The sequence below is a fragment of the Sphingopyxis sp. SCN 67-31 genome (genome assembly GCF_001725095.1).
This window is the reverse complement of sequence record NZ_MEFH01000073.1, coordinates 1-56174: the sequence shown is the minus strand read 5'-3', so window position 1 is coordinate 56174 and position 56174 is coordinate 1. Positions and strand designations below refer to the sequence as shown.

At 68.2% G+C, this 56174-nt stretch carries 51 protein-coding genes and 1 tRNA gene (1 of these 52 running past the window's edge); 19 read left to right on the top strand and 33 right to left on the bottom strand.

Going from position 1 to position 56174, the window contains the following annotated elements; all coding sequences use genetic code 11:
• Positions 1-513, top strand: partial view of a cystathionine gamma-synthase gene (gene metB, locus ABS88_RS15605; protein WP_076074856.1) — the 3' end only. The gene continues 651 nt to the left of window position 1, outside the view; only the last 513 of its 1164 coding nucleotides appear in the window; its start codon lies beyond the left edge, outside the window; it ends in the stop codon at positions 511-513.
• A gap of 248 nt (positions 514-761) precedes the next feature.
• Here the strand turns inward: metB and rodA are convergent, their stop codons facing one another.
• The 5 genes from rodA to ABS88_RS15580 form a co-directional block, all read right to left on the bottom strand.
• Entirely contained in the window at positions 762-1868 is a 1107-nt protein-coding gene (gene rodA, locus ABS88_RS15600) for a rod shape-determining protein RodA (RefSeq protein ID WP_076077729.1), read from the bottom strand.
• Positions 1865-3730: a penicillin-binding protein 2 gene (mrdA, locus tag ABS88_RS15595; RefSeq protein WP_234002431.1), complete on the bottom strand. Its 1866-nt coding sequence runs from the start codon at positions 3728-3730 to the stop codon at positions 1865-1867. The genes rodA and mrdA overlap by 4 nt, the downstream gene beginning before the upstream one ends.
• A 60-nt stretch (positions 3731-3790) precedes the next feature.
• Entirely contained in the window at positions 3791-4312 is a 522-nt protein-coding gene (locus ABS88_RS15590; protein ID WP_076074861.1) for a rod shape-determining protein MreD, read from the bottom strand.
• Positions 4309-4839, bottom strand: coding sequence for a rod shape-determining protein MreC (locus tag ABS88_RS15585; protein WP_286750095.1), 531 nt, complete (start codon positions 4837-4839; stop codon positions 4309-4311). The genes ABS88_RS15590 and ABS88_RS15585 overlap by 4 nt, the downstream gene beginning before the upstream one ends.
• A gap of 352 nt (positions 4840-5191) precedes the next feature.
• Positions 5192-6238 (bottom strand): rod shape-determining protein, encoded by a 1047-nt coding sequence (locus ABS88_RS15580; RefSeq protein ID WP_067182815.1) that lies wholly within the window; start codon positions 6236-6238, stop codon positions 5192-5194.
• A gap of 195 nt (positions 6239-6433) precedes the next feature.
• Here ABS88_RS15580 and mutL point away from each other — a divergent pair, with 195 nt between their 5' ends.
• Positions 6434-8254, top strand: coding sequence for a DNA mismatch repair endonuclease MutL (mutL, locus tag ABS88_RS15575; protein ID WP_286750094.1), 1821 nt, complete (start codon positions 6434-6436; stop codon positions 8252-8254).
• Between the two features lie 242 nt (positions 8255-8496).
• Here mutL and ABS88_RS15570 read toward each other — a convergent pair whose 3' ends face one another.
• Positions 8497-8961, bottom strand: coding sequence for a MaoC family dehydratase (locus ABS88_RS15570; RefSeq protein WP_067111840.1), 465 nt, complete (start codon positions 8959-8961; stop codon positions 8497-8499).
• A 157-nt stretch (positions 8962-9118) separates the two neighbouring features.
• On the opposite strand from ABS88_RS15570, the gene ABS88_RS15565 reads away from it, so the two are divergent.
• Entirely contained in the window at positions 9119-10723 is a 1605-nt protein-coding gene (locus ABS88_RS15565) for a M20/M25/M40 family metallo-hydrolase (protein ID WP_104959741.1), read from the top strand.
• Positions 10724-10951: 228 nt separating this feature from the next.
• Here the strand turns inward: ABS88_RS15565 and ABS88_RS15560 are convergent, their stop codons facing one another.
• The 4 genes from ABS88_RS15560 to ABS88_RS15545 all read right to left on the bottom strand — a co-directional run bounded on the left by ABS88_RS15560 (position 10952) and on the right by ABS88_RS15545 (position 16208).
• A complete protein-coding gene (locus ABS88_RS15560) occupies positions 10952-12523 on the bottom strand; it encodes an alkaline phosphatase D family protein (protein ID WP_076074872.1) in 1572 nt (523 codons plus the stop codon).
• 96 nt (positions 12524-12619) lie between these two features.
• Positions 12620-13741, bottom strand: coding sequence for a copper resistance protein B (locus ABS88_RS15555; RefSeq protein ID WP_083675062.1), 1122 nt, complete (start codon positions 13739-13741; stop codon positions 12620-12622).
• Complete coding sequence (locus tag ABS88_RS15550; RefSeq protein WP_502686154.1) at positions 13738-15474, bottom strand: copper resistance system multicopper oxidase; 1737 nt, start codon at positions 15472-15474, stop codon at positions 13738-13740. Before ABS88_RS15550 ends, ABS88_RS15555 begins: the two co-directional genes overlap by 4 nt.
• The gene (locus tag ABS88_RS15545; RefSeq protein WP_104959739.1) at positions 15471-16208 is read right to left on the bottom strand and encodes a glutaredoxin family protein; all 738 of its coding nucleotides are present in this window, start codon (positions 16206-16208) and stop codon (positions 15471-15473) included. Before ABS88_RS15545 ends, ABS88_RS15550 begins: the two co-directional genes overlap by 4 nt.
• A 41-nt stretch (positions 16209-16249) precedes the next feature.
• Here ABS88_RS15545 and ABS88_RS15540 point away from each other — a divergent pair, with 41 nt between their 5' ends.
• Positions 16250-16663, top strand: coding sequence for a MerR family transcriptional regulator (locus tag ABS88_RS15540; RefSeq protein ID WP_076074877.1), 414 nt, complete (start codon positions 16250-16252; stop codon positions 16661-16663).
• Between the two features lie 127 nt (positions 16664-16790).
• On the opposite strand, the gene ychF is transcribed toward ABS88_RS15540, so the two are convergent.
• The 9 genes from ychF to ABS88_RS15495 form a co-directional block, all read right to left on the bottom strand.
• Entirely contained in the window at positions 16791-17888 is a 1098-nt protein-coding gene (gene ychF, locus ABS88_RS15535) for a redox-regulated ATPase YchF (RefSeq protein ID WP_076074879.1), read from the bottom strand.
• A 160-nt stretch (positions 17889-18048) separates the two neighbouring features.
• Complete coding sequence (locus tag ABS88_RS15530; RefSeq protein WP_104959738.1) at positions 18049-19044, bottom strand: SDR family oxidoreductase; 996 nt, start codon at positions 19042-19044, stop codon at positions 18049-18051.
• A 58-nt stretch (positions 19045-19102) separates the two neighbouring features.
• Complete coding sequence (pth, locus tag ABS88_RS15525) at positions 19103-19672, bottom strand: aminoacyl-tRNA hydrolase (protein WP_104959737.1); 570 nt, start codon at positions 19670-19672, stop codon at positions 19103-19105.
• 324 nt (positions 19673-19996) lie between these two features.
• Complete coding sequence (locus ABS88_RS15520; protein ID WP_104959736.1) at positions 19997-20626, bottom strand: 50S ribosomal protein L25/general stress protein Ctc; 630 nt, start codon at positions 20624-20626, stop codon at positions 19997-19999.
• Between the two features lie 121 nt (positions 20627-20747).
• Positions 20748-21644, bottom strand: coding sequence for a TraB/GumN family protein (locus ABS88_RS15515; RefSeq protein ID WP_076074891.1), 897 nt, complete (start codon positions 21642-21644; stop codon positions 20748-20750).
• A gap of 2 nt (positions 21645-21646) precedes the next feature.
• On the bottom strand, positions 21647-22597 hold the full coding sequence (locus ABS88_RS15510; RefSeq protein ID WP_076074893.1) for a TraB/GumN family protein: 951 nt from the start codon (positions 22595-22597) through the stop codon (positions 21647-21649).
• A gap of 70 nt (positions 22598-22667) precedes the next feature.
• On the bottom strand, positions 22668-23105 hold the full coding sequence (locus ABS88_RS15505; protein WP_158682228.1) for a hypothetical protein: 438 nt from the start codon (positions 23103-23105) through the stop codon (positions 22668-22670).
• The gene (locus tag ABS88_RS15500) at positions 23098-23310 is read right to left on the bottom strand and encodes a helix-turn-helix transcriptional regulator (protein ID WP_067109053.1); all 213 of its coding nucleotides are present in this window, start codon (positions 23308-23310) and stop codon (positions 23098-23100) included. Before ABS88_RS15500 ends, ABS88_RS15505 begins: the two co-directional genes overlap by 8 nt.
• A gap of 42 nt (positions 23311-23352) precedes the next feature.
• Complete coding sequence (locus tag ABS88_RS15495) at positions 23353-23697, bottom strand: UrcA family protein (RefSeq protein ID WP_067109056.1); 345 nt, start codon at positions 23695-23697, stop codon at positions 23353-23355.
• Positions 23698-23888: 191 nt separating this feature from the next.
• Between ABS88_RS15495 and ABS88_RS15490 the strand changes: the two genes are divergently transcribed.
• The 5 genes from ABS88_RS15490 to ABS88_RS15470 all read left to right on the top strand — a co-directional run bounded on the left by ABS88_RS15490 (position 23889) and on the right by ABS88_RS15470 (position 30384).
• A complete protein-coding gene (locus ABS88_RS15490; protein ID WP_067109058.1) occupies positions 23889-24851 on the top strand; it encodes a glycine--tRNA ligase subunit alpha in 963 nt (320 codons plus the stop codon).
• Positions 24851-25321: an endonuclease domain-containing protein gene (locus tag ABS88_RS15485; protein ID WP_082797088.1), complete on the top strand. Its 471-nt coding sequence runs from the start codon at positions 24851-24853 to the stop codon at positions 25319-25321. The genes ABS88_RS15490 and ABS88_RS15485 overlap by 1 nt, the downstream gene beginning before the upstream one ends.
• Entirely contained in the window at positions 25318-27438 is a 2121-nt protein-coding gene (gene glyS, locus ABS88_RS15480; RefSeq protein WP_104959734.1) for a glycine--tRNA ligase subunit beta, read from the top strand. Before ABS88_RS15485 ends, glyS begins: the two co-directional genes overlap by 4 nt.
• A 114-nt stretch (positions 27439-27552) precedes the next feature.
• Positions 27553-30213, top strand: coding sequence for a pyruvate, phosphate dikinase (gene ppdK, locus ABS88_RS15475; protein WP_067109065.1), 2661 nt, complete (start codon positions 27553-27555; stop codon positions 30211-30213).
• Between the two features lie 94 nt (positions 30214-30307).
• Positions 30308-30384: transfer RNA gene (locus ABS88_RS15470), tRNA-Arg, on the top strand.
• A gap of 133 nt (positions 30385-30517) precedes the next feature.
• Here the strand turns inward: ABS88_RS15470 and ABS88_RS15465 are convergent.
• Together ABS88_RS15465 and ABS88_RS15460 are read right to left on the bottom strand one after the other, a co-directional pair.
• Positions 30518-32398, bottom strand: coding sequence for a YadA family autotransporter adhesin (locus ABS88_RS15465; RefSeq protein ID WP_158682226.1), 1881 nt, complete (start codon positions 32396-32398; stop codon positions 30518-30520).
• Between the two features lie 315 nt (positions 32399-32713).
• Positions 32714-33586: a Rossmann-like and DUF2520 domain-containing protein gene (locus ABS88_RS15460; protein WP_076074901.1), complete on the bottom strand. Its 873-nt coding sequence runs from the start codon at positions 33584-33586 to the stop codon at positions 32714-32716.
• Positions 33587-33724: 138 nt separating this feature from the next.
• Here ABS88_RS15460 and ABS88_RS15455 point away from each other — a divergent pair, with 138 nt between their 5' ends.
• Together ABS88_RS15455 and sciP are read left to right on the top strand one after the other, a co-directional pair.
• Positions 33725-34888: an alpha-hydroxy-acid oxidizing protein gene (locus ABS88_RS15455; protein WP_076074904.1), complete on the top strand. Its 1164-nt coding sequence runs from the start codon at positions 33725-33727 to the stop codon at positions 34886-34888.
• A gap of 173 nt (positions 34889-35061) precedes the next feature.
• Positions 35062-35349, top strand: a complete 288-nt coding sequence (gene sciP, locus ABS88_RS15450; RefSeq protein ID WP_067109134.1) for a CtrA inhibitor SciP — start codon at positions 35062-35064, stop codon at positions 35347-35349.
• Between the two features lie 208 nt (positions 35350-35557).
• Here sciP and ABS88_RS15445 read toward each other — a convergent pair whose 3' ends face one another.
• Positions 35558-37315 (bottom strand): GGDEF domain-containing protein, encoded by a 1758-nt coding sequence (locus ABS88_RS15445; protein ID WP_286750092.1) that lies wholly within the window; start codon positions 37313-37315, stop codon positions 35558-35560.
• 137 nt (positions 37316-37452) lie between these two features.
• On the opposite strand from ABS88_RS15445, the gene ABS88_RS15440 reads away from it, so the two are divergent.
• From ABS88_RS15440 to ABS88_RS15425, 4 genes are all read left to right on the top strand, one after another.
• The gene (locus tag ABS88_RS15440; RefSeq protein WP_076074906.1) at positions 37453-38430 is read left to right on the top strand and encodes a glucokinase; all 978 of its coding nucleotides are present in this window, start codon (positions 37453-37455) and stop codon (positions 38428-38430) included.
• Positions 38431-38510: 80 nt separating this feature from the next.
• Positions 38511-39449, top strand: a complete 939-nt coding sequence (locus ABS88_RS15435; RefSeq protein WP_076074909.1) for a DUF808 domain-containing protein — start codon at positions 38511-38513, stop codon at positions 39447-39449.
• Between the two features lie 27 nt (positions 39450-39476).
• On the top strand, positions 39477-40790 hold the full coding sequence (gene aptA / locus ABS88_RS15430; protein WP_076074912.1) for an omega-aminotransferase AptA: 1314 nt from the start codon (positions 39477-39479) through the stop codon (positions 40788-40790).
• Positions 40791-40942: 152 nt separating this feature from the next.
• Complete coding sequence (locus tag ABS88_RS15425) at positions 40943-42022, top strand: choice-of-anchor A family protein (RefSeq protein WP_420894041.1); 1080 nt, start codon at positions 40943-40945, stop codon at positions 42020-42022.
• An 18-nt stretch (positions 42023-42040) separates the two neighbouring features.
• On the opposite strand, the gene ABS88_RS15420 is transcribed toward ABS88_RS15425, so the two are convergent.
• Positions 42041-43273 carry a sensor histidine kinase gene (locus ABS88_RS15420; protein ID WP_104959731.1) on the bottom strand — a complete coding sequence of 411 codons (1233 nt, stop codon included), beginning with the start codon at positions 43271-43273 and terminating at the stop codon, positions 42041-42043.
• A 148-nt stretch (positions 43274-43421) separates the two neighbouring features.
• On the opposite strand from ABS88_RS15420, the gene ABS88_RS15415 reads away from it, so the two are divergent.
• A complete protein-coding gene (locus ABS88_RS15415; protein ID WP_067183003.1) occupies positions 43422-43838 on the top strand; it encodes a hypothetical protein in 417 nt (138 codons plus the stop codon).
• A gap of 58 nt (positions 43839-43896) precedes the next feature.
• Positions 43897-44898: a fumarylacetoacetate hydrolase family protein gene (locus ABS88_RS15410; protein WP_286750091.1), complete on the top strand. Its 1002-nt coding sequence runs from the start codon at positions 43897-43899 to the stop codon at positions 44896-44898.
• A 38-nt stretch (positions 44899-44936) separates the two neighbouring features.
• Here the strand turns inward: ABS88_RS15410 and ABS88_RS15405 are convergent, their stop codons facing one another.
• From ABS88_RS15405 to ABS88_RS15375, 7 genes are read right to left on the bottom strand one after another with little or no spacing between them, the layout of a single operon-like run.
• Positions 44937-45977: a type II secretion system F family protein gene (locus ABS88_RS15405; protein ID WP_104959730.1), complete on the bottom strand. Its 1041-nt coding sequence runs from the start codon at positions 45975-45977 to the stop codon at positions 44937-44939.
• 13 nt (positions 45978-45990) lie between these two features.
• Positions 45991-46959: a type II secretion system F family protein gene (locus ABS88_RS15400; protein WP_067109097.1), complete on the bottom strand. Its 969-nt coding sequence runs from the start codon at positions 46957-46959 to the stop codon at positions 45991-45993.
• Positions 46960-47019: 60 nt separating this feature from the next.
• A complete protein-coding gene (locus ABS88_RS15395; RefSeq protein ID WP_286750090.1) occupies positions 47020-48309 on the bottom strand; it encodes a CpaE/TadZ family protein in 1290 nt (429 codons plus the stop codon).
• On the bottom strand, positions 48306-48950 hold the full coding sequence (locus ABS88_RS15390; RefSeq protein WP_067109103.1) for a CpaD family pilus assembly protein: 645 nt from the start codon (positions 48948-48950) through the stop codon (positions 48306-48308). The genes ABS88_RS15395 and ABS88_RS15390 overlap by 4 nt, the downstream gene beginning before the upstream one ends.
• Positions 48951-48976: 26 nt before the next feature.
• Positions 48977-50446 carry a type II and III secretion system protein family protein gene (locus ABS88_RS15385; protein ID WP_067109107.1) on the bottom strand — a complete coding sequence of 490 codons (1470 nt, stop codon included), beginning with the start codon at positions 50444-50446 and terminating at the stop codon, positions 48977-48979.
• 1 nt (position 50447) lies between these two features.
• Positions 50448-51488, bottom strand: a complete 1041-nt coding sequence (cpaB, locus tag ABS88_RS15380) for a Flp pilus assembly protein CpaB (RefSeq protein WP_104959729.1) — start codon at positions 51486-51488, stop codon at positions 50448-50450.
• A gap of 48 nt (positions 51489-51536) precedes the next feature.
• Positions 51537-52025, bottom strand: coding sequence for an A24 family peptidase (locus ABS88_RS15375; protein ID WP_067109112.1), 489 nt, complete (start codon positions 52023-52025; stop codon positions 51537-51539).
• A gap of 109 nt (positions 52026-52134) precedes the next feature.
• On the opposite strand from ABS88_RS15375, the gene ABS88_RS15370 reads away from it, so the two are divergent.
• Positions 52135-53265: an NAD(P)/FAD-dependent oxidoreductase gene (locus ABS88_RS15370; protein ID WP_076077746.1), complete on the top strand. Its 1131-nt coding sequence runs from the start codon at positions 52135-52137 to the stop codon at positions 53263-53265.
• An 88-nt stretch (positions 53266-53353) separates the two neighbouring features.
• Entirely contained in the window at positions 53354-53530 is a 177-nt protein-coding gene (locus ABS88_RS15365; protein ID WP_076074922.1) for a YegP family protein, read from the top strand.
• Positions 53531-53561: 31 nt separating this feature from the next.
• Here the strand turns inward: ABS88_RS15365 and rnhA are convergent, their stop codons facing one another.
• Genes rnhA through ispH form a run of 3 tightly spaced genes read right to left on the bottom strand, consistent with a single transcriptional unit; the run spans position 53562 to position 55955 of the window.
• Complete coding sequence (gene rnhA / locus ABS88_RS15360; protein WP_076074924.1) at positions 53562-54014, bottom strand: ribonuclease HI; 453 nt, start codon at positions 54012-54014, stop codon at positions 53562-53564.
• Positions 54011-54970 (bottom strand): homoserine kinase, encoded by a 960-nt coding sequence (thrB, locus tag ABS88_RS15355; protein WP_076074927.1) that lies wholly within the window; start codon positions 54968-54970, stop codon positions 54011-54013. The genes rnhA and thrB overlap by 4 nt, the downstream gene beginning before the upstream one ends.
• Before the next feature lie 13 nt (positions 54971-54983).
• Entirely contained in the window at positions 54984-55955 is a 972-nt protein-coding gene (ispH, locus tag ABS88_RS15350; RefSeq protein WP_076074929.1) for a 4-hydroxy-3-methylbut-2-enyl diphosphate reductase, read from the bottom strand.
• Between the last annotated feature and the right edge of the window lie 219 nt (positions 55956-56174).

The window sequence follows — 56174 nt, the reverse complement described above, 5'->3', positions numbered from 1 at the left end:
GCCGACGCCGAACAGGCCGCCAGCCTGTCGCAATGGGCGAATATCGTCGGATGCGGCGGATCGCCCTTCGACGCATGGCTGACGCTGCGCGGCCTGCGCACGCTGTTCCCGCGCATGCGCCAGCAACAGGCGAACGCGATGGCGATCGCCCGGATGCTGAGCGACCATCCGGCGGTTTCCGCGGTCCATTATCCGGGGCTGGAAACGCATCCCGACCATGCACTCGCGGCGCGCCAGCAGCAGGGGTTCGGCGCGATGCTCAGCTTCGATCTGGCGGGCGGCGCCACGGCGGCGAAGCGGCTGGTCGCGGCGCTGCGCGTCTTCACCTTCGCCGAATCGCTCGGCGGCGTCGAAAGCCTGATCGTCCATCCCGCGACGATGACGCACGCCGACATGGGCGACGATGCGCGGCGCGTGGCCGGGATCGGCGAGGGCCTGCTGCGCGTGTCGGTGGGGATCGAGGCCGAGCACGACCTGATCGAGGATATGAAGGCGGGGCTGGCGGCCTGCTGACACCGCCGCCATGCGGTTTGCCATCGCCCAATTCCGTTCGTGTCGAGCGAAGTCGAGACACCCATCGACCTTGCACCCTGCCGATGGATGACCGTGCTTTAGACTCCGATGACTTTGGATTGGCCCACTTCGTCATTGCGAGCGGAACGAAGCAATCCAGGGCGGTTTACGCGACTCTGGATTGCCGCGCGGCTTCGCCGCTCGCAATGACGGGGCCGTCTGATGTCATCATGGTCCAAGCCGGAATCTCAGTGAAAGCGGCGCACGCCGGTGCGGCTGTCATTCTCGATCGCCAGGATGATGCCGACGCAGGTCATGATCGTCAGCATCGACGACCCGCCATAGGAAAAGAGCGGCAGCGGGATGCCGACGACCGGCGCGAGGCCCATCACCATCATCAGGTTGATCGCGATGTAGAAGAAGATCGTCATGGTCAGCCCGGTCGCGACCAGTTGTCCGAAGCGGGTGCGCGCATTCATCGCGACGCGCGTCGACCAGCGCAGCAGCAGGAAGAAACCGAACATCAGCGCCAGTCCGCCGATCAGCCCCCATTCCTCCGCCATCGTCGCGAAGATGAAGTCGGTATGGCCTTCGGGCAGATAGTCGAGATGGCTCTGCGACCCGTTGAGAAACCCCTTGCCGCTGATCCCGCCCGACCCGATCGCGATCTTCGACTGGCTGATGTGATAGCCGGCGCCCAGCGGATCGCTTTCGGGGTCGAGAAAGATCAGCACCCGTTTCTGCTGATAGTCGTGCAGCATGGAAAAGAGGATGGGCAGGGCGGCGGCGCCCGCGATCACGGCGCTGCCGAACCACCAGAGCGGCAGGCCGGCGACGAACATCACGATCGCGCCGCTCGCGCAGATGGCGAGCGCGGTGCCGAGGTCGGGCTGCAGCATCACCAGCGCGGCGGGGATGCCGATCATCACCAGCGCGGGCCACAGCGCGGTCCAGCTTCGCGTCTCGCCGGGCGGCAACTGGGTATAGAAGCGCGCGAGCGCGAGGACGATCGCGACCTTCATCAGCTCGGACGGCTGAAGGTTCATGAAACCCAGGTTGAGCCAGCGCTGGCTGCCGCCGCCGACGAAGCCGAGCAGTTCGACCGCGACCAGCAGCACCGCGACCCCCAGATAGCCGAGGTAAGAGAAATCCTCGAAGAAGCGGAGCGGAATGCGCCCGATGGCCAGCGCCATCGTCAGGAAGATGGCGAAGCGGGTGCCCTGCTGCAACGCCCAGGGCGATGCGTTGCCGCCTGCCGCCGAATAGAGGACGAGCAGCCCGAAACCGGTGATCGCGGACAGCAGGGCGATGAGCTTCCACGGAATGCGCTGGATCGCTGGCGGAACCGGGATCATCGCGGCGCTCCCGGTTCGGGGTCGCTCGACGCGCCCGCTTTCCACGCCGCATAGTCGCGGTTCATGCGCTCGGTAATCGTGCCGCCCCAGCCGGCCTCGAAGCCTTCGAGCGCCGCCATCGCCTTTTCGCGGTCGTAGAGGAAGGTGAAGATGTCCTTCGCCACCGGCGCCGCGGCGCGCGATCCGCCCATACCGTGCTCGATCACCACCGATGCGGCATAGCGCGGATTGTCGACCGGCGCGAAGCAGACGAACAGGCCGTGGTCGCGATATTTCCACGTCCCGCCCTTGCCGTTGCCGCCCGAGGCGAGCCCGCGCACCTGCGCGGTGCCGGTCTTGCCAGCCATCGCGATGCCGTCGAGCGGCAGGCGGCTGCGCACCGCGGTGCCGGGGCCGTTGACGACGCGGTTCATGCCTTCGCGCGCGACCGCCAGATGCTCTTCGGCAAAGGGCAGCGGCTTGTTCTCGAACTGGCGGTTGATCAGGCGCGGATAGAGCGCGCGGCCCGATGCGATGCGCGCCGCCATCACCGCGAGCTGGAGCGGGTTGGCGAGCACATAGCCCTGGCCGATCACCGCGTTGAGCGAATCCGACGCGCTCCATTCGCGGTGATATTTGCGCATCTTCCATTCGCTGTCGGGAACGGTGCCGTATCGCTGCGCGCTGCCCGCGAGCTGATATTCCTCGCCCAATCCCAGCAGGCGCGCGGTCGGCGCGATCGCGTCATAGCCGAGCCGGTGGCCGAGCCAGTAGAAATAGCTGTTGCAGCTCTTTTCGATCGCGGTCGGCATGTCGATCGTGCCGTGCCGGCCGAGGCAGCGGAAGAAGCGGCTGCCGAGCCGATAGCCGCCGATGCACGTGTGCTTCTCGCCCGGGTCGACGCCATGTTCCATCGCCGCGATCGCCGCCATCGGCTTCAGCGTCGATCCCGGCGGATAGAGGCCGCGCGTCGCCTTGTTGATCAGCGGCTGGTGGTCGTCGGCGCGCAGCCAGGCATATTCCGAATTGCTGATCCCGTCCGAAAAGCTGTTCGGGTCGAAGCTGGGCATCGATACGAAGGAGAGGATGTCGCCGTTCAGGCAGTCGATGACGATCGCCGCCCCCGATTCGCGCCCCATCCGCCGCGCGACATATTCCTGCAGGTCGGCGTCGATCGTCAGGTGGACCGTCTTGCCCTGCACGTCGGGCTGGGTGCTGAGGTCGCGGACGACCTTGCCGCGCGCCGTCACCTCGACGCGCCGCGCGCCGGGCTTGCCCTTCAGCACGTCCTCGAAATATTTCTCCAGCCCGTCCTTGCCGATCTTGAACCCCGGCGTGATGTAGAGCGGGTTCTTCGCCTTTTCATATTCCTCGGCATTCGGGGCGCCGACATAGCCGATCAGATGGCCGACCGCCGCGCCGGTCGGATAGTTGCGGGCAAAGCCGCGCGCGGGGGCGATGCCCGACAGGTCGGGCAGGCGGACGAGCACCGCGCTATAATCCTGTTCGGTGACGTCCTCCGCCACTGCGACCGGCTGAAAGCCCGACGCGGCCTTCAGGTCGCGCTCGATCCGGTCCATCGCGTCGCCGTCGAGGCGCAGCAAAGTGCGAAGCTGGCCGAGCACCAGATCCTTGTTGTGCAGCCGGTCGGGGATGATGTCGATGCGCAGGCTGACGCGGTTGTTGGCGAGCGCCTTGCCGTGGCGATCGACGATCCAGCCGCGGCGCGGCGGGACGAGCGTCAGGTTGACGCGATTGCTTTCCGATTCGAGCACATAGCGGTCGTTGTCGACGACCGAGATATAGGCCATGCGCGTCGCGAGCGCGGCGCCGACCGCCATCTGCCCGCCGCCGACCAGCAGCGTGCGCCGCGTGAAGGTCATTCCCCTCCAGGCTTCGGTGATCGGCATCGTCTGACGCGGATTTTTGCGGCGCATGGGGAGTTATCGGCGTTTCAGGCGGAAATTGTCAAACGCGCCGGTCAGGCGCAGGAACAGCGGCACGAGCAGCGCCGAGACGACGATCTGCGGCACGACGAGGCCCAGCAGGTGCCCCGCCGGCGCGTGCGGGTGCGCGATCAGCGCCGCCGCCGCCTGGACCGCGGCGGCGAGCAGCGCGGCGATGCCCCAGTCGTGAAAGAAGCCGCGCCAATAGATGCGCTGCGAGAAATAATGGATCGCGATGCTGGCGAGCGTCCACAGGCCGATCGCGGTGCCGATCGGCGCGCCGCTGAACAGGTCGTCCCACAGCCCGAGCGGCAGGCCGATCCACACCGGCCACATCTCGGTGCGCAGCAATTGCCAGCATAGGAAGAAGAGCAGCCCCATCGGGGGAAGCACGGGCGAGCTGGCGACGAGCGGCAGCATCAGCGGCAGCGCCGAGGCGAGCATCACGCTCGCGATCGGCACGATCCGCATCCGCCAGAGCGACGCCGGCTCGCCAAGGCGCGGTCCGGCGCGGTTCATGGCGTTCCGGCGGGGGGCGCCGCGGGCGCCGCCCGCGCTTCCAGATTGTCGGGGGTATAGGGCCGCAACACCGCGACCGCATCGACCTTCGCCGGGTCGGCGAGCGGCCGCGCGAGCGCGCCGTCATCCTGTCGCCGTACGACGATCGCGACCGGGATGTTGGGCGGATAGAGGCCGCCGGTGCCCGAGGTGACGAGGATGTCGCCCGGCTTGAACGGGTTGTTCGCGATGTTGAGCGTGCGGATGTCGAGATCGCCGTTGCCGCGCCCGTTGGCGAGCGCGGGCAGGCCGTCGCGCGCGCGGCGGACGGGCACGACATTGTCGACGTCGGTCAGCAGCAGCACCTGCGACACCGACGGTCCGGCGGTGAGCACGCGCCCGATCAGCCCGTCGGCGCCGCGCACCGGCTGCCCCGCCGCCACCCCGACGTTGCGGCCGATGCTGAGCAGCGCGAGGCGCCGGCTGCTGGTCGAGGTCGAGGTGAGCAGATAGCCGTGCGCGAGCGCCGCCTTGTCGGTCTGCTGCAACTGGAGCAACGCTTTGAGCTGGCGGTTCTCCTCTTCGAGCGAAGACGTCGCGACCAGCTTGCGCCGCGTCTCCGCCAGTTCCTTGCGCAGCCGCCGGTTCTGCGATCCCGCGCCGACATAGGCGGAGACCGCGTCGTCGATGCCGGAGATCGACCCCGTGACCGAGCGGGTGACGCGCGCGATGGGCGGCGAAGCCGACGGGATCGACCACCGATAGGACCGCGAGCAACAGGCCCGCCACCGCCCCCGTCACCGCAATGACATAGGCCGCGAACAGGCCGTACTGGGCCTTTCGGGATTGCCCCGGACGTCGATGTGCCGGGCGGACCATGGGGGAACCTCTACCGTTCGATCAGGCTTGCTGCAGCACGCCGCGGAAGGCGGGGTCCTCCATCGCGCGGCCGGTGCCGATCGCGACGCAGGTCAGCGGATCCTCGGCGACCGTCACCGGCAGGCCGGTCGCGTCGCGCAGCAGTTCGTCGAGTTCGGCGATCAGAGCACCGCCGCCCGTCAGCACGATACCCTGGTCGACGATGTCGGCCGCGAGTTCGGGCGCGGTATTTTCCAGCGCGATGCGCACGCCCTCGACGATCGTGCCGATCGGTTCGGACAGCGCCTCGGCGATCTGCGCCTGGTTGATGGAGATTTCCTTGGGCACCCCGTTGACGAGGTCGCGGCCCTTGATGTGGATCGTCAGCCCGACGCCGTCCGACGGAATGCGCGCGATGCCGAAATCCTTCTTGATCCGCTCGGCGGTCGATTCGCCGATCAGCAGATTGTGGTGGCGGCGGACATAGGAGACGATCGCCTCGTCCATCTTGTCGCCCCCGGCGCGGACCGAGGTGGTGTAGGCGAGGCCACGCAGCGACAGCACCGCGACCTCGGTCGTGCCGCCGCCGATGTCGACCACCATCGACCCGATCGGTTCGGTGACGGGCATGTCGGCGCCGATGGCGGCCGCCATCGGTTCCTCGATCAGCCAAACCTGGCTGGCCCCCGCGTTCGATGCGGCGTCGCGGATCGCGCGGCGCTCGACGCTCGTCGAGCCCGACGGCACGCAGATCACGATTTCGGGGCTGCGAAAGGCGTTGGGCTTGCCGCCGTGGACCTTGGTGATGAAATGCTTGATCATCTGCTCGGCGACGTCGATGTCGGCGATCACGCCGTCGCGCAGCGGGCGAATCGCCTCGATCGTGTCGGGTGTCTTGCCCATCATCAGCTTGGCGTCGTCGCCGACCGCCTTCACCCGCTTGATGCCGTTCAGCGTCTCGACCGCGACGACCGAGGGTTCGTTGAGAACGATGCCCTTTCCGCGCACATAGACGACGGTGTTCGCCGTGCCGAGGTCGATCGCCATGTCTTGGGAATTGAATTTCAGAAACCGGGAAAAGAAGGACATCTATACTGTTCCTGCCATCGAAGCCGCTCCCCCGGACGGGGGCGCCCCTGTCGCCATTCTCGCCGCTTGTCCGCCCGCAGCCAAGACCATATCAAGGGGAGATTCCGGCTCGACCAAAGGAGGGCTGGCTGGATGGAGCGATAGGACTGTGCGGATGGGTCGCGATTTGCGTCCGACTGCGCTAGGAGAGCGGTCATGTCAATACGCCGCCTGCCGGAAAAGCTCGTAAATCGGATCGCGGCCGGTGAAGTGGTCGAAAGACCGGCTGCGGCGCTGAAAGAACTGGTTGAAAACGCCATCGACTCGGGCGCGACCCGCATTTCGGTGCGAATCGCCGAGGGCGGGATCGCGCGGCTGGAGGTCGAGGACGACGGCTGCGGAATGACCTCGGCGGAGATGGCGCTGGCGCTCGAACGCCACGCGACGTCGAAGCTGCCGGGCGACGCGATCGAGGATGTCACGACGCTCGGCTTTCGCGGCGAGGCGCTGCCTTCGATCGCCAGCGTCGCCCGCATGACGCTCGAAAGCCGCATTGCGCGCGGCGACGGCTGGCGGCGGGTGGTCGACAATGGCGCGCTGGCGGGCGAGGGGCCCGCGGCGCTGGCGACGGGCACGCGCGTCGTGGTCGAAGACCTGTTCGCCCGCGTCCCGGCGCGGCGCAAGTTCCTGCGCAGCGCGCGCAGCGAATATGCGAGCTGCCTCGACGGGGTGAAAAGGCTCGCGATGGCGCGGCCCGACATCGGCTTCACGGTCGAGCACGATGGGCGGCGGGTACTCGACGTGCAGGGCGGGCAGGACCGGCTCGCGCGCGTCGCGGCGCTGACCAGCCGCGAGCTGGCGGACAACAGCATCGGCGTCGATCTCGATCGCGGCGAAGTGCATCTGGGCGGCGTCATCAGCCTGCCGACCTACAATCGCGGCATCGCCGATCATCAATATCTGTTCGTCAACGGCCGGCCGGTGAAGGACCGGCTGCTCGTCGGGGCGCTGCGCGGCGCCTATGCCGACCTGCTCGCGCGCGACCGCCATCCGGTCGTTGCCTTGTTCCTCGACCTGCCGACGGGCGAGGTCGACGTCAACGTCCACCCCGCCAAGACCGAGGTGCGTTTCCGCGACCCGCAACTGGTGCGCGGGATGATCGTCGGCGGCCTGCGGCGCGCGCTCGACGAGCATGGCTTCCGCAGCGTCCAGCGCCCGGCCGAGGCGGCGCTCGCCGCGTGGCGGCAGGAACCGGTCGCATCTGGACCCGAATCGGCGACGGGTTTCCTGTTCGGCCATCGCACCGAGCCCGCCGTGCATCTGTTCGGCGCCGATGTCCCGCCGCCGGCCGAGGATGTCGCGCGCGTCTATGACCGGGTGACGCCCTTCGCGGGCCCCGCTGCACCCATCGCGGGCCGCGCCGAGGTCGCCGAGGCGCCGCCGCCCGCGGCCGGGGCGCACCCGCTCGGAATCGCGCGCGGGCAGATCGCGAAAACCTATATCGTCGCAGAGGCCGAGGACGGGCTGGTCATCGTCGATCAGCATGCCGCACACGAGCGGCTGGTGCTCGAGACGCTGCGCCGCGGTATGGCGGGACAGGGCGTCGCGTCGCAGGGCCTGCTGCTGCCCGAAGTGGTCGAACTCGACGAACCCGCCTGCGACCGGCTCGAAGCGGCGTCGCCGCAGCTTGCGGCGCTGGGCGTCGAACTCGAACGCTTCGGTCCCGCGGCGGTGATGGTGCGCGCGACCCCCGCGATGCTGGGAACGATCGACTGCCGCAAGCTCGTCACCGACATTGCCGACGATCTCGCGGGCTATGACGCCGCACTCGGCCTTTCGGAAAAGCTGGAGCTGGTCGCGGCGACGATGGCCTGCCACGGCTCGGTCCGCGCCGGCCGGACGCTGGCGGTCGCGGAGATGAACGCGCTGCTCCGGCAGATGGAGGTGGCGCCGCATTCGGGCCAGTGCAACCACGGTCGTCCGACCTGGGTGAAACTGGCGATGGACGACGTCGAAAAACTGTTCGGCCGGAAATAGGGACGGGACGATAGCGCCGCCGAATGAAAGGGGCGGAAAGCCGCCGGCTTCCCGCCCCTCGACGATCTGTGACCGTCACCCTCGGGTCGCAGAGGGTTGAGGGCTCCATCGCTGCATTTGTCGGGAGTGTCATACCCCAAATGGGTGATCTGACATGTTTTTTCAGGACGTGCCGGCGATGATCGCGTCGCTTCGCCGACGCGTTCCCGCTCGATTTCGACGGTCACGCAAACAGGGCGGGTTTACGCTTGTCCGTTGCCCGCCGCGTCCCGGACGCGGATCAGGCCCGCCGAGCGCATCGTCATCACCGGCTCGTCATGCTGGTTGAGCACCGTGAGCTTCGAGGACAGGATCCCCATGTCGGGCCGCTTCGCGGAGCGGCGCTTTTCGACGACCTCCATCTCGCAGCGCAGCGTGTCGCCGGGATAGACGGGCTTCAGCCAGCGCAGTTCGTCGATGCCGGGAGAGCCGAGCCCGGCCTGTTCATGTGCCTTCATGTGATCGACCATCATCCGCATCGCCATCGCGCCGGTGTGCCAGCCGCTCGCCGACAGACGGCCGAAATAGGTCTGCGCCGCCGCCTCGTCGTCGAGGTGAAAAGGCTGTGGGTCGTATCGGCTCGCAAAATCGACGACTTCCTCGCGCGTCACCAGCTTGCTGCCGAAGCGCTGGATTTTCCCGACCTCTATATCCTCGTAATAAAGCATGGCGCGCCTATGCGCGGAAAGGCGCGGGCGAGGCAAGGGGCTTGTCGTCGCCGACCGGCCGGGCGGATTGCGCCTTGATTTGCACCGCGCGCATGGTGCATCCGGTTGCAACGGCAACGAAGGGGAATTTCCGATCATGAGAAGGACTTGGATCGCCATGGCCCTGGCGGTGACAGGGGCGGGGGCGGCGCTCGTCGCGGTGCCTGCGGCAGGACAGAAGGCGGACGACGCCGACACCAACGCGATCATCGACCAGGGCTTCAACCACAGCCAGGTGATGCGCATCGCGCAGGAGATGACCGACGGGCTGGGTCCGCGCCTCACCAATTCGCCCGCGATGCGCCGCGCCGAGCAATGGGCGATCGACCGCTTCGCCGGCTGGGGTCTCGCCAATGTCCGCCGCGAGGGGTTCGAGTTCGGCCGCGGCTGGGAAATCCTGTCGGTCGACGTGCGCATGACGGCGCCGCGGCCGCTCGCGCTGACGGCGATACCGATCGCCTGGACCCCGTCGACCGGCGGCGCGATCACCGCGCCGATCCTCGTCGCGCCGATGAGCAAGGAAGAGCATTTCGCCGAATGGAAGGGCAAGCTGGCCGGTAGGATCGTGCTCGTCACGCTCCCCGGCACCGGCGACGAGCCCGAAAAGGCTCCCTTCCGGCGTCTCGGCAGTGAGGATTTCGAGAAGCTCGAGGCCTTTCGCCAGCCCAAATATGATCCCGACGCGATCAACAAGCGCCTCGAGCGCGTCAGCTTCGCCGAAAAGCTCGACGCCTTCCTCAAGGCCGAAGGGGCGGTCGCCTGGGTCCGGCAGTCGTACCGCGACGGCAAGCTGGTGCATGGCGAGGGCTATAACTACCGCGTCGGCCACACGCTGTCGCTGCCCGGTGTCGAACTGGCGGCGGAGGATTATCGCCGCCTCGCGCGCCTCGCCAAGTCGGGCCCGGCGCCGCAGCTTTCGATCGACAGCAACGTCCGCTTCGACGACAGCGACACGAAGGCGTACAACATCATCGCCGACATCCCGGGCAGCGACCCGAAGGCCGGCTATGTGATGGCGGGCGCGCATTTCGACAGCTGGGTCGCGGGCGACGGCGCGACCGACAATGCCGCGGGCAGCGCGGTGGTGATGGAGGCGGCGCGCATCCTCAAGACGTTGGGCGTCCGGCCGAAGCGGACGATCCGCTTCGTGCTGTGGACGGGCGAGGAGCAGGGGCTTCTCGGCAGCCTCGCCTATGTCGACAAGCATCTCGCGACGCGTCCCGGCCCGACCGAGGCCGAGGACGGCAATGCGCTCTATTACGGGTGGCCGAACCGCTATCCGGTGACGCCGCGGCCCGGCTACGGCGACCTCAAGGCCTATTTCAACATGGACAATGGCTCGGGCAAGCTGCGCGGCGTTTATGCCGAGGGCAATGTCGCCGCGGTTCCGCTGCTCCAGGCGTGGCTCGCGCCGTTCGCCAGCATGGGCGCCGGAAAGGTCGTCGCGGCGCCCACCGGCGGCACCGACCATGTCTATATGCAATCGGTCGGCGTGCCGGGCTTCCAGTTCATCCAGGACCCGCTCGATTACGGCTCGCGCACGCACCACAGCAGCGCCGATACCTTCGATCATCTGAAGGCTGACGACCTGCGCCAGGCGTCGGTGGTGATGGCGGGGATGCTGCTGGCATCGGCGAACAGCGACAAGGTGCTGCCGCGCTTCCCGGTCCCGTCGCAGCCGGCCCCCTATGACCCGTTCCAGTACAAGGACCCGGATCAATAGGATCGCAGCAGCCTCTTTCCCGTTCGTGTCTCGACTTCGCTCGACACGAACGGAAAAAGGAAGCGGATTTGGCCTTTAGAGCATCCGTGCCTTAAATATGCACCGTTTGCCCTGAGCTTGTCGAAGGGCCGTTCTTTCTGCCAGGCGCCGCAAGAAGAAGTAGAACGGTGCTTCGACAAGCTCAGCCCGAACGGCTGAGAGGGTGTGTCAGATTTCAGGCACGTCGCTCTAAGCCGACATGGTGATCCCGGCCCGACCGTTCTCGACCACGCCGGTCGCGCGTTTCGACAGCGTGTTCACCGGCGTCGTCACCTTGTCGACGACCATGAAATGCGTCTGCCACGCCTCGCGGCCGACCTCGCAGACCAGATAGCCGCGCTGGTCGTTGGCGAATTTCAGTTCGGGGTTGCGCGCCAGCCATTCGTCGGTCCCGGCGCGCTTGTCGCTGCCGTCGCCGCCGCTGGAGATCGAGGTGCCGACGAACTCGGCCGCGACCAGCTTGTCCTTCAGCACCAGGTCGCCGCAGAAATTCTGGTGCTCGTCGCCCGTCAGCACGACGCAGTTCTTCAATCCCGCAAAGCGCGACAGGATGCGCTCGCGCGGCGCTTCATAGCCCGCCCAGCTGTCGATGTTGATGATCTTCTCGGGCTCGTCGGGCCGGCGGCGGCGGTCGAGCGACATCATCGTCACCTGCTGCGCGATCGTGTTCCACGTCGCGCCGCCCCTGGCGAGGTTGCGCGCAAGCCATTCCTCCTGCGCCTTGCCGAGCACCTGCGCATCCTTCGCATAGACATCGGGACAGGCAGGCTTGAAGCCGTCGCCGCACGGCTGGTTGTCGCGATACTGGCGCGTATCGAGCACCTGCATCGCCATCAGGTCGCCGTAGCGCAGCTCACGATGCGCCGCGACCATGCCGCCGCGCGGCAGCAGCGCCCGGCGCACCGGCATATGTTCGTACCACGCCTGCATCGCCGCCTGCTTGCGCAGCATGAACACCTCGGGCGGCGGCGCGTCGGGGTCGTTGCCGTCGAGCCCCAGTTTCCAGTCGTCGAAGGTCGATACCCAGTCGTTGCGGATCTCGTGGTCGTCGAAGCTCGAGATGAAGCCATGCGCCGATCGCGCCGCCTGCATGTCGATATCGAGCAAGGTCTGGGTATAGGCGGTGCGGAAATCGCCCAGATCCTGCAGCCCGCGCAGCGCATATCTGCGCACCGGGCGGATCGGCAGGCCGCTGTCGTACAGATAGTCCTGCTGATATTCGTAGATGAAGTCGCCATAATGATAGACGAAGGCCAGGTCTTCGCGCGCGAGGTGGCGATAGGCCCCGTAGAAGCCCGATTCATAATGCTGGCAGCCGCAGACCCCGAATTTCAGCGCGTCGGCGCGCGCGCCGGGGGCGGGAAGGGTGCGGGCGCGCCCGCGCAGGCTGCGCTCGCCACCCGCGACGAAGCGGTAATAATAGGGGCGGTCCGGCTGCAGGCCAGCGACCTCGACATGGATGCTGTGACCCAGCTCGGGGCGCGCCAGTTCGGTGCCCTTCGCGACGACGTCGCGAAAGCCGCCGTCGCTCGCCACCTCCCATTCGACCGGCACCGGGACGAGCGGCATGCCGCCGTGCGGCGCCATCGGTTCGGGCGCGAGGCGGGTCCAGATGACGAAGCCGTCGCTCGCCGGATCGCCCGCCGCGACGCCGAGGCTGAACGGAAAATCGCGGAAGAAGCCGGCCTCCGCGCGTAGGATCGCGGGGGCCGACAGTCCGGCAAGCGTGGCGGTGGCAAGGAAATGGCGGCGGTTCAGCATGGCAGGCTCCGCGGACGGGAAGGACGAATCGGATAGTGCCAGATAGCCGAGCCCGATGCGACTTCAATGACAGGCGTGCATGATGCCCGGCCGCTCTCAGAACCAGAGGTGCACCCCCGCGACGAACGCGGGGTGCGAGGCCTTTTCACCGGCGGCGCGTGCGATCCGCGCGGTGCGGCCGAGCTTGCGTTCCCACGCGACGCCGACATAGGGCGCGAATTCGCGCGCGACCTCATAGCGCAGGCGCAGGCCCAGTTCGATACCCGACAGGCCGCCGCCGACGGCGCGCTCGGGCACGTCCTGAAAGGCCAGTTCGATTTCGGCCATCGGCTGCGCGATCAGCCGCTGGGTGATGCGCTGGTCGTAGCTCGCCTCCAGCCGCGCTGCCGCGTCGCCCTTGTCCGACAGGAACAGCGCGCCCTCGATCTCGAACCAATAGGGGGCGAGGCCTTCGAAGCCGATCACGGCATGCGTCGGCGAAGGGCCGGGGCCGAAGTCCTGCCGGACGCCCGCCTGCAGGTTGAAATAGGGGCCGATGGCGCGGCTCCACAGCGCCTGGACCTCGGCTCCCTCGACCGCACCGCCGAAATCGCCTTCGCCCTCGCTCTTGACTACCAGCCGATCGATGTCGCCGCCGAACCACCCCTCGGCTTCCCAGGCGTAGCCATCGCGGCCCTTGCGCGCCCGCCATTCGGCGAGGTTGACCATGATGCGCGAAAAGCGGCCGCCGCCATGCTCGGCATAAAGGCGCGCGCGGGGTCCGGCCATCGCCTCGGCGCCGAACAGCCGGTCGGCGGCATCGACGCGCGGCGCGGAAGGTGCGGGCGCATCGCCCACCGGTTGGTCGGGGATCATGGGGTAAGGCGGCGCGGCTTCGGCTGGCCGGCAATGGCCCATCGCGGCGTGCTCGGGCGGGCAGGGGGCGGCGGGGTTCGCCGGTACCGGCGGCGGCGTTTCCAGTGTGCAGTGCCCCATGGCGGCATGCTCAGCCGTGCAGCCGGGTGCGTTCGGTTCGTGGCGCGGAGGTGCCGGGTCCATCGTGCAATGGCCCATCGCCGCATGCTCGGCGGAGCAGGCGGTCGCAGGCTCTTCCGGCGCCGGCTTTTCGGGCGGTGGCGCCATCGTGCAATGGCCCATCGCCGCGTGGTCGGGCGTGCAGGCGGGCGCGGCGGCGGCCGGATGCTGCGCCGCCATCAGCAGGATCGCGAGCAGGCTCATGCCGCGTCCCCCGCCGGGCGCACCGTCACCACCTGCATCATCCCGGCGTGCATGTGATAAAGCAGGTGGCAGTGGAAGGCCCAGTCGCCATAGGCATCGGCGGTGAGGTCGAAGCTCAGCTTGCCGCCGGGCTGCACGTTGACCGTATGCTTGCGCGGCGCATGGTCGCCCTTGCCGGTGACAAGCTCGAAGAAATGGCCGTGCAGATGGATCGGATGCGTCATCATCGTGTCGTTGACCAGCGTCACGCGCACCCGCTCGCCCTGCGTGAAGGGGATCGGGGCCTTGACCTCGTTCATCTTCACCCCGTCGAATGCCCACATATAGCGTTCCATATTGCCGGTCAGATGGATCTGCATCTGCCGTGTCGGCGTGCGCGTGTCGGGATTGCGGTCGAGCGCGATCAGATCGCGATAGGTCAGCGCCCTCTCGACTCCTTCGAGGCCCACCCCCGGCTCGCCGGTGCGATCGGCGGGCATCGGCGAGATGCTCTGCACCGCCGGCGTGTCCCTGACCGTCGGGGCCAGCGTCATGTCGCGCATGCCGTGATCCATGCCGCCGCCATTGCCGCTGGCCGCATCGGGCGTGCAATGCCCCATAGCGGCATGTTCGGGGGCGCAGGCCGGGCCGCCGCCATGGTCCATGCCGCCCATTCCCATATCCTTCATGGTCAGCACCGGACGCGGGCGCAGGGCCGGGACCGGGGCCGCCATGCCCGCGCGTGGGGCCAGCGTCGCGCGCGCCATGCCCGACCGGTCGGATGTCTCGCCGACCAGCGTATAGGCGCGGTCCCCCGGCGTGACGATCACGTCATAGGTCTCGGCGACCCCGATCTGGAATTCGTCGACCGTCACCGGGCGGACGTTGCATCCGTCGGCCTGTACCACGGTCATCGGCAGGCCGGGAATGCGGATGTTGAAGGTCGTCATCGCCGAGGCGTTGATGATGTGCAGCCGCACGCGCTCGCCGGCGCGGAACAGCCCGGTCCAATTGTCGGCGGGGCCGTGGCCGTTGACCAGATAGCGATAGGCGGCGGCGGTGACGTCGCTGATGTCGGTCGGGTCCATCCGCATCGCGCCCCACGCGATCCGGTCCTTCAGCGGCTGGTCGCGCCCCGCCAGCAGGCCCGAAAGCGTCTGCTTGCGGTGGTTGAAATAACCGCCCATCTGCTTGAGCTTCCGGAAGATGGCGTGCGGATGCAGCGGGCTGAAATCGGACAGCAGGATCACATGCTCGCGGTCGTGCGCGACGGGATCGGCGCCGGCGGGATCGATGACGATCGGGCCGTAATGCCCCATCTGCTCCTGCAATCCCGAATGGCTGTGATACCAATAGGTGCCGGCCTGCCGCACCGGGAATTCATAGGTGAAGGTCGCCCCCGGCGCGATACCCGGAAAGCTGATCCCCGGCACCCCGTCCATGTGAAAGGGCAGGATCAGGCCGTGCCAGTGGATCGAACTGTCCTCGTCGAGCCGGTTGGTGACGTGAAGGCGCGCCTGCGTGCCTTCGGTCAGGCGGATCAGCGGTCCCGGGATCGTGCCGTTGATGCTGATCGCATGATGATCGCGTCCGTCGAGCGTCAGCGTCTGATGCGCGATCGTCAGCCGGACGTCGGGGCCGGAGACGGTCGGCAGGCCGGCCGAAACCGGCTTCGCCCACAGCGGCAGCCACGGGGTCAGCGCCGCGGCGGCTCCCCCCGCGATCAGCGCACGACGTCCGATGGCGTCGCTCACGGCAGCGTTCCGATCATCCATAGCGCCATCGCGATCATGCCCAGATTCTCGGTCAGCGAGACGAAGCCCAGCGGTACCTTGCTGCCGCCGCCGACGCAGGCGCATTTGATCGATCGCCTGTCGATATAGACCGCCTTGAACACCGACACCGCGCCGATGCCGCCGATGAACAGCGCGACCGGGATCGACAGCCAGGGCAGGGCATGCGCGGTCATCAGCACCCCGGCCAATCCCTCGGCAAAGGGATAGATGCTGGCATAGGGCACCCAGCGGCGCGCCAGCAGGTCGTAGTTCAGGAACATCGTCGCGAACTTGTCGACATCCTGCAGCTTGAGCAGCGCGAGCACGATCATGCTGAACGAGACGAACCACTCGGCGGCGCGCAGCGTGAAGGCGTCGCCATAGGCCGCGAAGCTCGTCGCGAGCGCCATCAGCGCGGTCATCGCGAACAGCGCGATCACGGGCGTGTAGCTGGTCGCGTCGGGGTCGGCGACCTTCAGCCCGAAATGGCGCCGCAGATCGTCGTGACCGCCGATGCGCACCCCGTCGATGAAGGTCTGCGGGGTCGTCTTGACGCCATGCTCGGCCTTGAAGGCGTCGGTTTCGGCGCGCGTCGTCAGCCAGCGATCGTCGACCGCGAAGCCGCGGCTTTTCAGCAGATGCTTCGCTTTCAGCCCGTAAGGGCAGATATGGTCGGGCATGACCATGCGATAGAGGATTGCCTGTTTCGTCATGCGGCTCCTATACCGTCCGTACCATGGTACGGAGTCAAGCGATGCAGATCACGATCGGGAAACTGGCCTCGGCGGGCGGTGTCGGGGTCGAAACGGTGCGCTATTACCAGCGGCGCGGCCTGATGGCGACGCCGATGCGCAGTGGCGGCGAGCGCTGGGGCGGCGGCATTCGGCGCTATGGCGCCGACGACCTGCGGCGCCTTCGCTTCATCCGCTCGGCGCAGGCGGCGGGTTTCACGCTCGACGAGATTTCGGACCTGCTCGCGCTGGAGGAAAGCAACGACCGCGCCCGCGTGCGCCGGCTGGCGCGCCAGCGGATCGACGCGCTCGATCGGAAGATCGCGCAGATGACCGAAACCCGCGCCGCACTTGCCCGCCTCGCCGACCAGTGCGCGGCGAGCGATGCCGGGGACGGCCGCGGGCCATGCCCGATACTGGCGGCGTTCGAACCATAGATTCCCTTCCCGCTCGCGGGAGGGGCAGCGAGACTTACGGGCTTGTCCGCTAGTCGCAGCGGGGTGGGCAGCCGCGACGTCGCCGGCCCACCCTCGCTCCTCCCGCCTGCGGGAGGGGGAGATTCCGTCAGCTATGCAGAAAGTGCATCACATCCCCGTCCTGCACGACATAGCCTTTGCCCTCGGCGCGCAGCTTGCCCGCTTCGCGCGCCTTCGCTTCGCCACCCAGCGCGACATAGTCGGCAAAGGCGATCGCCTCGGCGCGGATGAAGCCCTTCTGGAAATCGCTGTGGATTTCGCCCGCCGCCTCGGGCGCGGTCGCGCCGGTGTAGACGGTCCAGGCGCGCGCCTCCTTCGGTCCGACGGTGAAGAAGGTCAGCAGGTGGAGCAGTTCGTACCCGGCGCGGATCACGCGCGCGAGACCGGTTTCGTGCAGCCCCATCTCTTCGAGGAACAGCATCCGCTCCCCGGCCTCCATGCCGACCAGTTCGCTCTCGATCGCGGCGGAGACGAGCACCGCCTGCGCACCCTCGGCCTTCGCGCGCGCGAACACCGCGTCGCTGTGCGCGTTGCCCGTCGCGGCGTTCGCTTCCTCGACATTGCAGACATACAGGACGGGCTTGGTGGTCAGAAGCTGCGCCTGGCGGAGGATGCGTTCTTCTTCGGGGTCCTTCGGCTCGGTCAGCCGCGCGGGCTTGCCGGCGCGCAGCAGGTCGAGCGCCTGGCCGAGCACCGAGGCCGCGGCCTTGGCCTCCTTGTCGCCGCTGGTCGCCTTCTTCTGGAAGGCGGGGACGCGCTTCTCGAGGCTTTCGAGGTCGGACAGCAGCAATTCGGTTTCGACCGTCTCGGCGTCGGCGACGGGGTCGACCTTGTTCTCGACATGCTGGATGTCGTCATCCTCGAAACAGCGCAGGACGTGGACGATCGCATCGACTTCGCGGATGTTGCCGAGGAACTGGTTGCCCAGTCCTTCGCCCTTCGATGCCCCGCGCACGAGCCCGGCGATGTCGACGAAGGCGAGTTGCGTCGGAATGATCTTCTGGCTACCCGCGATCGCCGCCAGCTTGTCGAGCCGGTCGTCGGGCACCGCGACATTGCCGATGTTGGGCTCGATGGTGCAGAAGGGGTAGTTCGCCGCCTGCGCCGCCTGCGTCTCGGTCAGCGCGTTGAACAGGGTGGACTTGCCGACATTGGGCAGCCCGACGATTCCGCATTTGAAACCCATGAATCTCGTCTTTCGGTCATATTGGGCGCCGGTCGGGCGCCGATGGCAGGCGCGCTAGCCGTTTCGCATCGCTTTTTCCAGAGCGCGATGATCCCGGCCCGCCGGTTCGTGCCGAACGGGCCCGAAAGAAGGGGGGCAGAGAAGGGCGCTGGGCCGGACCTCAGTCGTGCACCGCGCGGACCAGCGGCCCCAGCGGGCTGCCGCCCAGCCATGCGACCTGCACCTCGGCCGCGACGCGATTGATCGCCTCCTGCGGCTTGGGCCCCGGATGGACCGCGCGGCGCAGCGGGCGCGTGCCCGCGGGCATCGCCATGATCTCTGCGATCGCGTGCGGCACGTCGGCGGGGTCGGCGCTGCGTCCGCTGCCGTCCTCGGTTCCCATGCCGCGCGTGAAGGGCTCATAGGCCGCCAGCCGCTCGGGATCGCTGCGTTCCTTCAGCGCGCCGGTATAGACGTTGCGGTTCTGCCAGACGCGGGTGGGGTAGCCGCCGGGCTGAATGATCGTCACCTCGATGCCGTGCGGCACCAGTTCATAGGCAAGCTGTTCGGACAAGGCCTCCACCGCGAACTTGGTCGCCGAATAATGGCCGCCCCCGGGGACGATCACCCGGCCGAGCTGCGACGAGATGTTGACGATCTGCCCGGCCCTGGCGGCGCGCATCTGCGGCAGCAGCGCGCGAATCATCCGCTGCATGCCGATGACGTTCGTATTGAAGGCAAGGTGCGTCGCCTCCATGTCCTGCACCTCGATCGGGCCGGAGATGCCGACCCCGGCATTGTTGATCAGCGTGTCGATGCGTCCGCCCGCGGCTTCGAGCGCGCTTGCGGTGCCCGCGGCAACCGAATCGTCGCTCGTCACGTCGATTTCGACAATATGCAGGTCGAGCTTTTCCTTCGCCGCTTCCGCTGCCAGCGTGTCCGCCTCGGGACGCGGCAGGTTGCGCATGGTCGCGATCACCTTCGCGCCGAGCCGGGCATAATGCAGCGCGCCGATCCGGCCGAATCCGCTCGACGTGCCGGTAATCAGGACGGTGCGGCCCTTCAGCGCTCCGGGCGCGGGCGGCGCGGCGGCGTGAAGCAGGGCGGGGGCTGCGGCGGCCAGCGCGGCGCCCCCGGCGAGTAGTTGGCGGCGATCGGGGCGCGAAGGACGGGGCATCGGCGAAACTCCTTTCGGCGCCATCATGCCCCAGCCGGGCGCATGTGCCAATCGTCGTTCAGTCGTTCAGCCGCAGCGCAAGGTCGTTCAGGAAGCGCGCGTCGTCGCCGTCCGCCAGGCCGCCCGCCTCGGCGGCGATCGCGCCCAGCAGGTCGGTCAGCGGCTCGATCTCGCTCTTGTGGTAAGGACCCAGCACATATCCGGTCACCCGGTCCTTGTGCCCCGGATGACCGATCCCGATGCGCACGCGGCGGAAATCGTCGCCGATATGCTGGATCAGGCTGCGGATGCCGTTATGCCCCGCCGCGCCGCCGCCGCGCTTCACCTTCACCTTCATCGGCGCAAGGTCGAGCTCGTCATAGAAGACGGTGACGTCCTGCGGCGTCAGCTTGTAGAAATCGAGCGCGGCGCGGACGCTGCGGCCGCTTTCGTTCATGAAGGTCGACGGCTTGAGCAGCAGGATGCGGTGGCGGCCGATCCGGCCGTCCTGCACCCAGCCCTGGAATTTCTTCGCGGGCGTCGCGAATCCGTGCGCGTCGGCGATGACGTCGACGGCCATGAAGCCGACATTGTGGCGGTGCATCGCATATTGGGGACCGGGATTGCCGAGGCCGACCCAGAGCTGCATGTCAAAAACCCCTCACTCCCTGTCGTGTCACCCTGAACCTGTTTGGCAGGCGAAAGCCGGGGTCCAGCTACGTGCGCCTGCCTCGCATGGACCCCGGCTTTCGCCGGGGATCACCAGCGTCCCTGTCTCAAGGGTATAAACGCCAACCTGTTTCAGGGTCGATGGCCTGCCCTCGAAACTGGCGCGGCGCAGAGGGAGAGGTCGGACCATGGATGCTGAAACAAGTTCAGCATGACGAAGCGGGAAGAGGCGGCGTTTCGCCGAAATCGCCGCCTCTTCGCATATGCCCCCTCCCCCGGAAGGGGAGGGGTTGAAGTGTTGGTGTCAGGCTTCGCCTTCGGCGGCTTCGCCTTCATCCTTGGTCGTGTCGCCGTCGCTCGACTTGAGCGCCGACGGGGCGACGATCGTCGCGATGGTGAAGTCGCGATCGGTGATCGCGCTTTCCACGCCCTTCGGCAGGGTGACGTGGCTGATGTGGATCGACTCGCCGACGTCGAAGCCGGTGACGTCGATCGTGATGTCGTCGGGAATCTTGTCCGCTTCGCAGATCAGTTCCAGCTCGTGGCGCACGACGTTCAGCACGCCGCCGCGCTTCAGGCCCGGGGACTTCTCCTCGTTCGCGAACAGCACGGGAACGCCGACCTGCACCTTGGTGTCCTTCGACACGCGCAGGAAGTCGGCATGGATCGGACGATCCTTGACCGGATGGAAAGCGACGTCCTTGGGCAGGGTGCGGATGGTCTTGCCGCCCACCTCGATCATCACCACCGAGTTCAGGAACACGCCGGTCATCAGCTGCTTCATCAGCAGCTTTTCCTCGACGTGGATCATCAGGGGGTCTTCGTTGCCGCCATAGACGACGGCGGGGACGCGGCCATTACGACGCAGCTCGCGTGAGGCTCCCTTGCCTGCACGTTCGCGCGTCTCGGCCGTCAGCGTCAGCTGATCGCTCATATCATTTCTCCGAGAAACGGTTGCACAATCCGCCACGCCTCCAGGGATGACCATGACGGAAGCGCGGGCGCATAGCGGGGAAAGGGCGAAAAGGCAAGCCGCCGGCGCGAAATGGCGCGATCTACTGCACCCGCGTCACCGTCAGGCCGTCGGCCTCCAGCAGCGCGGGCACGCCCTCGGGGCCGATCAGATGCCCCGCGCCGACCGCGACCAGCAGCGTGCCGGGGCGGTCCATCCGCCGTTTCACCCACGCGCTCCACCGCCGGTTGCGGTCGGTCAGGATCGCCTTGCGCGCCGCGGGCACCGCCTCGACGTCGGCATTGATGACCGCTTCGAGCGCCGCGACGTCGCCGCGCGACCAGGCGTCGGCCAGCGCGCCGACCTCGCGCGGCGCGCTGTCCGCGCGGCTGGCGGCGCGCTCCAGCAGCGTGCGCTGCGCCTCGGGCGGCAGCGTCTCGAACAGCAGCAGTTGCGCCTTCGCGGTCTCCAGCCCGCCGATCGGTTTGTCCGCGTCGCGGAAAGCGGCGGTCAGGCCGGCTTCGACGCCGGCGTCGGGCGATAGCTTCGCGAGCGCGGCCGTGCGCTGGCCCATCAGCACCATCACCGCCCAGTCGTCGAGGCGGTCGCCGCCGAAGCCGCCGCCCTTCGCCTCCAGCCTGCGATAGCCGCCGAGCGCTTCGCCCGACAGGCGCCGGTCGATCGCAAGCGGCGCGCTGCGCGGCGCAAGCTGTCCGAAGACTTCCCCGGCCGCCGCCAGTTCGTCGGGCGACAATTCCATCACCAGCGCGTCGGCGGCGCGCATCGCCTCGGCGACCTTGCCGCCGTGCCAGTCGGTCCCCCTGGGCAGTGCGTGCATCGTGCCGAGCAGATAGATGCGCGTATCGGGATCGGCGACCAGCCACATCGCGGGTCGCGCCTCGCGCGGCGGTTCGGCCGAACCGCACCCGGCGAACAGCAGGAAGGCGAGGGCGACCGCCGCGCGGCCGCCCCGGCGCCGATGCCAACGGCGCCGCGTCATCCCTATTCGACCCGCGTCGCGGCCAATCCGCGTTGCTGGAGATAGGTCTGCACGCTTTGCGGTCCGGCGAGGTGTCCGGCGCCGACCGCGACGAACAGGGTGCCGGGTTGCTCCATGCGCGCCTGCAGCGTCTCGGCCCAGCGCGCGTTGCGGTCGGCCAGCAGGATCTTCGCCAGTTCGGGCGTGGTGGTCATGCTTTCGTTCATCAGCACGGCAAGCTGATCGGGGTCGCCGTTGCTCCACAGCGTCACCAGCTTGTCGATCGTCGGGCCGAGCTGGTCGATGTCCTTGACCGTCGCGTTGAGGTAGGCGACCTGCTGATCCTCCGGCAGCGTGTCGAAGAAACCGAGCTGCTCCTCCAGCGTCTCCAGACCCTCGATCGGCTTTCCGGCGGCCTTGGCCGCGCGCGTCAGCGTCTTTTCCGCGCCCTGTTCGGGATCGTAGCCGAGGTTGGTCAGCGGCAGCACCGACAGTGTGACCGCGGCGAACCAGGGCTTGAACGCGTCGAACTGCGCCGGCGGGATGCCCAGCCCGGCGAGCGCCGCCTGATAGGCTTTCAGCGCATCGGGTTCGAGCCGCGACGACAGCGTCCTGCCGCTCTGGTCGAGCGCGAGGGGGATCGTCGCCTTGGCGGCCGCCATCTCGTCCTCGGGCAGCACGACCTCGAGCATCAGCGAATCGGAGGCATCGAAGGCCTGCTTCACCGCGCCGTCGAACCAGCTCAGCCCCGGTTTCAGCACGTGGATCGAGCCGAAGAGGTAAATTGTCGTATCCTCGTCCTTCACCACCCACAGCGCGGGCGCGGCGCGGGTTTCGGCCGGTGCTGCTGGGGCGGCGGCAGCGGGTTCGTCGACCTGCGCGAAGGCAAGGGGGGCGGCCGAGCCAAGCGCGAGGGGAAGCAGCGCGCACGCGGCGGCAAGCGTCTTGAGCCAGGGTTTCGTTCGGTTTTTCATTCGGGGAAAGCCTTTCATCCGTTCGGGGGTATGTGCCGCAAGGGAAATGGGGAAAGCAAGCGCGGCGGGATCAGCGGAATTTGAGCCAGAGATAGACGACCGCATTGACGACGAGCGTCAGCAGGAACAGCAGCATCGCGTCGGGCGACGGTGCCAGTGCGGCGCGGTGCAGCACCCACCATACGGGCGCGGGAAACATCAGGGCATACCATCCCGCCGTGCTCGCCCACAGCCAGGCATGCTCCTCATGATCGTCGATCGCGCGGTGATAGAGGATCATCGCGATCGCGAGCCCGATCGTCCAGCAAAGCGCGGCCGCGATCGCGAAGCCGGGGGTGAGCGAACCGGTCGCGAGCATCTCGGTCAGGCCGCGCCCTTCGGGCTGGTCGACCACGAGCCAGCCGCCGATAAGCCCGCCGACCAGCGCGGCAAATCCCAGCGACTTCCAATAGCGACGACGGCGCGGCGACATCGGGCGGCGCGGGCGCGGGGTTTCTGCATCAGTCATCGGCATGTCCTTTCTGGCCATCGTCGAAGATTTCCTCGATCGGCATGCCGAACAGGCGCGCCAGCTTGAAGGCGAGTGGCAGCGACGGGTCGTATTTGCCCGTTTCGATCGCATTGACCGCCTGCCGCGACACATCGAGCCGCTCGGCCAGTTCGGCCTGGCTCCAGTTGCGCATCGCGCGCAATATCTTCAACTTGTTGTTCATCGGCGCCTCCAGGGCTCGTCGTGCCGCCAGGCAGCCGCCATCTCATGCGCGCGGCGACAACGCCACCATCATCAGCGCCATCTGCGCTTCCCCCCTCGCGGCCTGAGCGATGGCGTTCGCCGCTTGCGGTTGCGCGCCGGCGACCGTCTCGGCGATGCACTGTGCTTCGATCGCGCGGTCGGCGACGCTGCGCAGACCCGTGCGGCACAATTGGCGCGCCGCGCTTTTCAGCCGCGCGTCGAGTTGCGTCCGGCCGCGCGCCGAAGCGAGGTCGAGGTCGGCGGTGCGGACCGCGATGCGGCCGGTATCGGCATCGGCGCTCGCGGCAAAGGCGGGCGAACCGCCGAGGGCGAGCGTCAGGGCGAGGATGGCGGCGCGAGTCGTCATGGCATCGGTTCCTTCATCGAAGTGACAGTCATGTTGGCCTGTCGTTTTGTCAGGTTTCCATGACTATATGTCGCGATTCACTGACCATGTCAATAAAACATGACAAAAAGTTGGGTTAGCCTGACACGGCTGGTGATTTTCCTCCGTGCCGATCGGGAGCGGAGCCTTGACCCTGCGCCGCTGCTGCGCCAATGCGGCGGCGATTTTGCACCTGCGAAGGAAATGCGGCCGTGGCCGACGCCGAAGCGAAGCGACCCCTCAGCTTTCAGGACGTGATCCTGACCCTGCATGCCTATTGGGGTGCGCGCGGCTGTGCGATCCTTCAGCCCTATGACATGCGCGTCGGGGCGGGGACCTTTCACCCGGCGACGACGCTGCGCAGCCTGGGGCCGGAGCCGTGGAATGTCGCCTATGTCCAGCCGAGCCGCCGCCCGACCGATGGCCGCTACGGCGAGAATCCCAACCGCCTTCAGCATTATTACCAGTATCAGGTGATCCTGAAGCCGTCGCCCGCCGACATTCAGGACCAGTATCTCGGCAGCCTCGCCGCGATCGGCATCGACCCGCTGCTCCACGATATCCGCTTCGTCGAGGACGATTGGGAATCGCCGACGCTGGGCGCATGGGGACTCGGCTGGGAAGTGTGGTGCGACGGGATGGAGGTGTCGCAGTTCACCTATTTCCAGCAGATGGGCGGCTATGACTGCAAGCCGGTCGCGGGCGAGCTGACCTACGGGCTCGAACGCCTCGCCATGTATATCCAGGGCGTCGACAATGTGTACGACCTGCGCTTCTCCGACCCCGTTGGCGACGTGCCGGGGGTCAGCTACGGCGACGTGTTCCTCGAAAATGAGCGGCAATTCTCGAAATGGAATTTCGAGGTCGCCGACACCGATACGCTGTTCGCGGGCTTCAAGGCGGCCGAGGCCGAATGCGAGCGCGCGATCGCCGCACAGGTTCCGCTCGCCGCCTACGACCAGGCGATCGAGGCGAGCCACCTCTTCAACCTGCTCCAGGCGCGCGGCGTCATCAGCGTGCAGGAACGCGCCAACTACATGGCCCGCGTCCGCGACCTCGCCAAGGGAAGCTGCAAGGCGTGGATCGACAGCCAGTCCGACCGCTGGACCGCAGCCTGGCCGGGATGGACGCTGTGATGGCCGTCCAAAATCCTCCCCGGAACGGGGAGGGGGACCACGCGCAGCGTGGTGGAGGGGGCTCGCGGAGCCTGCAACGCCCGCAGGTCTATGCCGCCCGCAAACTCCGCCGCGAAATGACCTTGCCCGAGGTTCTCTTGTGGGAGCAACTGCGCGGCCAGAAACTGGGCGCGAAATTCCGTCGTCAACACCCGGTCGGTCCCTATGTCGCGGATTTCTGCTGCATGGCTGCAAGACTGATCGTCGAAATCGACGGCGAGGCGCATGATCGCGGGACGGCACCGGCTCGTGACGCCGCGCGTGAGGCACGCCTGGCAGCGCAAGGATTTGAGGTCGTTCGCGTGACGGCAAAGGATGTGCTGGAAAATATGGACGGCGTCGTCGCGCTGCTTCGGCTCAAGGCCGATAGCCCCTTCCACCATGCCTCCGGCATGGTCCCCCTCCCCGCAAGCGGGGAGGATGTGCAATGACCGACTTCCTTCTCGAACTGCGCAGCGAGGAAATTCCCGCCCGTATGCAGGCTGGCGCGCGCGCCGAGCTGGAAAAGCTGTTCCGCGCCCGGATGGCGGCGGCGGGGCTGGCGGTCGGCGATCTGACCGTCTGGTCGACCCCGCGCCGGCTCGCGCTGATCGCGAAGGACCTTCCCGACGCGACCGCCGCGGTCAGCGAGGAGTTGAAGGGTCCGCGCACCAGCGCGCCGCCGCAGGCGCTCGAGGGCTTCCTGCGCAAGACCGGGCTGACGCAGGACCGGCTCGAAGACCGCGACGGCGTCTGGTTCGCGGTGATCGACAAGCCCGGCCGTGCAACGAACGAGGTGCTGGCGGAGGCGATTCCCGCGATCGTCCGTGCCTTCGCCTGGCCCAAGTCGATGCGCTGGGGCCGCGACAGTGCGAACAGCGACAGCCTGCGCTGGGTGCGGCCGCTGTCGGGCATCGTCGCGCTGTTCGGCGAACGGTTGATTGCGTGTGAAATTGGCGGGATTTCCGCGGGTTTCGCGACGCGCGGCCATCGCTTCCATTGCCCGGGCGAAATCACCATCGGCTCGGCGGCGGATTATGCCGACAAGCTGCGCGCCTGCCATGTCATCGTCGATCAGGAGGAACGCGCCCGCATCATCCGCGAAGGCGCGGCGAAGGTCGCGGCCGACGCCGGGTTGACGCTCGTCGAGGACGAAGGGCTGGTGGTCGAGAATGCCGGGCTCACCGAATGGCCGGTGCCGCTGCTCGGCCGCTTCGACGAGACCTTCCTCGAGGTGCCGCCCGAGGTGATCCAGCTCACGGCGCGGGTGAACCAGAAATATTTCGTCGTGACCGGTGCCGACGGCAAGTTGGCGAACGGTTTCGTCTGCACCGCGAACATCGCCGCGAGCGACGGCGGCGCGGCGATCGTCGCGGGCAACCGCAAGGTTCTCGCCGCGCGCCTGTCCGATGCGCGCTTCTTCTGGGAACAGGACCAGAAGAAGACGCTGGCGCAGCACGCGGAGAAGCTGGCGAACATCACCTTTCACGAAAAGCTCGGCACCGTCGCCGACAAGGTCGAGCGCGTCGCGAAGCTCGCGCGCTGGCTGGTGGAAGAGGGTGTCGTCGCTCCCTCGTGTGTTCCCGCGCAGGCGGGAACCCAGGGCGGTGATGCGCCGGCGTCTGCGGATGCAAGCTCTGGACCCCCGCCTTCGCGGGGGAACACGGAAGTGTCGCGCAAGGAACTGGCTGACCAAGCCGAACGCGCGGCGCGCTTGGCGAAGGCCGACCTCGTCACCGAGATGGTCGGCGAGTTCCCCGAATTGCAGGGCCTGATGGGCGGCTATTACGCCCGCGCCGAAGGCCTGCCCGATGCCGTCGCCGACGCGATCCGCGATCACTACAAGCCGGTCGGGCAGGGCGATGAGGTGCCGACCGCGCCGGTGACGGTGGCCGTGGCGCTGGCGGACAAGCTGGATACGCTGCGCAGCTTCTTCGCGATCGACGAGAAACCGACCGGATCGAAGGACCCGTTCGCACTCCGCCGCGCTGCGCTCGGCATCATTCGGATCGTGACCGAAAATAGCCTGCGTTTCCCGGTCGGGGAGGGGGAACTGCTCGACTTCTTCGCCGATCGCCTCAAGGTCCAGCAGCGCGAGGCCGGCGTCCGCCACGACCTGATCGACGCGGTGTTCGCCGCCAAGCAAGAAAGTGGCGCCGGCGAGGGCGATCTCGTTCGTCTGCTTGCGCGCGTGCAGGCGCTGCAGGCCTTCATGGCGACCGACGACGGCGCCAATCTGCTCGCGGGCTACAAGCGCGCCGCGAATATCCTGAAACAGGCGGGCGAGGTGACCGATGCCGCTGCCGCTACCGCGCCTACCGAGGTCGATGCAACCCTGCTCGCCGCGCTCGATGCCGCCGAACCCGCGGCGTCGGCCGCGGTCGACGCCGAGCGCTTCACCGATGCCATGGCGGCCCTTGCGACGCTCCGCGCGCCGATCGACGCTTTCTTCGAGGGCGTGATGGTCAACGATCCCGATCCTGCAGTCCGGGCGTATCGCCTGGGCCTGCTCGCCCGATTTACCGGCGCCGTCCATGGCGTCGCCGATTTCTCGAAGATCGAGGGCTGATGCCATGGCTATGCGGCATCCCTTATAGTGCGCGAAGCAAATCTGAATCGACCATAGGGCGTGGCGTCCCTATTTCCCCGCCAACCCTCCTCCCCGGGGCAGCAGGAGCATGACATGACGACGATGGTGCATTTGTTCGGCGGCACGGCCACGACGGCCGAGCGTGCGAAGGAATTGCTGGGCGGCAAGGGCGCGAACCTGGCCGAAATGGCCTCGATCGGCCTGCCGGTGCCGCCGGGCTTCACCATCACCACCGAGGTCTGCACCGCCTATTACGACAATGCGGAGCAGTTCCCCGCCGGCCTGGCCGACGAGGTCGCGAGCGGCATCGCGCATATCGAGGGGCTGACCGGCCGCACCTTCGGCGATCCCGCCAATCCGCTTCTCGTCTCGGTCCGCTCGGGTGCGCGCGTGTCGATGCCGGGGATGATGGACACCGTCCTCAACCTCGGCCTCAACGACCGCACCGTCGCCGGGCTCGCCGAGGCGTCGGGCGACCCGCGCTTCGCGTGGGACAGCTATCGCCGCTTCATCCAGATGTACGCCGACGTCGTCATGGGCCTCGACCATGCGGCGTTCGAGGAAGCGCTGGAAACCGCGAAGGAAGACAAGGGCTTCTATCTCGATACCGAGATGGCGGCAGAGGATTGGCAGGCGCTCGTCATCGAATATCAGGCGATCGTGCAGCGCGAGACCGGCGCACCCTTCCCGCAGGAGCCGAAGGATCAGCTGTGGGGCGCGATCGGCGCCGTCTTCGCGAGCTGGGAAAGCGACCGCGCGAAAGTCTATCGCCGCCTGAACGCGATCCCCGGCGAATGGGGCACCGCGGTCAATGTGCAGGCGATGGTGTTCGGCAACATGGGCGATACGTCGGCGACCGGCGTCGCCTTCACCCGCGACCCCGCGACCGGCGAGCGCGCCTGGTACGGCGAATGGCTGATCAATGCGCAGGGCGAGGACGTCGTCGCGGGCATCCGCACGCCGCAATATCTGACCCGCGCGGCGCGCGAGAAGGCCGGCGCCAAGCCGCTCAGCATGGAAGAGGCGATGCCGGAGACCTTCGCCGAGCTGGGCAGTGTCTTCGACACGCTCGAAAACCACTATCGCGACATGCAGGACATCGAGTTCACCGTCGAGCGCGGCAAGCTGTGGATGCTCCAGACGCGGAGCGGCAAGCGCACCGCGAAGGCGGCGCTGAAGATCGCGGTCGACATGGCGGCCGAAGGGCTGATCTCCGAGCAGGAAGCGGTGCAGCGCGTCGATCCCGGCGCGCTCGACCAGCTTCTCCATCCGACCCTCGACCCGAAGGCGCCGCGCGACGTGCTGACCAAGGGGCTGCCGGCGAGCCCCGGCGCCGCGTCGGGCGAGATCATGTTCGACGCCGACAGCGCCGAAAAGGCCGCGGGAATGGGCAAGGCGGTGATCCTCGTCCGCATCGAGACGTCGCCCGAGGATATTCACGGCATGCACGCCGCAAAGGGCATCCTGACCGCGCGCGGCGGGATGACCAGCCACGCGGCGGTCGTCGCGCGCGGCATGGGTCGTCCCTGCGTCTCGGGCGCGGGCGGGCTCAGCATCGACGGCGCGGCGCGCGTGCTGCGCGTCGCCGGGCGCGAACTGCGCGAAGGCGACGTCATCACCCTCGACGGCTCGACCGGCGAGGTGATGGCGGGCGAGGTGCCGACGCTGCTTCCCGAACTGGTCGGCGACTTCGGCACGCTGATGGGCTGGGCCGACAAGGTGCGCCGGATGAAGGTCCGCACCAACGCCGAGACCCCCGCCGACGCGCAGGTCGCGCGCGATTTCGGGGCCGAGGGCATCGGGCTTTGCCGCACCGAGCATATGTTCTTCGACGCCGCGCGCATCGCGGCGGTGCGCGAGATGATCCTCGCCGACAGCGAGGATGGCCGCCGCGCCGCGCTCGCCAAGCTGCTGCCCGAGCAGCGCGGCGATTTCGCCGCGATCTTCCGCGTGATGGCGGGCCTGCCGGTCACCATCCGTCTGCTCGACCCGCCGCTGCACGAATTCCTGCCGACGCGCGAAGAGGATTTCGCCGAGGTCGCCGCCGCGGCGGGCGTCGGAATCGAGGCGCTCAAGGCGCGCGCGAGCGAACTGCACGAATTCAACCCGATGCTCGGCCATCGCGGCTGCCGCCTCGGCGTCACCTATCCCGAAATCTACGAGATGCAGGCACGGGCGATCTTCGAGGCGGCATGCGACGTCGCTGCCGAGACCGGCTCGGCGCCGGTTCCCGAAGTGATGATCCCGCTCGTCGCCACGCGCCGCGAATTCGACCTGATGAAGGCGGTCGTCGATGCGGCGGCGAAGGCGGTGTTCGCGGAGAAGGGCCGCGAGATCGCCTATCTGGTCGGCACGATGATCGAACTGCCGCGCGCCGCGCTGATGGCGGGGGAAATCGCGCAGGCGGCCGAATTCTTCAGCTTCGGCACCAACGATCTCACCCAGACCACGCTCGGCGTCAGCCGCGACGACGCGGGCCGCTTCCTGACCCAATATGTCGACAAGGGCATCTTCGTCACCGACCCCTTCGTCAGCATCGACGTCGAGGGTGTCGGCCAGCTGATCGAGATCGCGGCCGAGCGCGGCCGCGGCGCGCGCGCGGGCATCAAGCTCGGTATCTGCGGCGAGCATGGCGGCGATGCGCCGAGCATCCATTTCTGCGAGCGGACCGGTCTCGACTATGTCAGCGCCTCGCCCTACCGCGTCCCGATCGCCCGGCTCGCGGCGGCGCAGGCGGCGCTGAAACGCGGTTGATCGCCGCGGCGGCGCGATCCCCTGTTCGCCGGTCGAAAAAGGCGAAATAGGGGGTTGCGCCCCCCCGCGACTGCCCGTAAAGGCACCGCTCCACGCACCCGTAGCTCAGCTGGATAGAGCACCAGACTACGAATCTGGGGGTCGGACGTTCGAATCGTTCCGGGTGCGCCATTTCCGAACAGCATCGCGAACATATGGCCCGGCTGCCGGGAAATTATCCCGTTCAGGCTGAACCGGCTCCCACGCCCGCCCTGTTTTGATTGGGGTGGGCCTGGCCTTGCGCAAGGCCAGGGCCCATCACCCCCTACATGCCGAAGGCTATGCCGACGCGCCCGCCGGTCGAGCCCTTGACGGTGGACCCCGCAAAGCCGCCGCTGATATAGACGCGCGGCGCGGCGCGGACGACCACGGCGCCGGAAAAGCCCTGTTCGCCGCGATAGGTCGCGAGGTTGAACGAGACCGAAACATCGCTGTCCGGCACGATCATCGTACCCCCCAGCGCCATCGCCGTCGCGATGCCGCCGTTGGCCCGCCGGAATCCCTCCGTCGAGACGCTTTCGAGCGCGTGGACGCGGCTATCCAGTTGCGACACGCCATCGTGGATCGCGGCGATCGCCGATCCGACGTCATGATAGGCGGCTCCCCCGACCATATAGGTCGGCGCGGACATGACTCCGGTTCCCACATCATAGGCCGCCCCGCCGCCCAGCGCGGTCGTGACCGCGGTGGCGGCCCTGTTCACCTGGCCGACATTGACGGCATCGGTGGCCGCCGTGCCAGCCGCAACGTTGACGACGCGCCGCTCCGCGCCCGCCGCGCCGACCGAGACGACATTGTCCTGATCGGCGACCGACCCGGCGCCCAGCGCCACGGCATTGGTGCCGGTCGCAGACGCCGCATTGCCCAGCGCGACATTGCCGTCGCCTTTCGCGACCGACCGGTTGCCGAGCGCCACCGCGCCGTCGCCGAATGCGGTATTGTCCGCGCCGATGGCGACGGCCCCGGTGCCGCTCGCGACATTGGGATCGCCGATCGCCACCGCGCCGTTGCCCGACGCCAGTTGCTGAAAGCCGATCGCGACCGCGCTGCCGTCCTCGGCTAGGGAGCCGGCACCGATCGCCACCGCCGCGCCGCTGTCGGCCACGGCGTCGGTGCCGATCGCGACGGTGTTGATCGCATTGCCCTTCGCGCCGAAACCCAAGGCGACCGCCTGAATATCGGAGACGGTCTGAAAGCCGATGGCGACGCCGCCATTGCCGTTGGCCGCGCTCTGCCCGCCCAGCGCGACGCTATCGGTGCCGCTGGCCTCAGCGTAAGTGCCAAGGGCGGTGGAGCCATCGCCAATGGCCTTGGCCATATATCCCGCGGCGGTCGCGCCGTCAGCGCCGGAGGCCGTCGCGGTGCCGAGCGCGGTGCCGTTCGCCTGCGTGACCTCCGCCCCAAATCCCAAGGCCGAGCCATGGTCGGCGGCTCTTGCGTAGTAGCCGAACGCCGCGGCGTATTCGCCGGCGGTGCTGCTGGAGCCGACGGCGACGCTATACGTACCGGCTTTGGCCTCGCCTCCCAAGGCGACACCCCCAACGCCGGCGTGCACGGTGGTGCCGACGGCGACGCCATAACTATCGGCTTCGGCCGCGCTGCCGACGGCGACGCCCTTAACGCCGGTCTGCGCGGTGGTGCCGATCGCCGTGCCGTCTTTTTCAGCCCGGCTGTCGGCGCCAAGCGCCATGGCGCTCGCGCCGACGGCCGCGGCGTGGTAGCCGAGCGACGTGCTCGATTCGCCTTGCGCCACGGCCAATCCGCCCACGGCGGTGCCATGGGCGCCGGCGACATTGGCATTGGAACCCAGCGCGGTATCGCCTTCATTGTTGGCATAGGCGCCGGATCCCAGCGCCGTGCTTTCCACGCCGGTTGCGTAGGCTTCGGTGCCCAGCGCCGTTGCGTCCTTCTTGTTGGCATAGGCACCTGCGCCGATCGCGACGCTATTGTCGCCGATGGCGGCCGCCGAATCGCCGATGGCGGTCGATTTCTCCCCGCTCGCGAGGCTGTTCACGCCGCATTCGGTCGAATTGGCGCCGCTTCCGGCATTGCATTCGGGCGTGGGGTCGGCCCAGGCGGGCGCGGGGAGGGCGAGCGCCAGGGGCGTGGCGGCGAGGAGCAGGGTCGAAATACGCGTCTTGTGCACGGTCAGGGTCTCCTTGTTATGGACCGTGAGATGTGCGTTGAACCGTGCCTTTTCGGCCCGGCGACCCTGTTGCATCGTCTCTCGCGGCGGCTATGTGCCCTTGCCGATTGCCATGCCCGCCAGCGCCCGTCTTGGACGGCGCGGAACACGGCACGGACGGTGCGGAACAATGCCGAAAAACAATTGATGACCGGCGCAACAGGTAAGCCGTCGATCGTTAGTTGTTTCTCGCCGTGAAAAACGGGCCGGGATAAGTAGTCGTCCCCATTTTTCCCTATCTGCGATCGACCGCACGGCTTGCCGGCCGGTCTGCCGTCAGTTCAGCAGGGTGCGGATCGCCGGCGAAGCCGCGGCGAGGCCGTCGCGCTCCATTTCGTCGAGCGTGGCGCGCGCCATGGCGCGATAGGGGGCGCCCAGCGCCGGGTAATCGGCGTCGATCGCGGCGAGGTGCCGGGCGATCGTGTCGCCGTCGCCGCGCAGCAGCGGCCCCGACAGCGCGGAAAAGCCGTGCGCCAGACTGTTTTCCAGTGCGGCGCGGACCAGCGGCGCCAGCATCGCCTCGGGCGCGTCGGCGCCTGCGGTGCGCAAGGCCTGCGACGCACCGGCGAGCAATGTCACCAGATGGTTGGCGGCGTGGCAGAGCGCGGCGTGGTAGAGGGTGCGCTGCGCCTCGGCGATCTCGACCGCGGTGCCGCCGAGCCGTTCGATCACCGCACGGGCGCGCGGCAGCGTCGCGGGGTCCGAGACCGTGACCGCGAAATGCGCGGCCGCCATCCGCTCGATTTCGGCGCGCGGATTGCCGGTGAAGGTCATCACCGGATGGATCGCCGCGATCTGTGCTCCCGCTGCCGCCAGCGGATCGAGAATCGCCGCGCCGCTGCGGCCGCTGACGTGAAAGACGAAGGGCGCATGCGGAGGCGCCAGATCGCGCGCCAGCCCGGCCGCCATGGCCGCAACCGCGTCGTCCGCGACCGCGATGACGATCAGGTCGCACGCTTCGGCGATCGCGCGCAGGTCGGTGGCGGCCGCGCCGGCAGCCTCTCGGGCGAGCGCCTCGGCCTGCTCCCGCGAGCGGCCCCAGACGAGCGGCGGCAGGTCGGCATACGGAGCAAGCGCCAGCATCAGCGCGTGCGCCACCCGGCCGGTCCCGATGATTCCCAGGCGGCGGCAGAGGCGTTTGTCGGTCATGCGTTCGTCCCTAGCGCGCCGGCGCGCGGGCGGCCATGCCGGATCGGATCATGACGCCGCAATGCAATCCATGCATGGACGCGCGCGGCGCGATCGGCTTATCATCGGCGTCGATCAACGAAAGGGGACAGGGCGGCCATGGCGCACTACGGCGATTTTCAGCACGAGATCTATTTCGGCGGGCTCAGCGGCGTGCTGCCCAAATATCCTGTCGATTTCGCGGGGCTCGAGGCGCGCGCGCAGGCGGCGATGGCGCCGTCGCTGCTCAAATATGTCCAGGGCGGCTGCGGCGACGAGTTCACGCAGGACAGCAATGCCTCGGCCTTTCGGCACTGGGGCATCGTGCCGCGGATGATGGTCGATTGCTCGGTGCGCGACCTGTCGATCGATCTGTTCGGCATGACGCTGCCGACGCCGCTGTTCATGGCGCCCATCGGGGTCACCGGCCTTTGCACGCAGGACGGGCATGGCGACATCGCCGCCGCGCGCGCCGCGGCGCTGACCGGGGTGCCGCTGACCGCCTCGACGCTGTCGAACGATCCGATGGAGGACGTCGCCACGGCGATGGGCGACACGCCGGGCTTTTTCCAGCTCTATACCCCGAAGGACAAGGAACTGGCTGAGAGCCTCGTCCACCGTGCCGAGGCGGCGGGATACAAGGCGATCATCGTCACGCTCGACACCTGGGTAACGGGCTGGCGACCGCGTGACCTCAACGATTCGAATTTCCCGCAGCTGCGCGGGCACGTCCTGTCCAACTATTGGTCCGACCCCCGCTTCCGCACGATGGTTGGCCGCCCGCCCGAAGAGGATGTGCGCACCGGCGTGATGACCTGGGCGGGCACCTTCGGCAAGGTGCTGACGTGGGACGACATGCCCTGGCTGCGCTCGCTGACCAAACTGCCGATCGTCCTCAAGGGTATCTGCCATCCCGACGATGCCCGCCGCGCGATCGATGGCGGCGCCGACGCCATCTATTGCTCGAACCACGGCGGGCGGCAGGCGAATGGCGGCATCGCCGCGATCGACATGCTGCCCGACGTCGTTGCGGCCGCCGGCAGCACGCCGGTGCTGTTCGATTCGGGGGTCCGGTCGGGCAGCGACGTGGCGAAGGCGCTGGCGCTCGGCGCGACCGCGGTCGGCGTCGGACGGCCGTACAGCTATGGGCTGGCGCTGGGCGGTGCCGAAGGCGCCGCGCATGTGCTGCGCTCGCTGCTGGCCGAGGCCGACCTGCTGATGGCGGTCGACGGCTATCCGACCATCGCCGCGCTGCGCGAAGCCGGGGCGCGGCGTCTGCCCTGACGGCGATGGGGCGTGCCGAACGCGGAACGTCGGTCCCGGCGCGACGGATCGTGCCCGGCCCGCGACCGGCCGCCCCGATCGCCTAACCCTTCCTTTACGACGATCGGATAGACCGGGTTCGGGAAAACGCGGGGGGCGCCATGCGGCCGAAGGCCGCCGAACGGAGTGTCGTGGTGCTCGAAAATCAGAAGATTCGGCCGGCGTCGGTGATCGGACCGATGGGCAGTGAGTTGACGCTGGCGGATTTGCCGAAGCGCAACACGCGGCGTTGGGTCAGCCGCCGCAAGGCGGAGGTGGTCGCCGCCGTCGAGGGCGGGCTGATCACGGTCGACGAAGCGTGCGAGCGCTATAATCTCAGCCTTGAGGAGTTCGCCTCGTGGCAGCGGGCCTACGACCGCCTCGGCGTTCGGGCGCTGCGCGCGACGCGCGTCCAATATTATCGGGAGAAGTTCGGCCTCTGACGGCCGACTCCCCCGGCCGATGCTCCCTTATAGCCTGTGGGGATTCGGGTGTTTGCGGACGCATATGGGCGTGTCCCCGCGAAGGCGGGGACCCAGTGCGGTGGAACGCAGACCCTGATTTCATCCGCTCTGGGCTCCCGCCTTCGCGGGAGCACGTGGTTTTGTTTTGCGAAAAAAACTGAATCCCGACAGGCCATAGCCCAGCGCCTCAGCCCAGCGGCACGGCCTCGCGGTCGGGCAGGTCGGGCTTCGGTCCGCCGCTTTCGGTATGGCGCTGCAGCACCACCTGGTCGCGCCCTGCGTGCTTCGCTTCATAGAGCGCGTCGTCGGCGATCTTGTACAGCCGCTGGAAATCGCAGGCGGGACGGACCTCGGCGACGCCGATGCTGGCGGTGACGGTCCGGTCGCCCAAGGACGCGCTATGGTCGCAGGCGGCGATCTCCCGCCGGACGCTCTCGGCGAAGCGGTCGAGCGCTATGCCCTCCATCCCGATCGTCAGCAGGCCGAATTCCTCGCCGCCGAGGCGCGCGACGGTGCAGATCGAACCTTCCCATCGCGCGATCCGGCGCGCGATCCGGCACAGCACCACATCGCCGATATCGTGGCCATGGACGTCGTTGATCGACTTGAAGCGGTCGATGTCGACCAGCAGCAGCGCCGCCGGCAGGTCGTCCGCGCGCGCGCGGTCGAGCAGCGGCGTCACGCTTTCGATGAACCCGCGGCGGTTGGGAAGGCCGGTCAGCGGGTCGCGGCGCGCCAGTTCGCGCGCCTGCGCCTCGGCCGCGCGTGCGTGATCGCGCTCGATCCGCAGCGAGGCCAGCCGGCGGGTCGCGGCGGCGGACAGCCACAGCGCCTGCCAGGTGGCGGCGAGCAGCACGGCCAGCTTGGAGCCGCCGCCCCAGAAGCCGTTCTCGACATCGACGAGGTGAATGAAGGCGAGCACCGCCATCGGCAGGCACCAGGCAGCGGCGAAATCGCGCGCCTCGATCGAACCGCGCCGCCAGCCCCAGCCAAGGCAGATCGCGACGGCGGCGAGGTTGGCGAGGATGGCGAGGCCCAGCACCTCGCCCCAATAGCCGAGGTCGCCGGACTGCATCAGCGCGAGCGGTATGCCCGCCAGTCCGACGCCGGCCCCGAGCGCCAGCGTTGCCCGGCGCAGCGCGGCGGGAACGCCGCTGCGGTCGAGCGCCGTCACCGCGCTCGCGGTGGCGACCGCGATCGCGAGGCAGGCGAGGAAAGTGCAGAGTTGGGCCGAGACGGTGCCCGCCATGAAGGGGAGCAGCGCCAGATGAATCTGCGACCACAGCGTTCCCCACAAGAGCATCGTTGCCGCCCACGCGGCTTGCCAGGCGAGATATTGGCGCCGTACCGCGACGGCGAGCGACAGGCTGTAGATGCCGCTGACGAGCAGGAGCATCAGCGCGGCGCCGGTCGCCGCCGCCATGCCCGCGGCCTGCATACTGCTCTGGTCGCGCGACAGGATATGGGCGCGCACCAGGTCGTGGGCGGCGAGCCGGTCGAAGCGCATCGTGATCGCCGTCACCGACGCGGGGCGGTCCGGTGCCTCGAACACGATCTGCCCGCCCGCCCGCCAATGCGAACCATAATCGCCCTGCCGGACCTGCTGCCAGCGCACCGCGCCGTCGGCATAGGAAAAGGCGACCGCGAGCCGGTCGAAGCGCGAATGATGCACCATCAGCGCGACCGAACGCTGCCCGCTGGCCCATTGCCGCTGGTCGGACCGCAGCCACAAGCTGTCGTGCTGATACCCCGCCGGCGTCCCGCTGCACGAAAAGCGAAGCGTCGACAGGCTGGCGTCCGCCGATTCGATCGGGCTGACGGCATGGCAGAGCGATTGGTTGAGCCGAAGCACCTCCGCGCTCGCGGGCGCGGCGCCGCACAGCGCGGCGAGCGCCGCCACCGCGAGCAGCAGCCGGGCGCAAGCGCGAATCGAAAGGTCCGTCATCGCCTCCATCGCGAACCCTATGGCATCAATGTCTTGGGAAAGCTTTACCAACGGAACGCATGTTGCGTCGACGGGCGTCGTGCGCCATCGCGGATCGCGATCCGCCGCCGGCCGGGCAAGCGAGGACAGGACAAGGGATGACCGAACGCATCGTCGCGATCGATATCGGGGGCACGCACGCGCGCTTCGCGATCGCGGCGATTGCCGCCGGCCGCGTCGTTTCGCTGGGGGAGGCGGTGACGCTGCGCACCGCGGATCATGCGGGGCTGGAGGCCGCGTGGCAGGCGTACGCGCGCCAACTGGCCGAACCGCCGCCCCGCAGCGCCGCGATCGCCGTCGCGGCGCCGACGCAGGGCGACATCCTGCGCTTCACCAACAATCGCTGGACGATCGGGCGCGATCGAATCGGGGCCGACCTGGGCCTCGATCATTGCCTGTTGCTCAACGACTTCGAAGCGATCGGCCATGCCGTCGGCCAGGCGGGGGAATCCTGGTTCGAACCGCTCGCCGGGCCGGATATTCCGCTTCCTGCGCGCGGCACGATCAGCGTCATCGGCCCCGGCACCGGCCTTGGCGCCGCCTATCTGTGGCGCGACGGCGACGCCTGTCGCGTGCAGGAGGCGCAGGGCGGTCATATCGGCTTCGCGCCCTGCGATGCCGTCGAGGATGCCATCCTCGCGCATTTGCGCCAAAGATACGGCCGCGTCTCGGTCGAGCGCGTCGTGGCGGGGCCAGCCATCGTCGGCATCTATGAAGTGCTCGCCGCGCTCGACGGGCGCGCCGTTCCGCCGCTCGACGACCATGCGCTGTGGGCACGCGCGCTCGGCGCGGAAGACGATCTCGCGGTCGCCGCGGCGGATCGTTTCTGCGCGATGCTCGGCAGCGTCGCGGGCGATCTCGCGCTGGCGCATGGCGCCGGTGGGGTGGTCGTGGCGGGCGGTCTCGGCCTGCGCATCCGCGACCGGCTCGTCCGTTCGGACTTTTCCGGGCGTTTCGCCGACAAGGGGCGGTTTGCCGGGATCATGGCGGCGATCCCGGTCAAGCTGATCACCCATCCGCAGCCGGGGCTGTTCGGCGCCGCCGCTGCTTTCGCGCGCCGCCATGCCGGCGATTAGCGGCGATAAGGCAAAGGCTTGTCGAAGCGTCCCCTTCTTCTTTACACCGCCAGCACACCCATCGAAGGAACCAGACGTCCATGCCATCCGGCCTCTTTGCACTGCTCGACGACGTCGCCACCATCACCAAGGTTGCGGCGGCGAGCATCGACGATGTCGGCGCCGCGGCGTCGAAGGCGGGAGTGAAGGCGGCGGGCGTGGTGGTCGACGATACGGCGGTGACGCCGCGCTACGTCACCGGCTTCACCCCCGATCGCGAATTGCCGATCATCTGGCGGATCACCAAGGGATCGCTGTTCAACAAGCTGGTGCTGATCCTGCCGGTTCTGCTGCTCCTGTCGACCTTCGCGGAGTGGGCGATCACGCCGCTGCTGATGCTGGGCGGCAGCTATCTGTGTTTCGAAGGCGCGGAAAAGCTGCTTCATGCGTTGCGGAAGGATAGGACCAGCCTCGACGAGGACGCGGCGATCGTCGCGGACGCGGATCACGAAGAACGGATGGTGAAGGGGGCGGTGCGCACCGACTTCATCCTGTCGGCGGAGATCATGGTGATCGCGCTCAACGAGGTGCTCGACGAACATCTCGCGATGCGCGCCGCGACGCTGGCGATCGTCGCCATCGCGATCACCATCGCCGTCTATGGCGTCGTCGGGCTGATCGTGAAGATGGACGACATCGGACTGCACATGGCGCGAAACGGCGGCGCGGCGAGGCGGGCGATCGGGCGCGGGCTGGTGACGCTGATGCCCCGGCTGCTCGCCGCCCTTGCGACGATCGGCACCGCGGCGATGCTGTGGGTCGGCGGCCAGATCGTGCTGCACGGGCTCGATGAATATGGTCTTGGCGCGATCGGCCATGCGCTCCATGATGGCGCGCATGCCGTCGCGGGCGGCCTTCCGGCGGCGGGCGTATGGGAATGGCTGATCAACGCGGCGGGAGCGGGCCTGTTCGGGGTGCTGCTCGGCGGCGCGATCGCCGGGGCGCTGCACTTCGTTCCGGGCAAGCGGGCGGAGCACTGACGGCAAAAGGCGAAAGGCGGCTGGGCGATGCAAGGCGACAATGACGGACTGGCATCCTTCTGGATGCCCTTTACCGCGAACCGCGCCTACAAGGCGCACCCGCGCCAGATCGTCTCGGCGAGCGGCATGCATTACCAGAGCGGCGACGGGCGGACGATCCTAGACGGCACCGCGGGGCTGTGGTGCAGCAACGCCGGACACTGCCGGACCGAAATCGCCGCGGCGATGGCCCGGGCCGCCGCGACACTCGATTTCGCACCGACCTTTCAACTCGGCCACCCCGCCGCCTTCGAACTGGCGCAGCGGCTGGCCGCGCTGATGCCGCCGGGGCTCGACCGCATCTTCTTCACCAACAGCGGTTCGGAATCGGTCGACACCGCGCTCAAGATCGCGCTCGCGGTGCAGCGGGCGCGGGGGCAGGGGACACGCACCCGGCTGATCGGGCGCGAGCGCGGCTACCATGGCGTCGGCTTCGGCGGCATCAGCGTGGGCGGCATCGTCGGCAACCGGCGTGCCTTCGCCCTGCTGCCCGGCGCCGATCATCTGCGCCACACGCACGACCCCGCGCGCAACGCCTTTTCGCGCGGTTTCCCGCCGCATGGCGCCGAACTGGCCGACGACCTCCAGCGTCTCGTCGACCTGCATGGAGCGGAAACGATCGCGGCGGTGATCGTCGAGCCGATGGCAGGGTCGACCGGCGTCCTCGTCCCGCCCGTCGGCTATCTCGAACGGCTGCGCACGATCTGCGACCGCAACGGCATCCTGCTGATCTTCGACGAGGTGATCACCGCCTTCGGGCGCGTCGGCGCGGCGACCGCGGCGCAGGCGTGGGGCGTGACCCCCGACATACTGACGATGGCGAAGGGGCTGACCAACGCCGCCGTCCCGATGGGTGCGGTCGCGGTGAAGCGCGAGTTGCATGACGCGGTGATCGAAAGCGCGCCCGGCGGCATCGAACTGGCCCATGGCTATACCTATTCGGGCCATCCGCTCGCCTGCGCGGCCGGGCTGGCGGCGCTCGACCTCTATGCGCGCGAGGGATTGTTCGAACGGGCCGCCGAACTGGCGCCCTATTGGGAGGCGGCGGCGCACGGCCTGCGGGGGCGCCGTCATATCGTCGACATCCGCACCATCGGCCTTGTCGCGGGCATCGAACTCGAACCGCGCCCCGGCGCGCCGACTGCGCGCGCGATGGAACTGTTCCACCGCGCCTTCGACGCCGGCCTGCTGGTCCGCGCGACCGGCGACATCATCGCGCTGTCGCCGCCGCTGATCGTCGAGAAGGCGCAGATCGACCAGATGTTCGGGATGCTCGGCGAACTGCTCGACACCATCGCCTGAAATCGGCGCGATATCGTGAATTTACCACGCCTTGCGGTCCGCGCCTCGACCCTGTTCCGGATTGGGACAGCACTGCGATAGGCAAGGCGCGTGAAATCGGCTAAGGGCCTCGCCGCATTCGGCAAATTCCCTTTTCCAGACAGGTTTTCAGAGTGTCCATTGCCTTTCGGCCGCTCGTCGCGACGGCTATTTTCGCGGCATCGCTGGCGGTTTCGCCCGCGCTTGCGCAATCCTCGTCACCCATCACCGGCCTCGACGCCCTGCGCGAGTGGAATCTTGTCGTTCTCGGCAATCTCGAATCCTCGTCAGAGGTTGAGGGGCGGACCTTCGTCGGCGGCAACCTGTCGGGGAATTCGTCCAACTATGCGATCCGCCCGCTGGCGCAATCGACGTCGGGCCAGCCCGGCCTGACCGTCGTCGGCGACGTCAATGGCGGTCACAAGAATCTGAACAACGGTTCGGGCGCGGTCGTCGGCGGCAATGTGAACAGCGGCTTCAACCTCAACGGCGCGGCGCAGACGGTGAAGGTCGGCGGGACGATCAGCAACACCAACGTCAATCAGAACAAGGTGTTGTCCGGCCTCGGCAACAGCGATCCGGCCTTCGTGGTCGGCCTGCAGCAGCAGAAGGAACAGCTCGTCTCCAGCCTCGACCGGCTGTCGTTCGACATGGGGACGCTGACATCGAACAGCCAGTTCGCCGTCCAGGGCAATCGCGGCGTCTTCACGGCAAAGCCGAATGCCGACGGGCTGGCGGTATTCGAGATCAGCTCGGCCGACCTCGACAAGATCGGCGAAATCCAGTTCGCTCTCAACGGTGCCGAAACGGTCGTCGTCAATGTGAGCGGCCGCAACATCCTGCTCAACGACAATTTCATCGGCGGCACCAACAACCTGGGCGAGCATGTGATCTGGAACTTCCCCGATGCCGAGAATATCCGCGTGACGACCGCGTGGGGCGGTTCGATCCTCGCGCCGTCCGCGGATGCGGAAACCGGGAACTACATCCAGGGCTCGGCGGTCTTCGGCAATCTGAAGCAGAATGGCGAGATGCATATCGGCACCTACAAGGGCGGGAATATCGGCACGCCGGGGGGCGGGTCGTCCTCGGGCGGGTCGAGTTCGGGCGGCGATCCGGTTCCGATCCCCGAACCGGGCCTGTGGGGCCTGTTCGCGCTGGGCGTCGGCGGCCTGATCTATGCCCGCCGGTTTCGGCGCCGCCGCGACGGCTGACGACCGCCCCGAAGCGTTTCAGGCGGCGAGCGGAAAGACGACCGACACGCGCGTACCCTTGCCGGGCTCGCTCGCGATGTCGAGCTGGCCGCGATGGCGCTCGGCGATGTGCTTGACGATCGCGAGCCCGAGCCCGGTGCCGCCCACCGAGCGGCTGCGCGCCTCGTCGACGCGGTAGAAGCGCTCGGTCAGGCGGGGCAGGTGGTCGGGCGCGATGCCGTCGCCCTCATCGCTGACCAACAGGCGCACCCGGTCGGCTTCCTCGGGGATCAGCTCGACCGTTACCGGCGTGCCCGCGCGGCCGTATTTCAGCGCATTGGAAATGATGTTGTGCACGAGCTGCGCCAGCTGCGCCTCGTCGCCGAGCACCGGCACCGCGGTGTCGCCGGGCAAGGCAACGATGTCTTTGGGGCGCGCTTCCTCGCTGTCCTGCAATTGCGCGATCGTCGTCCGCACGATCGCTGCAAGATCGACCGGCGTCGTCGGGCGGCGAAACCGGTCGGCCTCGACCCGCGAGATCGACAGCAGGTCGATGACGAGCTGTTGCATCCGCCGCGCCTCGCGTTCGATGATCGACAGGAAACGGCGGCGCGTCGGCACGTCGGTTTCGCCGGTCAGGTCGTGCAGCGTCTCGACATAGCCGAGGATCGCCGCGAGCGGAGTGCGCAGTTCGTGGCTCGCGTTGGCGACGAAGTCGGACCGCATGCGATCGGCGGCGTCGATCGCCGACCGGTCGGACAGGAAGATGATACGGTCGCCCCCCGACAATTCGGCGATCCGGAGCGTCCAACGCTGGCCCGATCGGGGAAAATCGACAAGGTCGATCGGCGATGGCGGGCTTGCGCCGTCCGCCGCCGCCAGCCCTTCGGTCGCGGCGGGATGGCGGATCGCGGTCCGGATGTCGGCGCCGACGATATGCCGGCCCAGCAGCCGGACCGCCGCGTCGTTGGCGATGGTGACGACATTGTCGGCGGTTCCGATCAGCGGCTCGCGCTCCTGGTCGGCCCAGCGGGCGAAATCGGGGTGCCGCAACAGCGACGGCGGCGGTGCTTCGGGTTCGGGCGCGCCCGTTCCCCCGTCGAAGTCGGGCGGGGCCCCCGGCACTGCGGCATGGACGATGGCGGCGGCGGCGGCGCCCGCGGCGGCCAGAAGCGTGATGGTCAGGGCATCGCCCCCGGCCAGTCCGGCGAAGATCGCCGCGACGGCGACCAGCGTCAACGCGATGACGAGGCTGGACAGGCGGTCGAACATCGGCACAGCGCCTCGCACGAAGCGCAGGCGCCCGCAAGGCCGTTTGCGCCGGTTACGCTTGCGCCGACCCCTGTCCCAAAGCGGGATGCCGGATGCGGGGGCCGGTCTTTTGCTTTTCCTCCCGCTCCCTATGGGGTAGGGGCAGAGTATGGAAAACAGCGAGATTCCGGGCCACGAGCCGGCAGATGGCGCCGATGAGGCCGTTCCGACGCGCCGCCGGATGCTGGCGCTCGGCGCTGCGGGCGTCTCCGCCGCGCTGACGATCCGTCCCGCCTTTGCGCAGACCGCCGTGTCGGTGATGAATTGCGAGATACCGGTTCCCGGCCCGACCGGCGCCGGTCGCTATATCGATCCCAACGGCAAGCTCGTCCCGCCGGGGACGAAGGGCGCTTTTCCGGGATCGCCGCGCCCCTTCACGGGTGAACAGGTCAAGCGCGCCTTCCGCGGCCAGACGCTGCCCGGCGCGACCTACGACCAGTCGCAGGCCTATCTGCAATATATCCGGCGCTTGCAGGCGGGACAGAGCGGCTTTACCTGTTTCGCATCCATCCAGATGCCGCGCTGATCGTCGCTTGCCCTGTGGGCGATGATGCTTCGGCCGCATCGCAGACAAAGGGACCGATGTGAAACTCGCTTCGCTCAAAGCCGGCCGCGACGGCCGACTGGTCGTCGTTTCGGACGATCTTGCCTGGTATGCGGACGCCGGAGCGATCGCGCCGACGCTGCAGGCGGCGCTCGACGACTGGGCGGAAGCGGCGCCGCGCCTGAAGGCGCTGGCCGACGACGTCAATCACGAAGCGATCCCGCGCGAACGGTTCCATGAACGCGACGCCGCCTCGCCGTTGCCGCGCGCCTATCAATGGGCCGACGGCAGCGCCTATGTGAACCATGTCGCGCTCGTCCGCCAGGCGCGCGGGGCAGAGATGCCCGAAAGCTTCTGGCACGACCCGCTGATGTATCAGGGCGGCAGCGACGCCTTCCTCGCCCCGCGCGACCCGATCCCGCTCGGCGACCCCGCATGGGGCTGCGACATGGAGGCGGAGGTGGTCGTCGTGACCGGCGACGTGCCCGCCGGCATCGACGCGCAGGCGGCGCGCGACAGGATCCTGCTCGTCGGTCTGACCAACGACGTTTCGCTGCGCGGACTGATCCCGCCCGAACTCGCCAAGGGGTTCGGCTTCTTCCAGTCGAAGCCATCGAGCGCGATGTCGCCGGTGTTCGTGACGCCCGATGCGCTCGGCGACCGCTGGCGCGACGGCAAGCTGCACGGCACGCTGTGCGTCGACCTCAACGGCCAGCCGCTCGGCCGCGCCGATGCCGGGGTCGACATGACCTTCGATTTCGGCCGGCTGATCGCCCATGCGGCGCGGACGCGCCATCTGGGCGCCGGGACGATCATCGGGTCGGGAACGGTTTCGAACCGCGATGCCGACGGCGGTCCGGGCAAGCCGATCGCTGAGGGCGGGCTGGGCTACAGCTGTCTTGCCGAGGTGCGGACGGTGGAAACCATCCGCGCCGGCGCGCCGGCGACGCCCTTCATGCGGAAGGGCGACACGGTCCGCATCTGGATGGACGACGAGCGCCACCACAGCATCTTCGGCGCGATCGAGCAGACGGTCGCCTGACCGCCGGGGAAGCGGGCGGGCGCGGGCCCGCCCCGCTTTCAGCTTCCGCCGCCCATCGCGCCGGCGAGCGCGTCCTTGAGCGAGCAGGCCGCCGGACCCAGGATCACGATGAACAGGCACGGCAGGATGAACAGGATCAGCGGCACCGTCATGATCGCGGGCAGGCGCGCGGCCTTTTCCTCGGCGCGCATCATGCGCTCGTTGCGGAATTCCGCCGACAGGACGCGCAGCGCGCTGGCCAGCGGGGTGCCGTATTTCTCGGTCTGGATCATGGTCGTGACCACGCCCTTCACCGCTTCCAGATTGACGCGATAGGCCAGATTCTCGAACGCCTGACGACGCTCGGTCAGGAAGCCGAGCTCGATCGAGGTCAGCGCGAATTCCTCGCCCAGTTCGGGATAGGCGCGGCCGAGCTCGCGCGACACGCGCGAGAAGGCGGCGTCGACGGTCAGGCCGGCCTCGGCGCAGATCACGAGCAGGTCGAGCGCGTCGGGAAGCCCCTTGCGGATCGCGTCGGTGCGCTTCTGGCGCTTGTTCTGCACGAACAGGTCGGGCGCCTTGTAGCCGAGGATCAATGCCGCCATGGTAAAGCCCGAACGCTTCATCGGCGTCATATCGGGCCACATGTCGATGCCATAGATCAGGAAGGCCGCCAGGCCGCCGAGCAGGATCGGCAGCACCAGCCGCCCGAAGATGACAGCGACGGCGAGGTCCTTGGAGCGGATGCCGGCCTGCGCCAGCTTCTGCTGCACATCCTTGATCTGCTCTTCCTGAAGCACCTGCAGCTTGCCGAGGAAGGTCCGCATCCGGTCGGCGGTCTGGTTCTTGCGGACCAGCCGCGCGCGGCGCTTCGCGGTCGATGCGGTGATCCCGGCCTTGAGCTGTTCGCGGCGTTCGTTGAGCGCCTTGACGCGCTTCGCCATCGGATCGCGCACGGTCAGCGCGCCATAAATGGCGACGAGCACCGCGAGCACGCCGACGACGGCGAGCATGGTCGCCGCCCAGACGACATCGACGCCCAGAAGCGTCGGGCCCGGCTGGGCTCCGGTGAAGGCGGTGAGGAGGAGGCTGCTGGTCATCGGGTCGGCGTCCTCAAATCTCGAAACTGATCATGCGCGACATGATGAAGGCGCCCAGGCTCATCCAGATCAGCCCGCCCATCCCGGCGATCATCAGCCGCTCCTCGTGGAAGAATCCGCTCAGATATTCGGGGTTCATCATCCAGACGATACCGAACACGAAGAAGGGCAGCGAGCCGACGATATAGGCGGAGGCCTTGGCTTCCGACGACATGGCGCGGATCTTGAGCTTCATCTGCGCGCGCTTGCGCAGCACGTCGGACAGGTTGCCCAGCGTTTCGGCCAGATTGCCGCCGGTCTCGCGCTGGATCGCGATCGTGATGCAGAAGAACTGGAATTCGGGCGTGCCGAGCATGTCGGCCGATTCCTGCAGCGCGGCCTCCATCGTGTTGCCGATGCGGATGCGCTCGATGATTCCGCGGAATTCCTCGCCCACCGGACCGGGCAGTTCCTGGCTGACGACCTGAAAGGTCTCGGTGACCGGCAGGCCCGACCGCAACCCGCGCACCAGCAGGTCGATCGCATCGGGAAAGCGGGTGGTGAACTGGGTCACGCGTTTCTTGATCAGGCGGCCGACGATCATATAGGGCAGGCCGATCCCCGCCAGCAGGCCGAACAGGATCGCCAGCATGAACGGCGCGCGCATGATCAGCATCAGCGCCGCCACGACGACGAACAGGATCATCGTCGCGAACATATATTGGGTGATGTTCCACGTCTTGCCGGTCCGGCGCAGGCGCAGTTCCATCTGCTCGCGGCGCGGCATCAGGCTCGACAGCCGGTTGCTCCCGGCACTCGACGCCTGGATCGTCTTGCGCATCTGCGCCGCGACCACCGCCTCGGTCGAGGCCGCGTGCCGATCCTTCACCGATGCCAGCCGCCGCGACTTGGCTTTCCCGGCCGAGGGGCCGCCCAGCAGGACGACAAGCGCCGCGAAAGCCAGAAAGGCGGTGGCGATGATGAGGATCACTGGCAGGTTCATGGTCGGATTCATCCGGTTGAGGGGTGTCGCGACGGCCGCCGAAGCGGCCGCTTCACCCCCTTATTTTGCGCCCTTTTTCGCCATCAGATTGCCGATGCCGCCCAGCTTGCCGAGCAGCGATCCGCTGGCCGCGTCCTTCGCGCCGCCCTTCGCGGCCGGCGCCGCGACCTCCTCGCCGTCGCCGTCGGCGCCGTCGAGGATCAGGCGCATCAGATTGGTCCACGCCTGCGCGCCCTTGGCGCCCTTGCAGATTTCCGCATAGGACTTGCCGAGCTTTGCGGCCTGGCTGACCAGCTTCGGATCGAAGGGGATGACGATGTCGATCGACCGCTCGATCGACGATTCGAATTCCTTGCGCGACAGTTCGCCGATCGCGCTCTGGAACTTGTTCGCGACCAGGATCACCCGCGCCGCGGGGATGTTCTGCTTGAACCAGGACAGCAGGCGGATCGTGTCGCGCGCCGAGGCGAGCGTCACGTCGCTGACCAGCAGGATCGTCCCGGCTTCCGACACCAGGTGCGGGAAGGGGATCAGCACGTGCCGCGGGATGTCGACGATCGTCATCTCGAAGGCGCCGCGCAATTCCTCCTCGAGCTGGAAGAACGCCGACCCGTCGGTCATCACCGGCTGGTGGATCGGCGCCTCGGCCGACAGCAGGCTCAGCTTGTCCGACGCGCGCACCATCGCGCGCTCGATGAACAGGCCGTCGATGCGGCTCGGATTGTCGATCGCGTCGATCAGGCCGCGCCCCGGCTCGAGGTCGAGCGTCAGCGCGCCGGTGCCGAAATGGACGTCGAGGTCGAGCAGCGCGGTCTGGCGGCCGGCCTGCTCGCTCATCACCCAGGCGAGCGAGGTGGATACCAGCGACGCGCCGACGCCGCCGCGCACCCCGACCACCGCCGTCATGTGGTGCGGCTTGTCGTCGTGCACGTCGCCATGCTTGGGCGCGGTCAGCATCGCCTGCGCCATCGCCAGCGATTCGCGGACCTGATCGAGCGACAGCGGCTTCAGCAGATAGTCCTGGATGCCGCTCGACAGCAGGTCGCGATACAGGCGGACGTCGTTGACCTGCCCGGCGGCGATCACCACCGTTCCGGGCTCGCACACTTCGGCCAGCGCGTTGATGTCGTTGATCGGATCGCCCGATTCGGACATGTCGACGAACAGGATGTTCGGGCTTGCCGACACCGACAGCGACTGCACCGCGTTGCGCAGGCCGCCCTTGTTGCACTTCTCGATCGGCCAGCCCATGTCGCCCGCGGCGACGCGGATCAGCTCCAGCGTATCGTCGTCGCAGACGAAGGCGTTGAACGGGTCGCGCAGCCCCGCGGCTTTGAAGGGAGCGTTCACTTGGCACCTCCGTTGCTGGTCGACTGACCGCGCAGTTCGCCCGCGCCGGTCTGCGGCTTCTCGCGATAGGTCTTGATCGCCTTGGTCGCGGCGGCCGGGTCGCTGCGGTCGTTCGACGCGCCCTTGATCAGGTCGTTCGGGTCGGCGACCATCGCGGCGAGATTGCTGTTGGTCGCGCAGCCATAGTTGGACGAGGTCGCGTTGGTCGGGTTGATCGAATAGTTGCTCGCCCAGTCGGGACAGCCCGGAACATGCGCGCTCGCCCGCGTGATCACGACGCGCAGATGGCCGGGGGCGACCGATCCTTCGGTCACCGGGGCCTCTCGGCTCAGCAGCAGCCCGCGCTTCTCGACGATCGAGCGCACCGTGGCCTGCGCCGCCGCGGCGCCATAGGTCGAGGAATCCTCGACCGCGATGCGGTCGCCATAACGCGCGCCCATCGCGTCGAGCCAGCCTTCGAGGCGGCCCTGCTCGCTGGGCGGCAGATCGCCGTTCGTCGCCGCGACGTCGAAATGATAGGTGGCGTTGCGCACCAGCGGCTGGTGGACCGATTCGAGGCTGCGGTTGCTGTAGGCCGAGCCGGTGCATCCGGCCAGCGCGGTCGCCAGTCCCAGGGCGGTCAGAGTTGCGATCTTCTTCATCACTTTAGCTCCTGAAAACCAGCGCCTTACTTGCTGAGGCTGAAACCGGGCGAAACGTCGCCGCTGCCGCGCGGGCGGGTGGCGTCGCCGGGCGCGCCGTCGAGCTGCGGCTTGGGACGGTCGCCGCCGGTGACGCCGTCGCTCGATTTGCCGAGCAGCAGCCGCGACGCGTCGTCGGAAACGCGGAAGGCGTCGGTCGGCAGCTTGATCTCGTTCGCCGAAACCGGGTTCACCAGATAGGGGGTGACGACGATCACCAGCTCGGTTTCGCCGCGGCGGAAGCTGTCCGACTTGAACAGGCTGCCCAGGATCGGCACGTCGCCGAGGCCGGGAACCTTGTCGATCGCGCCGACCGAACGATTGTTCATCAGTCCCGCGATCATGAAGCTTTCGCCCGAACCCAGTTCGACGGTCGTTTCGGCACGACGCACGGTGAGCGCCGGAACCTGGAACCCGTCGAGTTCGATCGCGCCGTCGGTCGTCAGTTCGGATACTTCCGGCCGCACGCGCAGGCTGATCCGGCCGTTCGACAGCACGGTCGGCGTGTAGGCGAGGCTGACGCCATATTTGCGATATTCGATCGTCGTTCCGGCGAAGTTGCCGGGGATCGGAACCGGATATTCGCCGCCCGCCAGGAAGTCGGCGGTCTCGCCGGAAATCGCGGTCAGATTGGGCTGGGCGAGCGTGGCGACCATCCCCGAGCGTTCGCCGAGGTCGAGCGAAGCGATCAGGTCGACGCCGAACAGCCGTCCGGCGGCCGCCAGGCTGTTGATGCCGGTGGGCGTCTCGACCGTGTAGCTGGTCGATCCGTCGGGATTGGTGGTGATCGTGCCGGCCTTGCGCCCCCTGAACACGCCGCCCAGGAAGCCGCCCGTCATGTCGCGCGTCAGCAGGTTGCCGCTCATCTCCTTGACCAGCGAGCGGTTCACTTCGGCGATCCGCACCTGCAGATTGACCTGCAGCGGCGTCGCCGTGCGCAGGCGCGACAGCACCTTGGTCTGTTCGCCGACGAACGCCTGCACCAGCCGTTCGGCCTCCGCCGCGTCGTCGGGCGACTGGACGGTGCCGGTCAGCAGGACGAAGCCGTTCATCGTGTTCGCCGCGATCTTCGCGTCGGGCATCGCCAGCGTCAGCATCTGGTCGATCGTCTCGATATTGTTGCCGACCCGCGCAACCGTCGAATAGACGACGCGGCCGCCGGCGTCGGTCGCATAGATGCTCGTCTCGCCCGGCGCCTTGCCGAAGATGTAGAGCTGGCGGTTCGACCGCACCTGCACGTCGGCGACCTTGTCGTCGGCGACGAAGACGTCGGCCATCGGGGCGGGCAGGTTGATCAGGCGCCCGCGGCCGACCGACAGGTCGATGCTGCTGCTGGCATTCTGCGTCGCCTGCGCGGTTGCGGGCTGCGACGGGGCGGCGGCCAGGGTTGCCGCGACTAGGCCGACGGCCAGGGTACGGGCGAGCGCCGCTGCCTTGAAATTGGCTTTGCTGTTCATCTTACTTACCCCCAACCGGAACTTCGGTGGTCTTGTCGCCGCGCGTCACGCGGACGACAGGGCCCCGCGGTGCGGCCTGAGCCGTGCCCCCGTATGCCGCTGCCGGCGTGTCCGCCATCGACTGCTGCTGCGGCTGGCGCGGCGCCGTGACACGACCCCGGACCGGCACCCAGAAGCGCGAGACGTCGCCGCCGGTGGTGGCCGACGAGCGGCTGGCGGTCGGACGCGCGGCGGCTTCGGCCAGCATCTTGCGTTCGGCGACGGTGCCGCCCTTGGCCGGCACGTCGATCTCGCCCGACGCGATCGCCGATTCGAGGTCGCCGGTGCTTTCGGCCAGCGGACGCAGCGCCAGCGACAGCCGGCCCATGTTCTGGGCGACGGCGATCTTCTCCGCGATCTCGGGCGTCGCCTCGAGCGTCACCGAACCGAAGGTGCGGACCGGCGTCTTGCCCGTCTCGTCCTCGGCATCGTAGCGCTGGTCGGTCGCGAGGACGCGCACGTTGCGCACGATCGTTTCCGCGGTGAAGAGCTGGTCGTCGGGATAGGCGCTGCCTTCCTTGACCGAAATCTCCTGCGACAGCAGCACGTCGACGCGGTCGCCCGGAAAGACGAAGCCGGCGACGCCCTGTTCCTGCGACACCTTCACCGTGACGGCGCGCATGCCCGGGCCGAGCGCCGCGGCCAGGAAGCCGCGGTCGTCGGGGTGGACGAGCGCGCCCTGCGTCAGCGGCTGGCCCGCGGTGATCGGATAGCGCACCACGGTGCCGACCAGCGTGTTGACGTCGGTCTTGTCCTTCAGGAAATAGGCCTTCTCGACCAGTTCGGTCGGCCACGGCTGAAAACGGAAGCTGTCGGGGCCGATGATCGTGCCCACCGGCAGTTGCCGCGTTGCGACCAGGATCATCGGGCCGGAAATTTCCGGGGCCGCCGCCGCACGGGCGGGCGGGGTCGAAGACCCGCGCATCATCAGATTGACTCCGAACGCCGCACTGACCGCAATGACCAGCGCGCCGACGATCAGCATAATCTTTCGCATATCCATGACGATTTTTCGCCCTCCTGCACCCACCAGAAACGGCTGTGCCTACCCTCAGGCCGATCCGATAAACTGAAACTGGTTAAGATAGTGTTGGTGAAGCGCCCAAAGTCCGGCCGCCGCGATCGCGACCCCATAGGGGACCTCGACCGGCTTGCCCGACGGGCGCAGCTTGATGTGAACGAGCATGATCGCGGACAGCAGGCCGCCGCCCAGTGCCATGACGGTCAGCATGGGAACGAACAGCGGCAACGGAATCCACAGCATCACCGCGCCGATCATCTTGACGTCGCCGCCGCCCATCGCGCCGATGGCGAACAGCCCGGCGAACAGCAGGAATACCGCGAAGGCGGCGCCGAACTGGATCGGAATGTCGGGCCACAGCGACAGGCCGCTCGCGATCCAGAAGGGAATGGCGAGCAGCGCGATCGTGCCGTTCAGCCCGTTCGAGATCGACCGCGACCGCAGGTCGCTGACCGCGGCGGCGATCATCAGCGCGGCGAGCAATGCCATCAGGCCAAAAGCGATCGAGCTACGGTCCATGGCCCCGTCCCTTAAGCATGATGGCTTACCAAAGCGTAACCATGTGCAGAGCTGCGGTTCATTGGGCCCGCCGCTTGCATTCCGCCGTCCAGCCGATATGCGCGGCTGCATGACCGCTGCTTTCCCTTCCGCAACCGATGTTCTCATCGTCGGGGCAGGCATGGCGGGAAGCGGGCTGGCGGCGGCGCTCGCGCCCCATCGCCGGGTGCTGATGATCGAGGCGGAGGACGCGCCCGGCTATCATGCGACGGGGCGGTCGGCGGCCTTCTGGCAGCAAAGCTACGGCGGGCCGGACGTCCAGCCGCTCACCGCCGCCTCGTTCGACGCGCTCGCGCATCCCGACCCGGCTTTTTCGGACCGGCCGTTCCTGCTGCCGCGCTCGTCGCTGATCGTCGGCCGCGCGGAAGAGGCGGCGATGGTCGATGCGTTCATCGCTACCTTCGCCGCGCGCGGCGTCGATGTCGCGCCGCTGGAGGCCACCGAACTCGCGGCGCGGGTGCCGGGCCTGCGCGCCGGGTGGACCGCGGCCGCGTCCGAGCCGTCGTGCCGCGACATCGATGTCGCGGCGCTGCATGCGGCGTGCCTGCGCGCGGCGCGGCGGGGCGGGGCGATGCTGGCGACGCGCGCGCCGCTGATCGCCGCGCGCCGCGAAGCGGGCGGCTGGACGGTCGAGACCGGGCGGGGGACCGTGCGCGCCGCGGTGATCGTCAATGCCGCCGGGGCGTGGGCGGACCGCGTCGCGGCCGCCTGCGGCGCGGCGCCGATGGGCATCCGGCCCTATCGCCGCACCATGGCGCAGGTCCGGCTGGGCGCACCGGTTCCGGCCGCGCTGCCGCTGATCGTCCATGTCGGCGGCGATTTCTATTTCAAGGGCGCGGGCGAGGGACGCATCTGGCTGAGCCCGCACGACGAAACGCCGTCGCCCCCCGGCGACGCCGCGCCCGAGGATATCGACGTCGCGCTCGCGATCGCGCGATTGCAGGCGGTGGTCGACTGGCCGGTCGCGGCGGTCGAGCGCAAATGGGCCGGCCTGCGCAGCTTCGCGCCCGATCGCCTGCCGGTCTTCGGGGCCGACCTGCATGTTTCCGGTTTCGTCTGGTGCGCGGGGCAGGGCGGTTTCGGCATCCAGACCGCGCCCGCGATCAGCGCCCTGCTCGCCGCCGAACTCGGCGCGCCGATGCCGGGTGGAGCGATCGGCGCGATCGATCCCGCCGCCTTTTCGCCCGCGCGCTTCGGCTGACCGCAACGCGCCCTTGCAACGCGAAACGGGCGGCTTACCATGGCCTGGCCGCCGCGAGCCGGCGGCACCCCGAAACGCGGAGGACCCGATGGCGCATTATTTCGAGATCAAGAAGAACAAGAAGGGCGAGTTCGTCGCCTATTTCAAATATAACAGCGAGCCGATCTTCTGGACCGAAGGCTATACCAGCAAGGCCTCGGCCAAAAATGCGATCGAGTCGATCCTGAAGAACGGCCCGGGCGCCGAGGTCCGCGAGGCCGAATAGGGACGCCGGACAAGGGCGGGCGCGCGGGCGTTCAGCGCGCCCGCGCGACCTCCAGCGCCGCGTCGCTCGCCAGCCGGTCGGCCAGTTCATTGTCACCGTGCCCGGCGTGGCCCTTGACCCACAGCCATTCGATGCGATGGCGTTTCGCCTCGCTCAGCAGCCTTTGCCACAGGTCGGCATTGGCGACGGGTTTCTTCGCGGCGGTCTTCCAGCCGTTCTTCTGCCAGCCGTGCACCCATTTGGTGATGCCGTCGCGCACATAGACGCTGTCGGTCGACAGCTCGATGTCGCAGCTTCGCTTGAGCGCGGCGAGCGCCTCGATCGCGGCCATCAGCTCCATGCGGTTGTTCGTCGTATCGGGTTCGCTGCCCGACAGCGTCTTCACCGCGTCGCCCCAGCGCAGCACCGCGCCCCAGCCGCCGGGCCCGGGATTGCCCTTGCATGCGCCGTCGGTGGCGATGACGACCGTCCGCGTGTCGTTCATGCCGCGAACAGCGCCGCGGCGTCATGCGCCTGATAGCGGCGCAGGCGGGCGAGGAGCGGGGCCGGGTCCTTGCGGGTGACCAGCGCGTCGGCGGGGGTATGGACCCAGTCGTGCGCGCGGGTCAGCAGGAAGCGCAGCGCCGCGCCGCGCGCGAGCAGCGGCAGCGCCGCGACCTCGGCGTCGGTCAGCGCGATCTCGCGGGCATAGCCGCGCATCAGCGCCTGCGCGCGCGCCGGGTCGCAATGGCGGCCGTCGTCGGAGAATGTCCATGAGGCATGCGTGACCGCAAGGTCATAGGCGCGGACATCGCTCGCCGCGAAATAGAAGTCGATCAACCCCGTCACCCGGTCGCCCAGCATCAGCACATTGTCGGGAAACAGGTCGGCATGGATCACATGCGCGGGCAGATCGCCCGGCCAGTGGGCATCGAGGAAAGCGAGTTCGGCGTCGACCAGATCCTGCAAGCCCGAAATCACCGCGTCGAGGTCGCCGGTCGCCTCGGCGATGGCGCGCCAGTGGCGATGGCCCATGCTGTTCTCGCGCCCGCCGGGGAAGCTGGCGGCCGCGCGGTGCATCGCGCCGAGCGCCGCGCCGACCGCCTCGCACTGGCTCGGCATCGGATGGCTCGGCGAGATGCCGGGCAGGAACTGGATGATGCATGCCGCGCGGTCCGAAATCCGCTGGATCGCCTCGCCGTCGCGGTCGCGGATCATCGCCGGAACCGGGCAGCCGTGATCGGCAAGATGGCCGAGCAGGTCGACGAAGAAGGGCAGGTCGCCCGCCTGCACCCGCTTTTCATAGAGGGTCAGGATGAAACGGCCGTCGGTCGTCTCGATCAGGAAATTGCTGTTCTCGACCCCTTCGGCGATGCCCTTGCACGACACGACGGTGCCAATGGCGTAGCGGGCGACGAGCGCGGCGAGGTCGTCGGGGTCGACGTGCGTGTAAACGGCCATCGGGCTTTGATCCTTATGCCGCCGGTTCGAGCCCGCGGGGCAGCTTGAACACCATATTCTCCTCCGCCGACACGATCGTCTGCTCGGCGATCGGACGGTGGGCGGCCACGGCGTCGATGACTTCGCGGACCAGCGTTTCGGGCGCGCTGGCGCCGGCGGTGATTCCCAGCGTGGCGATGTCGGCCAGCCACGCGGGGTCGATGTCCACCCCGCGCTGGATCAGGTGCGCCGGGGTGCCGAGCCGTTCGGCGACCTCGACGAGCCGCAGGCTGTTCGAACTGTTCGGGGCGCCGATCACGATCACCCGGTCGCAACGCGGCGCGATCGCCTTCACCGCGTCCTGCCGGTTCGACGTCGCATAGCAGATATCCTCGCCGCGCGGACCCTGGATCGACGGAAAACGGTGGCGCAGCGCGGCGACGACGCTGGCGGTATCGTCGACCGACAGCGTCGTCTGGGTCAGGAAGGCCAGCTTGTCGGGATCGGGCGGCGTCAGCGTCGCGACGTCGTCGACCGATTCCACCAGCGTCATTGCGCCTTCGGGAAGCTGTCCCAGCGTGCCGATCACCTCGGGATGGCCGGCGTGGCCGATGAAGATGATGTGGCGCCCCGCCTCGTTCGCGCGCTCGGCCTGACGGTGGACCTTGGACACCAGCGGACAGGTGGCGTCGATATAGTCGAGCCCGCGCGCCTCGGCCTTCGCGGGCACCGCCTTGGGAACGCCGTGGGCGCTGAACACCACCGGCACGCCGTCGGGAACCTGGCTCAGCGATTCGACGAAGATCGCGCCCTTCGCCTTCAGCGCGTCGACGACATAGCGGTTGTGGACGATCTCGTGCCGGACATAGACGGGCGCGCCATAGCGTTCGATCGCCAGTTCGACGATGCGGATCGCGCGGTCGACGCCGGCGCAGAAACCGTGCGGAGCGGCGACCAGAACGGTCAGTTCGGTACGGCCCGGCGTCAGGGGGGAAAGGGCGTTCATGGTGCGCGCGCTCTAGCGCAGCAGGCGCCATGCGGTAAAGCTCCCCGTTGCGCCGCGTTCATCGCACCGATAAGAAGCGGCGCGCATAGAGCATTCTCTAGGGTCAGGACCCATGAATTGCGCGTTCGAGGTTTGAAGCGATTTTGCTCAGGGCGAGGAGGAAAGGCGTAGGAATATGAATATATTTCAAGACTTTTCGACGAAGCCATGGGCAAAATC

What these genes read in the sequence shown, in the direction of transcription:
- ABS88_RS15385 (WP_067109107.1), bottom strand. Translation starts at nt 50,446, where the DNA reads ATGAACAGCAAAGCCAATTTCAAGGCAGCGGCGCTCGCCCGTACCCTG.
- ABS88_RS15545 (WP_104959739.1), bottom strand. Translation starts at nt 16,208, where the DNA reads ATGACGAAACAGGCAATCCTCTATCGCATGGTCATGCCCGACCATATC.
- ABS88_RS15435 (WP_076074909.1), top strand. Translation starts at nt 38,511, where the DNA reads ATGCCATCCGGCCTCTTTGCACTGCTCGACGACGTCGCCACCATCACC.
- mutL (WP_286750094.1), top strand. Translation starts at nt 6,434, where the DNA reads ATGTCAATACGCCGCCTGCCGGAAAAGCTCGTAAATCGGATCGCGGCC.
- ABS88_RS15405 (WP_104959730.1), bottom strand. Translation starts at nt 45,977, where the DNA reads ATGACCAGCAGCCTCCTCCTCACCGCCTTCACCGGAGCCCAGCCGGGC.
- ABS88_RS15495 (WP_067109056.1), bottom strand. Translation starts at nt 23,697, where the DNA reads ATGACGACTCGCGCCGCCATCCTCGCCCTGACGCTCGCCCTCGGCGGT.
- ABS88_RS15520 (WP_104959736.1), bottom strand. Translation starts at nt 20,626, where the DNA reads ATGAGCGATCAGCTGACGCTGACGGCCGAGACGCGCGAACGTGCAGGC.
- ABS88_RS15530 (WP_104959738.1), bottom strand. Translation starts at nt 19,044, where the DNA reads ATGCCCCGTCCTTCGCGCCCCGATCGCCGCCAACTACTCGCCGGGGGC.
- ABS88_RS15370 (WP_076077746.1), top strand. Translation starts at nt 52,135, where the DNA reads ATGACCGCTGCTTTCCCTTCCGCAACCGATGTTCTCATCGTCGGGGCA.
- aptA (WP_076074912.1), top strand. Translation starts at nt 39,477, where the DNA reads ATGCAAGGCGACAATGACGGACTGGCATCCTTCTGGATGCCCTTTACC.
- ABS88_RS15570 (WP_067111840.1), bottom strand. Translation starts at nt 8,961, where the DNA reads ATGCTTTATTACGAGGATATAGAGGTCGGGAAAATCCAGCGCTTCGGC.
- rodA (WP_076077729.1), bottom strand. Translation starts at nt 1,868, where the DNA reads ATGATCCCGGTTCCGCCAGCGATCCAGCGCATTCCGTGGAAGCTCATC.
- ABS88_RS15445 (WP_286750092.1), bottom strand. Translation starts at nt 37,315, where the DNA reads ATGACGGACCTTTCGATTCGCGCTTGCGCCCGGCTGCTGCTCGCGGTG.
- ABS88_RS15510 (WP_076074893.1), bottom strand. Translation starts at nt 22,597, where the DNA reads ATGAAAAACCGAACGAAACCCTGGCTCAAGACGCTTGCCGCCGCGTGC.
- ABS88_RS15415 (WP_067183003.1), top strand. Translation starts at nt 43,422, where the DNA reads ATGGAAAACAGCGAGATTCCGGGCCACGAGCCGGCAGATGGCGCCGAT.
- ABS88_RS15560 (WP_076074872.1), bottom strand. Translation starts at nt 12,523, where the DNA reads ATGCTGAACCGCCGCCATTTCCTTGCCACCGCCACGCTTGCCGGACTG.
- ABS88_RS15580 (WP_067182815.1), bottom strand. Translation starts at nt 6,238, where the DNA reads ATGTCCTTCTTTTCCCGGTTTCTGAAATTCAATTCCCAAGACATGGCG.
- ychF (WP_076074879.1), bottom strand. Translation starts at nt 17,888, where the DNA reads ATGGGTTTCAAATGCGGAATCGTCGGGCTGCCCAATGTCGGCAAGTCC.
- cpaB (WP_104959729.1), bottom strand. Translation starts at nt 51,488, where the DNA reads ATGGATATGCGAAAGATTATGCTGATCGTCGGCGCGCTGGTCATTGCG.
- ABS88_RS15390 (WP_067109103.1), bottom strand. Translation starts at nt 48,950, where the DNA reads ATGAAGAAGATCGCAACTCTGACCGCCCTGGGACTGGCGACCGCGCTG.
- thrB (WP_076074927.1), bottom strand. Translation starts at nt 54,970, where the DNA reads ATGGCCGTTTACACGCACGTCGACCCCGACGACCTCGCCGCGCTCGTC.
- ispH (WP_076074929.1), bottom strand. Translation starts at nt 55,955, where the DNA reads ATGAACGCCCTTTCCCCCCTGACGCCGGGCCGTACCGAACTGACCGTT.
- ABS88_RS15500 (WP_067109053.1), bottom strand. Translation starts at nt 23,310, where the DNA reads ATGAACAACAAGTTGAAGATATTGCGCGCGATGCGCAACTGGAGCCAG.
- ABS88_RS15375 (WP_067109112.1), bottom strand. Translation starts at nt 52,025, where the DNA reads ATGGACCGTAGCTCGATCGCTTTTGGCCTGATGGCATTGCTCGCCGCG.
- ABS88_RS15400 (WP_067109097.1), bottom strand. Translation starts at nt 46,959, where the DNA reads ATGAACCTGCCAGTGATCCTCATCATCGCCACCGCCTTTCTGGCTTTC.
- mrdA (WP_234002431.1), bottom strand. Translation starts at nt 3,730, where the DNA reads ATGACCTTCACGCGGCGCACGCTGCTGGTCGGCGGCGGGCAGATGGCG.
- ABS88_RS15485 (WP_082797088.1), top strand. Translation starts at nt 24,851, where the DNA reads ATGGCCGTCCAAAATCCTCCCCGGAACGGGGAGGGGGACCACGCGCAG.
- ABS88_RS15540 (WP_076074877.1), top strand. Translation starts at nt 16,250, where the DNA reads ATGCAGATCACGATCGGGAAACTGGCCTCGGCGGGCGGTGTCGGGGTC.
- ABS88_RS15460 (WP_076074901.1), bottom strand. Translation starts at nt 33,586, where the DNA reads ATGACCGACAAACGCCTCTGCCGCCGCCTGGGAATCATCGGGACCGGC.
- glyS (WP_104959734.1), top strand. Translation starts at nt 25,318, where the DNA reads ATGACCGACTTCCTTCTCGAACTGCGCAGCGAGGAAATTCCCGCCCGT.
- ABS88_RS15515 (WP_076074891.1), bottom strand. Translation starts at nt 21,644, where the DNA reads ATGACGCGGCGCCGTTGGCATCGGCGCCGGGGCGGCCGCGCGGCGGTC.
- ABS88_RS15365 (WP_076074922.1), top strand. Translation starts at nt 53,354, where the DNA reads ATGGCGCATTATTTCGAGATCAAGAAGAACAAGAAGGGCGAGTTCGTC.
- ABS88_RS15555 (WP_083675062.1), bottom strand. Translation starts at nt 13,741, where the DNA reads ATGAGCCTGCTCGCGATCCTGCTGATGGCGGCGCAGCATCCGGCCGCC.
- ABS88_RS15565 (WP_104959741.1), top strand. Translation starts at nt 9,119, where the DNA reads ATGGCCCTGGCGGTGACAGGGGCGGGGGCGGCGCTCGTCGCGGTGCCT.
- ABS88_RS15440 (WP_076074906.1), top strand. Translation starts at nt 37,453, where the DNA reads ATGACCGAACGCATCGTCGCGATCGATATCGGGGGCACGCACGCGCGC.
- pth (WP_104959737.1), bottom strand. Translation starts at nt 19,672, where the DNA reads ATGCAGCTCTGGGTCGGCCTCGGCAATCCCGGTCCCCAATATGCGATG.
- ABS88_RS15420 (WP_104959731.1), bottom strand. Translation starts at nt 43,273, where the DNA reads ATGTTCGACCGCCTGTCCAGCCTCGTCATCGCGTTGACGCTGGTCGCC.
- ABS88_RS15455 (WP_076074904.1), top strand. Translation starts at nt 33,725, where the DNA reads ATGGCGCACTACGGCGATTTTCAGCACGAGATCTATTTCGGCGGGCTC.
- ppdK (WP_067109065.1), top strand. Translation starts at nt 27,553, where the DNA reads ATGACGACGATGGTGCATTTGTTCGGCGGCACGGCCACGACGGCCGAG.
- ABS88_RS15590 (WP_076074861.1), bottom strand. Translation starts at nt 4,312, where the DNA reads ATGAACCGCGCCGGACCGCGCCTTGGCGAGCCGGCGTCGCTCTGGCGG.
- ABS88_RS15505 (WP_158682228.1), bottom strand. Translation starts at nt 23,105, where the DNA reads ATGACTGATGCAGAAACCCCGCGCCCGCGCCGCCCGATGTCGCCGCGC.
- ABS88_RS15490 (WP_067109058.1), top strand. Translation starts at nt 23,889, where the DNA reads ATGCGGCGGCGATTTTGCACCTGCGAAGGAAATGCGGCCGTGGCCGAC.
- rnhA (WP_076074924.1), bottom strand. Translation starts at nt 54,014, where the DNA reads ATGAACGACACGCGGACGGTCGTCATCGCCACCGACGGCGCATGCAAG.